Source organism: Dorea sp. AF24-7LB (assembly GCF_003478575.1).
GTDB classification, from domain to species: domain Bacteria; phylum Bacillota; class Clostridia; order Lachnospirales; family Lachnospiraceae; genus Dorea_D; species Dorea_D hominis.
In genome coordinates this window covers 1-57,671 of sequence record NZ_QUFR01000011.1, presented here as the reverse complement: position 1 = coordinate 57,671, position 57,671 = coordinate 1, and the positions used below count along the sequence as shown (strand labels likewise).

At 41.3% G+C, this 57,671-nt stretch carries 52 protein-coding genes, 1 tRNA gene, 1 other RNA gene and 1 riboswitch (1 of these 55 running past the window's edge); of the genes, 1 reads left to right on the top strand and 53 read right to left on the bottom strand.

Features of this window, described 5'->3' with window-relative positions; genetic code table 11:
* From adhE to DWY31_RS10835, 32 genes are all read right to left on the bottom strand, one after another.
* Window positions 1–2,475, bottom strand: partial view of a bifunctional acetaldehyde-CoA/alcohol dehydrogenase gene (gene adhE / locus DWY31_RS10990; protein WP_118520547.1) — the 5' portion only. Its footprint begins 141 nt before the window's first position; only the first 2,475 of its 2,616 coding nucleotides appear in the window; it begins with the start codon at window positions 2,473–2,475; its stop codon lies off the left edge, out of view.
* Between the two features lie 205 nt (window positions 2,476–2,680).
* On the bottom strand, window positions 2,681–3,637 hold the full coding sequence (gene dusB / locus DWY31_RS10985) for a tRNA dihydrouridine synthase DusB (protein ID WP_117538314.1): 957 nt from the start codon (window positions 3,635–3,637) through the stop codon (window positions 2,681–2,683).
* A gap of 2 nt (window positions 3,638–3,639) precedes the next feature.
* Window positions 3,640–4,413, bottom strand: coding sequence for a type III pantothenate kinase (locus tag DWY31_RS10980; RefSeq protein ID WP_021860213.1), 774 nt, complete (start codon window positions 4,411–4,413; stop codon window positions 3,640–3,642).
* A 9-nt stretch (window positions 4,414–4,422) separates the two neighbouring features.
* Window positions 4,423–4,752, bottom strand: a complete 330-nt coding sequence (locus DWY31_RS10975; RefSeq protein ID WP_021860214.1) for a DUF6145 family protein — start codon at window positions 4,750–4,752, stop codon at window positions 4,423–4,425.
* Window positions 4,753–4,790: 38 nt separating this feature from the next.
* The gene (locus DWY31_RS10970) at window positions 4,791–5,771 is read right to left on the bottom strand and encodes a biotin--[acetyl-CoA-carboxylase] ligase (RefSeq protein ID WP_021860215.1); all 981 of its coding nucleotides are present in this window, start codon (window positions 5,769–5,771) and stop codon (window positions 4,791–4,793) included.
* Window positions 5,772–5,788: 17 nt separating this feature from the next.
* Complete coding sequence (argF, locus tag DWY31_RS10965) at window positions 5,789–6,781, bottom strand: ornithine carbamoyltransferase (RefSeq protein WP_021860216.1); 993 nt, start codon at window positions 6,779–6,781, stop codon at window positions 5,789–5,791.
* Window positions 6,782–6,836: 55 nt separating this feature from the next.
* The gene (locus DWY31_RS10960; protein WP_021860217.1) at window positions 6,837–7,769 is read right to left on the bottom strand and encodes an SPFH domain-containing protein; all 933 of its coding nucleotides are present in this window, start codon (window positions 7,767–7,769) and stop codon (window positions 6,837–6,839) included.
* Between the two features lie 5 nt (window positions 7,770–7,774).
* Entirely contained in the window at window positions 7,775–8,218 is a 444-nt protein-coding gene (locus tag DWY31_RS10955; RefSeq protein WP_118520545.1) for an NfeD family protein, read from the bottom strand.
* Between the two features lie 197 nt (window positions 8,219–8,415).
* Window positions 8,416–9,219 carry a TrmH family RNA methyltransferase gene (locus DWY31_RS10950; RefSeq protein WP_021860219.1) on the bottom strand — a complete coding sequence of 268 codons (804 nt, stop codon included), beginning with the start codon at window positions 9,217–9,219 and terminating at the stop codon, window positions 8,416–8,418.
* A 91-nt stretch (window positions 9,220–9,310) separates the two neighbouring features.
* A complete protein-coding gene (locus tag DWY31_RS10945) occupies window positions 9,311–10,000 on the bottom strand; it encodes a response regulator transcription factor (RefSeq protein WP_021860220.1) in 690 nt (229 codons plus the stop codon).
* On the bottom strand, window positions 9,993–11,489 hold the full coding sequence (locus DWY31_RS10940; RefSeq protein ID WP_118520543.1) for a HAMP domain-containing sensor histidine kinase: 1,497 nt from the start codon (window positions 11,487–11,489) through the stop codon (window positions 9,993–9,995). The genes DWY31_RS10945 and DWY31_RS10940 overlap by 8 nt, the downstream gene beginning before the upstream one ends.
* A 77-nt stretch (window positions 11,490–11,566) precedes the next feature.
* Window positions 11,567–12,754 carry a methionine adenosyltransferase gene (gene metK / locus DWY31_RS10935; RefSeq protein ID WP_021860222.1) on the bottom strand — a complete coding sequence of 396 codons (1,188 nt, stop codon included), beginning with the start codon at window positions 12,752–12,754 and terminating at the stop codon, window positions 11,567–11,569.
* Window positions 12,755–12,916: 162 nt separating this feature from the next.
* Window positions 12,917–13,015: riboswitch (SAM riboswitch) on the bottom strand.
* A 75-nt stretch (window positions 13,016–13,090) separates the two neighbouring features.
* Entirely contained in the window at window positions 13,091–14,383 is a 1,293-nt protein-coding gene (locus DWY31_RS10930; RefSeq protein WP_021860223.1) for a UDP-N-acetylglucosamine 1-carboxyvinyltransferase, read from the bottom strand.
* Window positions 14,384–14,553: 170 nt separating this feature from the next.
* Window positions 14,554–15,069 carry a shikimate kinase gene (locus tag DWY31_RS10925; protein ID WP_118520541.1) on the bottom strand — a complete coding sequence of 172 codons (516 nt, stop codon included), beginning with the start codon at window positions 15,067–15,069 and terminating at the stop codon, window positions 14,554–14,556.
* Between the two features lie 268 nt (window positions 15,070–15,337).
* A complete protein-coding gene (locus DWY31_RS10920) occupies window positions 15,338–15,766 on the bottom strand; it encodes a hypothetical protein (protein ID WP_021860225.1) in 429 nt (142 codons plus the stop codon).
* Window positions 15,767–15,844: 78 nt separating this feature from the next.
* On the bottom strand, window positions 15,845–17,548 hold the full coding sequence (locus DWY31_RS10915; protein WP_021860226.1) for a [FeFe] hydrogenase, group A: 1,704 nt from the start codon (window positions 17,546–17,548) through the stop codon (window positions 15,845–15,847).
* Between the two features lie 11 nt (window positions 17,549–17,559).
* On the bottom strand, window positions 17,560–19,428 hold the full coding sequence (locus DWY31_RS10910; protein WP_118520539.1) for an NADH-quinone oxidoreductase subunit NuoF: 1,869 nt from the start codon (window positions 19,426–19,428) through the stop codon (window positions 17,560–17,562).
* 1 nt (window position 19,429) lies between these two features.
* Window positions 19,430–19,903 (bottom strand): complex I 24 kDa subunit family protein, encoded by a 474-nt coding sequence (locus DWY31_RS10905; RefSeq protein ID WP_117538307.1) that lies wholly within the window; start codon window positions 19,901–19,903, stop codon window positions 19,430–19,432.
* Between the two features lie 183 nt (window positions 19,904–20,086).
* On the bottom strand, window positions 20,087–21,010 hold the full coding sequence (locus DWY31_RS10900; RefSeq protein WP_021860229.1) for a LysR family transcriptional regulator: 924 nt from the start codon (window positions 21,008–21,010) through the stop codon (window positions 20,087–20,089).
* A gap of 98 nt (window positions 21,011–21,108) precedes the next feature.
* Window positions 21,109–21,768 carry a V-type ATP synthase subunit D gene (locus DWY31_RS10895; RefSeq protein WP_021860230.1) on the bottom strand — a complete coding sequence of 220 codons (660 nt, stop codon included), beginning with the start codon at window positions 21,766–21,768 and terminating at the stop codon, window positions 21,109–21,111.
* A 28-nt stretch (window positions 21,769–21,796) separates the two neighbouring features.
* On the bottom strand, window positions 21,797–23,170 hold the full coding sequence (locus DWY31_RS10890) for a V-type ATP synthase subunit B (RefSeq protein ID WP_118288712.1): 1,374 nt from the start codon (window positions 23,168–23,170) through the stop codon (window positions 21,797–21,799).
* Window positions 23,171–23,172: 2 nt separating this feature from the next.
* Entirely contained in the window at window positions 23,173–24,939 is a 1,767-nt protein-coding gene (locus tag DWY31_RS10885; protein ID WP_118288711.1) for a V-type ATP synthase subunit A, read from the bottom strand.
* Window positions 24,940–24,967: 28 nt separating this feature from the next.
* The gene (locus DWY31_RS10880; RefSeq protein WP_021860233.1) at window positions 24,968–25,288 is read right to left on the bottom strand and encodes a V-type ATP synthase subunit F; all 321 of its coding nucleotides are present in this window, start codon (window positions 25,286–25,288) and stop codon (window positions 24,968–24,970) included.
* Window positions 25,281–26,249, bottom strand: a complete 969-nt coding sequence (locus tag DWY31_RS10875; RefSeq protein ID WP_021860234.1) for a V0D/AC39 family V-type ATPase subunit — start codon at window positions 26,247–26,249, stop codon at window positions 25,281–25,283. Before DWY31_RS10875 ends, DWY31_RS10880 begins: the two co-directional genes overlap by 8 nt.
* A gap of 21 nt (window positions 26,250–26,270) precedes the next feature.
* Window positions 26,271–26,864 carry a V-type ATP synthase subunit E gene (locus DWY31_RS10870; protein WP_118520537.1) on the bottom strand — a complete coding sequence of 198 codons (594 nt, stop codon included), beginning with the start codon at window positions 26,862–26,864 and terminating at the stop codon, window positions 26,271–26,273.
* 22 nt (window positions 26,865–26,886) lie between these two features.
* Window positions 26,887–27,372, bottom strand: coding sequence for a V-type ATP synthase subunit K (locus DWY31_RS10865; protein ID WP_021860236.1), 486 nt, complete (start codon window positions 27,370–27,372; stop codon window positions 26,887–26,889).
* Window positions 27,369–29,387 carry a V-type ATP synthase subunit I gene (locus DWY31_RS10860; protein WP_118520535.1) on the bottom strand — a complete coding sequence of 673 codons (2,019 nt, stop codon included), beginning with the start codon at window positions 29,385–29,387 and terminating at the stop codon, window positions 27,369–27,371. The genes DWY31_RS10865 and DWY31_RS10860 overlap by 4 nt, the downstream gene beginning before the upstream one ends.
* 43 nt (window positions 29,388–29,430) lie before the next feature.
* Complete coding sequence (locus DWY31_RS10855; RefSeq protein ID WP_117538302.1) at window positions 29,431–29,739, bottom strand: hypothetical protein; 309 nt, start codon at window positions 29,737–29,739, stop codon at window positions 29,431–29,433.
* 155 nt (window positions 29,740–29,894) lie between these two features.
* Window positions 29,895–30,392, bottom strand: a complete 498-nt coding sequence (locus DWY31_RS10850) for a tRNA (cytidine(34)-2'-O)-methyltransferase (protein WP_021860239.1) — start codon at window positions 30,390–30,392, stop codon at window positions 29,895–29,897.
* A 140-nt stretch (window positions 30,393–30,532) separates the two neighbouring features.
* Window positions 30,533–31,414, bottom strand: a complete 882-nt coding sequence (locus DWY31_RS10845; protein WP_118520533.1) for an AIR synthase-related protein — start codon at window positions 31,412–31,414, stop codon at window positions 30,533–30,535.
* A gap of 63 nt (window positions 31,415–31,477) precedes the next feature.
* Window positions 31,478–33,004, bottom strand: a complete 1,527-nt coding sequence (locus DWY31_RS10840; protein WP_243060552.1) for a VanW family protein — start codon at window positions 33,002–33,004, stop codon at window positions 31,478–31,480.
* A gap of 181 nt (window positions 33,005–33,185) precedes the next feature.
* Window positions 33,186–34,973, bottom strand: coding sequence for a B12-binding domain-containing radical SAM protein (locus DWY31_RS10835; RefSeq protein WP_118520531.1), 1,788 nt, complete (start codon window positions 34,971–34,973; stop codon window positions 33,186–33,188).
* Between the two features lie 65 nt (window positions 34,974–35,038).
* On the opposite strand from DWY31_RS10835, the gene ffs reads away from it, so the two are divergent.
* Window positions 35,039–35,302, top strand: an RNA gene (ffs, locus tag DWY31_RS10830) — signal recognition particle sRNA large type.
* Between the two features lie 3 nt (window positions 35,303–35,305).
* On the opposite strand, the gene tadA is transcribed toward ffs, so the two are convergent.
* The 21 genes from tadA to DWY31_RS10725 all read right to left on the bottom strand — a co-directional run bounded on the left by tadA (window position 35,306) and on the right by DWY31_RS10725 (window position 57,557).
* Entirely contained in the window at window positions 35,306–35,803 is a 498-nt protein-coding gene (gene tadA / locus DWY31_RS10825) for a tRNA adenosine(34) deaminase TadA (RefSeq protein ID WP_117538336.1), read from the bottom strand.
* A 19-nt stretch (window positions 35,804–35,822) separates the two neighbouring features.
* Complete coding sequence (locus DWY31_RS10820) at window positions 35,823–36,767, bottom strand: DUF6128 domain-containing protein (protein WP_118520529.1); 945 nt, start codon at window positions 36,765–36,767, stop codon at window positions 35,823–35,825.
* A 46-nt stretch (window positions 36,768–36,813) separates the two neighbouring features.
* On the bottom strand, window positions 36,814–38,262 hold the full coding sequence (locus DWY31_RS10815; protein WP_118520527.1) for a deoxyguanosinetriphosphate triphosphohydrolase: 1,449 nt from the start codon (window positions 38,260–38,262) through the stop codon (window positions 36,814–36,816).
* Between the two features lie 15 nt (window positions 38,263–38,277).
* On the bottom strand, window positions 38,278–39,513 hold the full coding sequence (locus tag DWY31_RS10810) for a hypothetical protein (protein WP_118520525.1): 1,236 nt from the start codon (window positions 39,511–39,513) through the stop codon (window positions 38,278–38,280).
* A 469-nt stretch (window positions 39,514–39,982) separates the two neighbouring features.
* Window positions 39,983–40,435: a hypothetical protein gene (locus DWY31_RS10805; protein WP_118520523.1), complete on the bottom strand. Its 453-nt coding sequence runs from the start codon at window positions 40,433–40,435 to the stop codon at window positions 39,983–39,985.
* Window positions 40,432–41,952: a Y-family DNA polymerase gene (locus DWY31_RS10800; RefSeq protein ID WP_118520521.1), complete on the bottom strand. Its 1,521-nt coding sequence runs from the start codon at window positions 41,950–41,952 to the stop codon at window positions 40,432–40,434. The genes DWY31_RS10805 and DWY31_RS10800 overlap by 4 nt, the downstream gene beginning before the upstream one ends.
* A 262-nt stretch (window positions 41,953–42,214) precedes the next feature.
* Complete coding sequence (locus tag DWY31_RS10795) at window positions 42,215–43,378, bottom strand: MalY/PatB family protein (RefSeq protein ID WP_021860250.1); 1,164 nt, start codon at window positions 43,376–43,378, stop codon at window positions 42,215–42,217.
* Window positions 43,379–43,614: 236 nt separating this feature from the next.
* Window positions 43,615–44,775, bottom strand: a complete 1,161-nt coding sequence (locus DWY31_RS10790; protein ID WP_118520518.1) for a phosphopentomutase — start codon at window positions 44,773–44,775, stop codon at window positions 43,615–43,617.
* A gap of 22 nt (window positions 44,776–44,797) precedes the next feature.
* Entirely contained in the window at window positions 44,798–45,601 is an 804-nt protein-coding gene (locus DWY31_RS10785) for an energy-coupling factor ABC transporter ATP-binding protein (RefSeq protein ID WP_117538293.1), read from the bottom strand.
* Between the two features lie 17 nt (window positions 45,602–45,618).
* Complete coding sequence (locus DWY31_RS10780; protein WP_021860253.1) at window positions 45,619–46,458, bottom strand: energy-coupling factor ABC transporter ATP-binding protein; 840 nt, start codon at window positions 46,456–46,458, stop codon at window positions 45,619–45,621.
* A 27-nt stretch (window positions 46,459–46,485) separates the two neighbouring features.
* Entirely contained in the window at window positions 46,486–47,262 is a 777-nt protein-coding gene (locus DWY31_RS10775) for an energy-coupling factor transporter transmembrane component T family protein (RefSeq protein ID WP_021860254.1), read from the bottom strand.
* Window positions 47,263–47,292: 30 nt separating this feature from the next.
* Window positions 47,293–47,907, bottom strand: a complete 615-nt coding sequence (locus DWY31_RS10770; protein ID WP_117538290.1) for an ECF transporter S component — start codon at window positions 47,905–47,907, stop codon at window positions 47,293–47,295.
* A gap of 73 nt (window positions 47,908–47,980) precedes the next feature.
* Entirely contained in the window at window positions 47,981–48,724 is a 744-nt protein-coding gene (locus tag DWY31_RS10765; RefSeq protein ID WP_021860256.1) for a nucleoside phosphorylase, read from the bottom strand.
* Window positions 48,725–48,729: 5 nt separating this feature from the next.
* On the bottom strand, window positions 48,730–49,407 hold the full coding sequence (locus DWY31_RS10760; RefSeq protein ID WP_117538288.1) for a Crp/Fnr family transcriptional regulator: 678 nt from the start codon (window positions 49,405–49,407) through the stop codon (window positions 48,730–48,732).
* A 305-nt stretch (window positions 49,408–49,712) separates the two neighbouring features.
* Window positions 49,713–51,335, bottom strand: coding sequence for an ABC transporter ATP-binding protein (locus DWY31_RS10755; protein WP_117538287.1), 1,623 nt, complete (start codon window positions 51,333–51,335; stop codon window positions 49,713–49,715).
* An 85-nt stretch (window positions 51,336–51,420) separates the two neighbouring features.
* Window positions 51,421–52,182: an ABC transporter ATP-binding protein gene (locus DWY31_RS10750; protein WP_117538286.1), complete on the bottom strand. Its 762-nt coding sequence runs from the start codon at window positions 52,180–52,182 to the stop codon at window positions 51,421–51,423.
* 2 nt (window positions 52,183–52,184) lie between these two features.
* Window positions 52,185–54,224 (bottom strand): hypothetical protein, encoded by a 2,040-nt coding sequence (locus DWY31_RS10745; protein WP_117538285.1) that lies wholly within the window; start codon window positions 54,222–54,224, stop codon window positions 52,185–52,187.
* 125 nt (window positions 54,225–54,349) lie between these two features.
* On the bottom strand, window positions 54,350–54,823 hold the full coding sequence (locus DWY31_RS10740; protein ID WP_118520516.1) for a hypothetical protein: 474 nt from the start codon (window positions 54,821–54,823) through the stop codon (window positions 54,350–54,352).
* A gap of 219 nt (window positions 54,824–55,042) precedes the next feature.
* Complete coding sequence (locus DWY31_RS10735; RefSeq protein ID WP_117538282.1) at window positions 55,043–56,350, bottom strand: sensor histidine kinase; 1,308 nt, start codon at window positions 56,348–56,350, stop codon at window positions 55,043–55,045.
* A 16-nt stretch (window positions 56,351–56,366) separates the two neighbouring features.
* Complete coding sequence (locus tag DWY31_RS10730) at window positions 56,367–57,119, bottom strand: LytR/AlgR family response regulator transcription factor (RefSeq protein ID WP_158549924.1); 753 nt, start codon at window positions 57,117–57,119, stop codon at window positions 56,367–56,369.
* Window positions 57,120–57,485: 366 nt separating this feature from the next.
* Window positions 57,486–57,557: transfer RNA gene (locus tag DWY31_RS10725), tRNA-Asn, on the bottom strand.
* Between the last annotated feature and the right edge of the window lie 114 nt (window positions 57,558–57,671).

The window sequence follows — 57,671 nt, the reverse complement described above, 5'->3', positions numbered from 1 at the left end:
ACCATAGTCTTTGATCGTCTTCTTGATACCGATCTTCTCTTTGAGTACTTCCAGTTTTGCAAGGAAGTTTTCAAATACTTCTTCATCTGTATTTCCCTGGCATCCTGCGAAACGTCCAAGCTCTGCATAGCGGGCAAGTGCGTGTGGATACTGGTACTGAGAAAATGTTCCCATCTTTGTCGGTACTTCTGCTGCATTATATCGCATAACTTCTGTTAAAATAACTGCGTTTGCAACACCGTGTGGCAGATGGTGGAACGCTCCTAATTTATGAGCCATTGAGTGGTTCAGTCCAAGGAATGCATTTGCAAATGCCATACCAGCCATGCAGGAAGCATTTGCCATATGTTCTCTTGCAATCGGATCATTTGCTCCGTTTTCATAAGCAGATGGCAGGTTTTCAAATACCATTTTCACTGCTTTCATAGCAAGACCATCAGTATAATCTGTTGCCATGATAGATACATATGCCTCGATCGCATGTGTCATAACATCAATACCGGATGCACTTGTCAGTCCTTTTGGAGCTGTCATTGCATTGTCAACATCTACGATTGCCATATTCGGAAGCAGTTCGTAGTCAGCAATCGGCCATTTTACACCAGTCTCTGCATCTGTGATGATCGCGAAAGGTGTCACCTCAGATCCTGTTCCAGAAGATGTAGGAATTGCTACGAAATATGCCTTCTCTCCCATTTTCGGGAATGTAAATACTCTCTTACGGATATCCATGAAATCCATTGCCATGTCTTCAAAGTTTGCTTCTGGATGTTCATACATCACCCACATAATCTTTCCGGCATCCATTGCAGATCCACCACCGAGTGCGATGATTGTATCCGGCTCAAATGCGCGCATCTGGTCTGCACCTTTCTGTGCACACTGTAATGTCGGATCCGGTGCTACTTCATAGAAGCATGTGTGCTGAATTCCCATCTCATCCAGTTTCTTTTCAATCGGTTTTACATATCCATTTTTATATAAGAAGCTGTCGGTTACGATAAATGCTTTTTTCTTATGCATTACGGTTCCAAGTTCATCCAGTGCTACCGGCATACAGCCTTTCTTAAAGTATACTTTCTCAGGTGTTCTGAACCACAGCATGTTCTCTCTCCTCTCAGCTACCGTCTTAATGTTGATCAAATGTTTTACGCCTACGTTCTCTGATACAGAGTTTCCACCCCATGAACCACATCCAAGTGTGAGGGACGGAGCAAGTTTGAAGTTGTACAGATCACCGATTCCACCGTGTGAAGATGGTGTATTAATAAGGATTCGGCATGTCTTCATTGCTGCTGCATGCTTTGCAATCTTTTCTGTCTGTGCCGGATGCACATATAAAGAAGCTGTATGTCCATATCCACCGTCAGCTACAAGCTGAGCTGCTTTTCCAAGTGCCTCATCAAATGTCTTTGCTCTGTACATTGCGAGTACCGGAGATAATTTCTCGTGTGCAAATTCTTCTGAAATATCAACGGATTCTACTTCACCGATCAGGATCTTTGTATTTTCCGGAACTTTTACACCTGCCAGTTTTGCAATCTCGTAAGCAGACTTTCCAGGGATCTTATTGTTCAATGCGCCGTTGATGATGATTGTCTTACGAACTTTATCAAGCTCTTCGCCTGGTTTCAGGAAATAACATCCACGGTATGCAAATTCTTTCTTTACTTCATCATAAATGCTGTCCAGTACAGTTACAGACTGCTCAGATGCACAGATCATACCATTATCAAATGTCTTAGAATGAATGATGGAGTTTACTGCCATCCTTACATCTGCTGTGTCATCAATAATAACCGGTGTATTACCAGCTCCAACTCCGAGTGCCGGTTTGCCGGAAGAATATGCTGCTTTTACCATTCCAGGTCCGCCGGTTGCAAGAATAATATCTGCATCTCTCATAACGGTATTCGTCAGCTCCAGTGAAGGTGTATCGATCCATCCGATGATTCCTTCCGGTGCTCCTGCTTTCACTGCCGCATCCAGAACAACTTTTGCTGCTGCAATTGTAGATGCCTTAGCTGCCGGATGTGGACTAATGATGATTGCATTTCTTGTCTTCAAGCAGATCAGTGTTTTGAAAATTGCTGTTGATGTCGGGTTTGTTGTAGGAATAACTGCCGCAACCAGTCCGATTGGTTCTGCAATCTTCTTAATTCCATATGCTTTATCTTCTTCGATCACGCCACAGGTTTTTGTATTCTTGTATGCGTTATAAATATATTCTGCTGCGTAATGGTTTTTAATAACCTTATCTTCAACGATTCCACGACCTGTTTCTTCGACTGCCTGTTTCGCAAGAGGGATACGCATCTTATTGGCTGCCATTGCTGCTTCGAAGAAAATCTTATCAACTTGTTCCTGCGTGTATGTAGCAAAGATCTTCTGTGCTTCTCTCATCGCTTTCATTTTTGCTTCAAGAGTTTCCACGCTATCAATGATTGTTGGTACTGTCTCTTTTTTCTTTGCCATCTTCTGATCCTCCTGTAAATGGTATATGTGATTTCTTTCTATGTTTCATACTATACATACTCGTTAATATTTTGTCAATTACTTTTGGTATTTTTTTAACATATTTGTTAATTTTTAAACAATCGCTTCGAAAAGCAATAATTTTCAGGAGGATTTTTGTATATATTTACCACACTATCAATGCGGTGTAATAAAGTAGCTATCATTATTTGATCTTCTCATAAAGAAGTGCTTCCAATTCTTCGTAAGATTCTGTCCGGTTGATTTCATCTCTTAATTTGGATGAGCCTTTCATTCCTTTCGTATACCAAGCAACGTGTTTTCGCATCTCGCGGATACCGATAAAGTCACCCTTGTACTCCATCTGAAGTCTCGCATGTCTTAGCATTGTCTCGCGAATCACTTCCGGCGAAGGACGTTCCGGCAGTTTTCCAGTCTTTTCGTATTCCAGAAGTTCTCTGAAAATCCATGGATTTCCCTGGGCGCCTCGTCCGATCATTACGCCATCACAGCCGGTTTCTTCCCGCATCCGGATTGCCTGCTCTCCGGTTGTCACATCACCGTTTCCGATAACCGGAATAGACACTGCTGCTTTAACCTGTCTTATAATATCCCAGTCTGCTTTTCCGGAATAATACTGCTCTCTTGTTCTTCCATGTACGGCTACTGCTTTTGCTCCTGCTTCTTCTGCAACTTTTGCAATCTCCACTGCATTAATATGCGCATCGTCAAATCCTTTTCTGATCTTCACTGTCACAGGTTTCTTTATTGCTTTTGCCGTCTTTGACACAATCTCATAGACAAGCTCCGGTCTTAACATAAGTGCAGAACCTTCTCCGTTCTTCACGATCTTCGGTACCGGGCAGCCCATATTGATATCCAGGATCTGAAATGGAAGTGGTTCGATCATTTTCGCGATCTCACTGATGATATCCGGCTCCGATCCGAACAGTTGCAATGAAACCGGATATTCTTCCGGATGAATCGCCAATAAAGTCTTTGTATTTTTATTCTTATATTGCAGTGCTTTCGCACTGATCATCTCCATACATAAAAGCCCTGCCCCCTGCTCTTTGCAGAGCAAACGGAAGGGCAGGTCTGTAACCCCCGCCATCGGTGCGAGGATATATGGATTTTCAAGCTTTACTTCTCCAATCTTCATGCTTAACGTTTCCTGTTCTTTTGATAAATAATATGAAGTCCTTTTAAAGTCAGCTGAGGATCATACACATCAATCGTATCTGTCTCTGCAGCAATGATTTTTCCAAGTCCTCCGGTCGCAACGACTTTTGCATTCTCATAACCAGACTCTTTTTTCAACTGATTGATGATATATTCTGTCTGTCCGATCTGTCCGTAGACCAGACCGCCCTGCATTGCCGAAATCGTCTCTTTCGCCAAAATAGATGCCGGTTTCTTAATCTCGATCGCCGGCAGCATATCTGCCTCACCCCACAATGCCTGCGCGGAAGTGCGGATTCCCGGAGCAATCACACCTGCTTCAAATGTGCCATCTGCTCCGACAATATCATACGTTGTCGCTGTTCCAAAATCTACAACAATAACAGGTCCTCCAAATAATGTATATGCTGCAACCGCATCCACGATACGATCAGCCCCTACCTGTCTCGGATTCTCTGTAACGATACGGATTCCGGTCTTAATTCCTGCTGAAACGACCATCGGTTTTACGCCAAAATATTTAATAATTGCGCTTCCTAAAGAATGCATGATATCCGGAACTACAGAGGCGATAATTACGTCTGTAATCTGTTCGCCTTCAATTCCATGTCTTTCCACCAATTCACGCAATGTGATTCCATATTCATCTGATGTACGCGGCTGTTTTGCCTTCATACGGAAAGTACCGGAGATCTTGTCTTCCGAAAAAATGCCGAGTGTAATGTTTGTATTTCCCGCATCTATAACTAATAACATATTTTCCTCCTACAGCTCTTCTCCCAGGAAGAACACTTTGTAATATAACTGCAGCGACTGCAGTAATTCCTGTTTTTCTCTCTGAAGCTGTTTGATTTTCAACTGGCTTCCAATATCATCAAACATCGGATCTCCCTCTTCAGATGTCACTTCAAAACACAACTCTCCGTTTTCTTCATAGACCAGTGTCAGTATGCCACCTACGTCGTGTACATATAACACACACATGATTTTCAGTTCGTCTTTGATATGATCCGGTAGTCCTGAAAAATCAGGATTCAGATAATATTTTTCTTCATAAGAATTTGCCCCACAAAGGACGATTTTCTCTTCGTACATAATACCTCCGCTATTTTACAACAGTTTGTCCCGGCTGTCTATACATATCCGTAGATTCCTCGCACAGACACTTCTCCGGCATAGATTTCACGCTCAGTGCCATCCGGCAGAACTACGATCAGCTCACCGGTATCGTTAATTCCTTTTGCGTGTGCTTCATATGCTCCCGCCGGATCCAATACCCGCACATCCCGGTCACGATTAACCAGACACGCTTCATATGCCTCCCGGATTCCGGACAAATCTTCCCGCTGCACAAACTGTTCATAATATTGTTCAAATCTTTCCATAACCGTCGCAATAACTCCGGCACGCTTTACAGGCTTACCCGTCTCCACCTTCAAAGATGTTGCCGTCTCTTTGATCTCATCCGGAAATGTTTCCTGATTGACGTTGATCCCGACTCCGATCACAACATAATTGATATAATCAATTTCCGTACTCATCTCCGTCAGGATTCCGCAGATTTTCTTCTTATTCAGTACGATGTCATTCGGCCACTTGATTCCCGCGTCCACACCAAGCGCATCCCTGATTCCATCTGCTACCGCAAGCGCCATTACAAGTGTCAGCATCGGTGCTTTCACCGGCGGTATCTCCGGTCTTAATAAAATAGTCATGGAAACACTGTTCCCAGACGGTGACTCCCAGCCACGTCCGCGTCTTCCTTTACCGGCAGTCTGTCGATCTGCGACAAACAGTGTACCGTGTACTTCACCTTTCTCACCCGCCGCTTTCGCCTGATTATTTGTGGAATCCGTCTCGTCGTAGTAAACAACCTGTCTGCCCGCCCATTTTGTCGTAACCAGACTTTCAATTTCTGCTTTTGACAAAACATCCGGACTATCTAGAAGGCGGTAGCCTTTATTGCGTACCGCCTCAATCGTGTAACCTTCTTTTTTTAACTGTTCCATTACTTTCCAGACTGCAGTCCTTGACACCTGAAAATGATCACAAAGCTGCTGCCCGGATATATAAGAGCTGCTCTCTTTCAGCAGTCGTAAAATCTCTGCTTTCATCTTATCGCTCCGACTTTCTATCTCTCACCAAGTGTTGCAACCATAACCGCTTTGATCGTATGCATACGGTTCTCTGCCTCATCGAATACCTTGGACTGTGAAGATTCAAATACTTCATCTGTTACTTCCATATCTGTAAGACCATATTTTTCATAGATTTCTTTACCGATTTTGGTCTTCAGATCATGGAATGCAGGCAGGCAGTGCAGGAAGATTGCTTTCTCTCCGGCATTATCCATTACTTCCTTCGTAACTTTATATGGTGACAGTTCTTTGATTCTCTCTGCCCATACTTCATCCGGTTCACCCATAGATACCCACACGTCTGTATAAATAACATCTGCACCTTTGGTTCCGGCTTTTACATCCTCTGTCAAAGTAATGGTTCCGCCGCTTTCTTTTGCATAACCTCTGCATGTTTCAACAAGCTCTGCATCCGGGAAATATTTTTCAGAAGTACATGCTGTAAAATGCATTCCCATCTTCGCACACGCAATCATCAGAGAGTTACCCATGTTATACCTTGCATCGCCCATGTATACAAGATGGATATTTTCCAGTGTTCCAAAATGCTCACGGATCGTCAGCAGATCTGCCAGCATCTGTGTCGGATGATACTCATTTGTCAGGCCATTCCATACCGGCACACCTGCATGTTTTGCCAGTTCTTCTACACGTTCCTGACCGAATCCACGATATTCGATACCATCAAACATTCTTCCGAGTACTCTTGCTGTATCTTCAATACTCTCTTTCTTGCCAATCTGGGATCCACTTGGATCCAGATAAGTGGTTCCCATTCCCATGTCATGTGCCGCCACTTCAAAAGAACATCTGGTTCTTGTACTTGTCTTTTCAAAAATAAGCGCAACATTCATGCCTCTGTATTTATCTACCGGAATTCCTTTTTTCTTCTTATCTTTCAGATCTGCTGCCAGATCCAGCATGTAGGTAATCTCTTCCTTTGTAAAATCTTTCAGTGTTAAAAAATGTCTGCCTTTTAGGTTCATCCTTCGTGTCCTTCTTTCCTTATTGTCCAGTCAGCCTTTTTGGCCGTTGTTTATTTTATTTATCTTTTCCACCAATCTCTGTCATGGACTTCACCAGTCCTGCCATGCCCTGGATCTCGGATGGAATAATAATCTTGGTTGCTTTTCCGTCCGCTGCCTTCTCAAATGCTTCCAGGCTCTTCATTGTCAGCACGGCTTCATCTGCTCCTGCTTCTTTCAGGAAACGAATACCGTCTGCATTCGCCTGCTGCACCTTTAAGATTGCTTCTGCTTCACCTTCTGCTTCACGGATCATCGCTTCCTTCTGTGCCTCTGCTTTCAGGATTGCTGCCTGTTTCTCTGCTTCCGCATCAAGGATTGCCGATTCTTTATGACCTTCTGCTACCAGAATTGTTGACTTCTTCTCACCTTCTGCACGCAGGATTGCTTCACGTCTCTCACGCTCTGCTTTCATCTGTTTCTCCATTGCGTCCTGAATAGCTGCAGGTGGTATGATATTTTTCAGCTCTACACGATTTACTTTAATTCCCCATGGATCTGTTGCCACATCCAGGGAAGCACGCATCTTCGTATTGATCGTCTCTCTGGAAGTCAATGTCTGGTCAAGTTCCAGATCACCGATAATATTACGAAGTGTCGTTGCTGTCAGATTCTCAATCGCCATGATCGGATTGGCAACTCCATAACAGAACATCTTCGGATCTGTGATCTGATAAAACACAACTGTATCGATCCGCATCGTTACATTATCTTTTGTAATAACCGGCTGTGGCGCAAAATCTACAACCTGTTCTTTCAGATCAACACGTCTTGCCACACGGTCAAAAATCGGAACTTTAAAATGAAGTCCCGTACTCCATGTTGCCTGATAAGCCCCCAGTCTTTCGATTACAAGTGCCTCTGCCTGTCTGACAATCTTCACACAGGATATAATAAGCATCACAACAATCAATATTAATATTGCTAAAAAAATCGTATTTAATGGCATCTTCTTTACTCCTCCTCTTTTCTTCTCTCTCTGACAATAAGCTTCACACCTTGGATACCTTCCACTACAACGATCGTATCTTTTGCGATCTTTCCATCCGGTTCGTCTGTCTTTGCCGACCATTCCTGTCCACGGATTTCTACATGCCCTGCTGCCTGCAGTGTATCAATATCTTCTGTCACCAGTGCCTGTTCCCCAATAAGACTCTCAGCGTTCGTCTTCTGCCGCTCTTTATTAAAGTACTTCACGGCAAGTGGTCTTGTAAGCACCAGTAATATAACAGAAACTATGAGAAATGCAACAACCTGCGCAGGCAGACCGAAGCCGATCACTCCGCTCACAAATGCCACCAGCGCTCCGCCGGCAAACCAGATTGTCGTAAGTCCCATAGTCAAGATCTCGATAATTAATAATATTACAAATAATATAAGCCAGTATACAGTCTGCATAAATATTCCTCACTTTGCTCCGTGCTTCGCACTCCCTCAATCTGTCCGATATTCGCATATCGGGGCGAGCCCCAAAGTCTTGCATCCACTTATGAGTAAACTCATGTGGATGCCGGACTTTTTGTCTCTGGTATCATTATCTTACTATATTTTCTCCGATAACGCAATTCTAACTGTCTACTGACTTCCTTATGATTTTATGAATTTTTCTCTGTATTTCTTCTCTGTCTCTTCACTTCAAACATCAATACCGAAGCGGCTATTGCGGCATTTAACGACTCCACCTCTCCGCTCATCGGAATAATGATATAGTGATCTGCCATTTTCGAGGTTTCTTCACGCAGCCCGTTCCCCTCATTTCCAATCAGGAATGCACAGGAGAAAGCATAATCTTCTTCATCATAAGACTTCTCCCCGTCCAGATGCGCCGCGTATACTTTAATCCCGGCATCTTTGATCTTGCGGATTGCCTTCAGGATATCTTCCGCATAATAAAACGGCATCCGGTAAATAGAACCCATCGTTGAACGGATTGTTTTCGGATTGTAAATATCCACACAGTCACGGCTCATGATCACACCTGTTACACCTGCACCTTCTGCAGTCCGCACGATCGTACCCATATTTCCCGGATCCTGCAAATTATCCAGCACTAGCAGATGCCTCTTTTCGCCTTTTAACAGATCCTCCAGCTTATAGGATTTCTGCCGCACAACACAGAGAACACCCTGTGGTGTCTTTGTATCCGATGCATGTGCAAATACAGTATCCGTCAGCACTTCTATGTGCACTCCGGCTTGCCCTGCAATCGCATTTACCAGCACTTTTTCTTTTTTATAAAAAGATTCAGATACATATACTTCCTGTAATTCATCCACCGGCACTTCCCGGAACATCCGGATGCCTTCCACAAGAAATACATGTTCTTCATCTCTTAATTTTCTCTTCTTTTTTAAATTAATCAGTCTTTTAACTTTTCCGTTTGCTGTACTTGTAATCATTCTCTCTGTCCCTTAATAACTATAATATTGAAGCACCCCTGATTATGGTGCCTGCAAATCGCTTTTTACTTCACCTTTTTCACAATAATTGTTATACTTTGAAACGGTATCCGACACCCCAGATTGTCTCGATATACTGAGGGTTGGATGTGTCCATCTCGATCTTTTCACGGATTTTCTTAATGTGCACGGTTACAGTTGCGATGTCACCGACAGATTCCATATCCCAGATTTTCTGGAACAGTTCATCTTTGGAATACACATGATTCGGGTGTGCCGCAAGAAATGACAACAGATCAAATTCTTTTGTTGTAAATGTTCTCTCTTCTCCATTTACCCATACTCTTCTTGCAGTCGTGTCAATCTTAAGTCCTCGGATCTCGATCACTTTATTTTTTTCTGCCATGCTTCCGATCAACCGATCATATCTTGCAAGATGTGCTTTCACACGTGCCACCAACTCGCTCGGGCTGAACGGCTTTGTCATATAATCATCCGCTCCCAATCCCAGTCCACGAATCTTATCAATATCATCTTTTTTTGCTGATACCATAATGATTGGTGTGTTCTTCTCATCTCTGACCTTCCGACAGATTTCAAATCCATCTACCCCCGGAAGCATCAGATCAAGAATCAGAAGATCATATTCTTCCTGAAGTGCTTTCTCAAGTCCACTGTCTCCATCATTTGCAACTTCCACTTCAAATCCGCTCAGTTCCAGATAGTCTTTCTCCAGATCTGCAATCGTCTCTTCGTCTTCAACTATTAAAATCTTACTCATTCAATGGTACCTCCTGATATTTTCTCAAAACAAAATACATCGTTGTTCCTGTGTCTTCTCTGCTGGTTGCCCAAATCTTACCACCATGCTCTTCCACAATCTTCTTAACAATAGAAAGCCCGATACCGCTTCCGCCTTTGGACGAATTTCTCGAAGCATCCGTTCTGTAAAAACGGTCGAAAATATTTGGCAGATCCTTGGCTGCAATTCCTTTGCCGTTGTCTTCCAGTTCAACCTGAATAAAGTCACCGACATCTTTTACACGAAGGTTGATGATCGGTTTTCTTTTATCCATATATTTCAACGAATTATTTACAATATTATGCACAACACGCTTGATCTGTTCCGCGTCTGCAATCACTTTCACTTCTGGATCTACATAATTAAAATATCCAAATTCTACATTTTTCGACTCCAGTTCCAGCGACAAATCTTCTGCACAATCTGTGAAATAATCATTTACAGATATAATATTGAAGTTATATGGAATACGGTTTGTGTCAATCTTGGAATACAATGTCAACTCATTGATCAGTGTATTCATCTCATTCGCTTTATTATAGATCGTGCGGATATATTTGTCCATTTTCTCCGGTGTATCCGCTACTCCGTCCATGATTCCTTCTGCATATCCTTTGATTGCTGTCACTGGTGTCTTAAGGTCATGGGAAATATTACTGATCAGCTCTTTGTTCTCCTTGTCAAACTGAATCTTCTCTTCTGCACTGTCCTTTAACCGCTTACGCATATCTTCCAGATCACTGCAGAGCTGGCCGAGCTCATCATCAGACTCCGGTTTGATCTCAAAATCCAGATTACCTTCTTTGATATTATAAGCTGCCCTCTTCATCTTTGACAACGGACGCATGATTCCGCGGTAGATCCACATGAGCAAAATAAATGCCGTTGCGATTAAAACAATAACAACCACACAGATCAAGTCTACAAAAAGCTCCTCCACTTCTGGTATAACGTTCTTCATGTCTGTAACGATAAATGCGCTTCCTTTTTCTCCACTTCGATATTTAAAATCAATCTGCTTGATCAGTACCTGAGCATTGCCACCCAGATAAAGTCCATTTTTCGCATCGGCATCTGCCTCACCATACTTCGGAAGCTGACGGATCACATATTTTGTTTCCCCACTGTCTGTACCAATGTAAACAATGGTATTTCCTTTTCGCACAAGCAGATAGGCTTTTTTCTTTTCCAGTTTTTTATTTACTTTCTCAAGTCTGGTCGCATCGCCCATCTCTTCCGGATCTTCGGCAATAATCTTCTTTAGTTCTTCATACGGCTTCTCAGTTACTTTTGACAATACCTGCATAGAATTTGATAAGCTCTCCCAGGTTGTATCCGTAACTCCATATGTCTTTTCGATTGAGCTGATCTGATGTCTGCACAGGACTATTCCCATAGTTGTTGTCAATATAATCGGAATCAGCGTAATCGTTAAAAATGCTATCACAAGTCTTGTTCTTATTTTCATAGGAACACCTCCAGACTCAAGTATAGCATGAAAAAAGGCGCTTCACATCAAAGCGCCTGTAAACATTTCTAAAAATTTTATAAATATGCTTTCAGTACATCCACCTTATCTGTCTTTTCCCAGGAGAGGTCGATGTCTGTACGTCCAAAGTGTCCGTAAGCTGCTGTCTGCTTGTAAATTGGTCTTCTCAAATCCAGCATTTTGATAATTCCTGCCGGGCGGAGATCAAAGTTCTCGCGGATGATCTCAACCAGTTTTTCATCAGATACTTTACCGGTTCCAAATGTATCTACCATAATGGAAGTCGGATGAGCAACTCCGATTGCGTAAGAAAGCTGGATTTCACATTTCTTGGCAAGTCCTGCTGCAACAATATTTTTCGCAACGTAACGTGCTGCGTACGCTGCTGAACGGTCTACCTTTGTGCAGTCTTTACCTGAGAAAGCTCCGCCGCCGTGACGTGCCATTCCACCGTAAGTATCTACAATGATCTTGCGTCCTGTCAGTCCACTGTCTCCGTGTGGTCCACCGATAACAAAACGTCCTGTCGGGTTGATAAAGAATTTTGTATTCTCGTCTACCATCTCTGCCGGAAGTACTGTGTCAAATACATATTTCTTAATATCTTCGTGAATCTGCTCCTGTGTCACATCCGGATCGTGCTGTGTAGATAAGACAACTGCATCCAGACGTTTCGGAACATCATTTTCATCATATTCTACTGTAACCTGTGTCTTTCCATCCGGTCTCAGATAAGAAAGCGTTCCGTTCTTCCTTACTTCTGTAAGTTTTCTTGCCAGTTTATGCGCCAGAGAAATCGGATATGGCATCAGTTCCGGAGTCTCATCCGTTGCGTATCCGAACATCATACCCTGGTCGCCGGCTCCGATCGCATCAATCTCATCATCGCCCATTGTATGCTCTTTTGCTTCCAACGCTTTATCAACTCCAAGAGCGATATCTCCAGACTGCTCGTCAATTGCTGTGATCACACCACATGTCTCTGCGTCAAATCCAAATTTTCCTCTTGTATAGCCAATCTCTTTTACTGTATCGCGTACGATTTTCTGAATATCAACATAAGCATTTGTAGTGATCTCACCCATAACGAGAACCATACCTGTCGTTGTTGTTGTCTCACAAGCCACACGGCTCATCGGATCCTGTTCCATCAATGCATCAAGAATCGCGTCTGAAATCTGGTCGCACATTTTATCCGGATGTCCTTCTGTAACGGACTCGGATGTAAATAATCTTTTTTCCATGTCATTCTCCCTTCTACTTTCTCCCGGGACGGGGATTTTCTAGAAAATCCCCGTCCCCTTTTAAAAAAGACCTGTCCCTTTTTATGTTATCCACATAATCATCCACAATGCGAAAAAAACAGTCCACAACAAGTGGACTGTTTATATTCTCATATATCAATCTTCTTATTGTTCGATTACTCGCTCAGGTTGGCACCTTCCCATGATGGGGGTTGCCGCAGCTTCACAGATCCTTTGTACCTCCACTGCTCTGAATAAGAGAAAGTTAGCAATATTTATTATTTTCTTTGTTACCTTATAAGACTTTACACGTTTTAACTGTTCTTGTCAACTGATTTATCCAACTTTTAATTTGAATTTCTGAATTTCTTTCTCAGTTTCTACTTTTTCGATAATACCGCCAAGACCTCTGAGCTTCTCTTCGAATCTCTCATATCCTCTTTGGATATATACAATATCATCTACAATTGTAATGCCTTCTGTTGCAAGTCCTGCAATACAAAGTGCAGCTCCTGCGCGGAGATCCGGTGCACTCACTCTTGCTCCGCTGAACTTCTCAACACCTTCGATAGTTGCTGAGTTGCCTTCCACTTTGACATTCGCTCCCATTCTGGCAAGTTCGTCCAGATATTTGAAACGATTTTCAAAAATACTCTCTGTAATTGTGCTTGTTCCCTTGCAAAGTGCAAGCGTCACACCAATCTGTGGCTGCATATCCGTTGGGAATCCAGGATATGGAAGTGTCTTCACATGTGTACTTGTAAGATCTCCCTTGGATACAACACGCACTGCATCGTCAAATTCTTCTACCTCACAGCCAATCTCTTCCAGCTTGGCAATCGTAGCTTCCAAATGCTTCGGAATGACATTCAATACTGTCACATCTCCTCTGGTTGCCGCTGCCGCAAACATAAATGTTCCGGCCTCAATCTGATCCGGAATAACCGAATACTCTGTACTGTGAAGCTGTCTGACTCCACGAATCTTGATCACATCTGTTCCTGCACCACGAATATTCGCTCCCATGCTGTTCAGGAAGTTTGCCACGTCTACAACGTGTGGCTCTTTAGCCACATTCTCCATAATTGTAAGACCGTCTGCCATCGCAGCCGTCATCATTACATTGATCGTAGCGCCTACACTGACAACATCAAAATAAATATGTTTACCAACAAGCTTCTCAGCTTCTGCCATGATCTTACCATATTCAATCTCTACTTCTGCGCCCAGTGCACGGAAACCTTTCAGATGCTGGTCAATCGGTCTGCTTCCGATATTACATCCTCCCGGCAGTGCCACTTCCGCATGTTTGTACTTTCCGAGCATCGCGCCAAGTAAATAGTAAGATGCACGGATCTTTTTAATATAATCATATTCTATACTGAAATCATGAATGCCTCTTCCGTTGATCGTCACAGTATGACGGTCAATTCTGTTCACTGTCGCTCCGATTCCGGCAATTGCGTCCAGTAATACATTAATATCGTTGACATCCGGAAGATTATCAATCTTAACTGTCTCATCTGTCATGATCGCAGCCGCAAGAATTGCAAGTGCCGCGTTCTTTGCTCCCCCTATTTCGACCTCTCCGACTAACGGATGGCCACCTTTAATAATATACTGTTCCATTAACCACACCTCTATATAATATTGCTGTCTATGATATAAGCATATTGGATATAGCAGTTATGCCCATTTTGTTCTCTTAAAAATCTAAAACAGGAAGACTCCCACTTCCTGAGTCTTTGCTATTATAGCACAAATCCAACATTTGTAAAATATTTTTTAATTTTATGTAATTATTTTGTAACATTTAATCCGTTTTCAAGCACACGAAGAACTTCCTCGATTGTCTCTTCCAGATCCCGTCCTTCCTCACTGATCGTGAGGTCTGCATACCGTTCAAATAATGCGGTACGCTCCTCATACAGATCTTTTAATGTCTGACCGTCTTTTAACACAACACCTCTGTTTTTAGCATTATGGAGTCTGTTACTTATTGTCTCATACGACGTATGTAAATATACGATCATTCCGGTCTCTTTGTAATGCCTCATTGCATTCTCACAATATACAACACTTCCTCCCGGCGAGATAACAGCACGCTCTTCCTGAATCTCCGCATTCACCCGGTCTTCAATCCGCAAGAAACCTTCATTTCCTTCTTCTGCAATAATCTCTTTAAGCAAACGCTTCTCCACTTCCTGGATTACCAGATCTGTATCTACAAACTTATATCCCAGTCTCTTAGCAACAACAACACCGACTGTGCTTTTCCCCGATGCCGGCATTCCGATAAATACGATATTCTTCATATTTTTCATCCTTTAGTCTGTATTTGTTTGAAATCTTTTGATACTTATTACATTTTAATCCTATCCATTTTAACATAAGATTCCTTTTTCGTCCACTTCTTGCTTCAGAATCTACTGCCTTTACAAGATTCGAACTCATTTTTTATCATTTTCTGACCAATTCTACCAATACCGCTCTGCCTGATCTGCCAACGGATACTTTACCATAAAAAATAAGAACCGGAAATCCTTTTATTCCTCCGGTTCTTATTTTGTATAAATTATCTCTTCAGGATACACTCTCATTCAGAAAATAATATTTTCTCTGAAAGTTTCTCCGCTCCTGCCTTCGGCGGCATATCTCCTGACAGGTCATTACCCACACCAGCTCACGAAGCCAGTCATCTTCCATTTTCGTCGGAAGATCATCTGTTTTATCCTTCTGCTTATCTGCAAAGTCGATCTGACCTTTCACATTTGCATAAACACGACCGCATATCATCTGTATTTGCAAACGATCCGGATACTCATCATAAATCATACTGACGTCATATTCCAGCCGGTCGCATTCTGCCTCTACATATGGCAGAATCTTTTTCACTTCGGCCGGATACATACTCTTCATATAAGATACATCCCGGCTGTTTTCCCGCTCCCAGGCTGTATCGATTGGCAGCTGATTTTGATATGCCATATAAAAAGGCAGTTTCTCGCTCATCGGTTCTGCTCCTTCCAGGGAAATTATCTGCTTTATTATATGCATTTTTTCATAAGCTGTTCCCTGAAATCTTTTCTGTTATTCATTTTTTGCGGCTTCAAAATTCCGATGCAGAAGTTTGTGTTCTTTTCCTTTCAGCAAGCCATCGTACAACGTCTGAACCAACGGATTTTCATTGGACTTCTTAATCTGGGTATTCACATCTGAATCATAAAGACCCTTCATTCTTGCTGATTTTGTTCTCGGTCCGGCCGGTACCGGCTGTCCACCACCCATGACACAGCCTCTGTAACATGCCATTACTTCTACGAAATCATAGTGTACTTCCCCGGCCTTGATCCGCTTCAAAAGTGCATCTGCATTTCCGAGACCACTTACGATTGCCGCACGAATGGTTCTGCCGTTGTAATCAAATTCTACTTCTTTCAGGCCTTTCTCTCCACGCACACCGCTGAATTTGATATTATCCATATCTACACGGTTATGTCCTTTACGCAGACGTCTCAAAACCGCTTCGGTCACACCGCCGGTTACACCAAAGATCACTCCGGCACCGGATCCGATTCCAAATGGCATATCTGACGCTTCAATTTCCAGATTCTCAAAACGGATACCAGACTTGCGAATCATGGAAACGAGCTCGGTTGTTGTCAGTACATAATCGATATCCTGCTTACCGTTTGTTGAAGATTCCGGTCGTAAAATCTCATCTTTCTTCGCTGTACAAGGCATAATAGATACAGATACCACTCGTTTTCCGAGATTCTTCTCCGGATCTTTATAATATTCCCGTACTACAGCGCCGAACATCTGCTGTGGTGACCGGCAGGTCGAAAGATTCTCGGCAAATTCCGGATAACGGTTTTCACAATATCTTACCCATGCAGGACAGCAGGATGTAAAGAGTGGCAATTTTTCTCCGGATTCCAGCCGATTCAAAAGTTCTTCCGACTCTTCTATAACTGTAAGATCCGCACCGTAAGATGTATCAAATACTTCATCAAATCCCATACGATGCAGGACATTTACCAATTTACCCATAACATTTTCGCCACGCGGCAGACCGAACTGATCTCCTACTGCCACACGGACTGCCGGTGCGATCTGTGCGATCACTTTGGTATCTTTATCTGCAAGAAGATCCCAGATAACATCCATGTTGGTCTTAATACTGATTGCGCCTGTCGGACATACAACCCGGCATTGTCCACAGTTCACGCAGTCGGTCTCTGCAATTTTCTTATCAAATGCAGGTGTTACCAGCGCTTTTGTTCCTCGATATGCAAAATCAATTGCATTTACTGCCTGCACATTGTCACACATACGTACACAGTCACCGCACAAAATACATTTATTCGGATCTCTCACGATCGCCGGCGAACTGTCATCGATCGGCTGTAATTCTTTCGTATTTTCAAATCGGACATCCATAACACCCATCCGGTGCGCAAGGCTTTGCAGCTGACATTCTCCACTTTTGATACAAGTTGTACAGTCTCTGCAGTGCGCTGCCAGAAGTAACTCCAGAATTAATTTCCGATACTTCATCAGGCGCGGTGTATTTGTATAGATCACCATTCCGTCTCTCGGTGGTTCGGAACAGGATGCAAATGTTTTTCCTTTATCATTTTCTACTGTACATAAACGACAGGCACCATATACAGACAGTTCTGAATGGTAACATAAGGTTGGTATATCAATATCTGCTTTACGAATGACGGTAAGAATATTCGGTTCATCCGTAAATTCTACTTTTCTTCCATCTATAGTCATTACTCCCATGACGTTTCCTCCTATCTGGCAACAGAAATTGCCTTAAACGGACACTGTTCCATACAGGCTCCGCACTTAATGCATTTCTCCTGATTAATGTGATACGGTGATTTCAACTCACCTTCAATTGCTCCAGCCGGACAATTTCTTGCACACTTGGAACACCCTTTACAGATGTCCAGATCAATCTGGAACTGTCTGAGATTTGTACAAACCCCTGTTTTACACTTCTTATCCTCAATATGTTCTCTATATTCTTCTGCAAATGCATTCAATGTACTGATAACCGGTTTTGGCGCACTCTTTCCAAGTCCGCATAACGCGGTACTCTCAATCATATCGGCCAGTTCACGCAACTCATCTATATCTGTCGGTTTTCCATTTCCGGCTACGATTCTTTCAAGAATCTCCAGCATTCTTTTTGTACCTTCTCTGCATGGCACACATTTTCCACAGGATTCTCTCTGCGTAAAGCTCATAAAGAACCGGGCTACTTCTACCATACAGGTATTTTCATCCATAATAACAAGTCCGCCGGAACCGATCATCGCTCCGATCTTCGCCAGCGAATCAAAATCCATCTTGCTGTCCAGCTGTTTCTCTGTCAGACATCCGCCCGATGGTCCGCCGATCTGAACCGCTTTGAACTTTTTACCGTTCTGAATGCCTCCACCGATATCATAAATAACTTCCCGGAGAGTAATTCCCATCGGCACTTCGATAAGTCCTGTGTTTCTTACATTACCTGTCAATGCGAATGCTTTTGTTCCCGGGCTTTCCGGTGTACCGATACCCAGATACCACTCTGCGCCGTTTTGAATGATCATTGGTACATTTGCGTAAGTCTCAACGTTATTTAATACTGTAGGTTTTGCCCAGAGTCCCTGCTGTACTGTACGCGGCGGTTTTACTCTCGGCATACCACGTTTGCCTTCAATAGATGCTGTCAGCGCACTTCCTTCGCCGCAGACAAATGCTCCGGCTCCTCGGTTGATATGTAAACGGAAGCTGAAGTTTGTTCCCAGGATATGATCTCCTAAAATTCCAATCTCTTCCGCCTGATGGATTGCCGTCTCCAGTCTCTGGATCGCGAGCGGATATTCGGCACGGACATAAATATATCCTTCCTGCGCCTGAACCGCATATGCAGCGATCATCATACCTTCGATCATGCGGTGCGGATCACCCTCCATAATACTTCTGTCCATGAATGCGCCCGGGTCACCTTCGTCACCGTTACAGACTACGTAACGAATCTTTTCCTTCTGGGATGCTACCTGTTTCCATTTACGTCCGGTACGGAATCCTGCACCGCCACGTCCTCTTAAATTTGACTCATAAATCATATCGATCACGGATTCCGGTGTCATCTCAAACAATGCTTTTTCTAATGCAGAATATGCTCCGACCACCATCGCTCCTTCGATGTGATCGGCATCGATATGTCCGCAGTTTTTCAATACAAGTCTCGTCTGCTTTGCGTAAAATGGGATCTCTTCCTGTGAAGCATAGACCTGTCCGTCCATATGATATAACAAACGTTCAATCGCTTTTCCTTCGCAGATTGTTTTCTGATAGATCTCTTCACAATCATCCGGCGACACTTTAATATATAAATAATTATGTGGTTCGATTCTCACCAGCGGTCCCATTTCACAGAATCCGTGGCAACCACTCTTCATAACCTTGGTATGTGCAATCTCTGCGCCGAACTCCACCGATACATTCCCGTCATTCTTTGTCAGTTCCAGCATTTTCTGGTAAATTTTATCTGAACCCCCGGCCAGACATCCTGTTCCACCGCAGATCAAAACGCGACATTTCGCACGCTGCCGCTTCTGACATTCAGTACGATATTCTTTTAATTCCGTTCTGTTCTCTATCTTCATGTTATTCTCCTCTCAACTCTTTCAGCAGATCCACTACTTTTTCCGGTGACATCTTAGGATACACAACATCATTTACTGTAATCGCCGGTGCCAGACCACATGCCCCCAGACAGGACACCGTCTCCACAGTAAAATACAGATCGTCTGATGTATGCTTCTTATCATTTAATCCGAGTTCCTTATACAAACGTTCCAGGATCGGAATGGATTTTCTCACATGACAGGCTGTTCCATCACAGACTTTAATGACATATTTGCCTTTCTGCTCGAAAGAAAAATTCTCATAAAAACTTGCCACGCTGTACGCCTTTGCTTCCGTAATCCCGATCTGTTTTGCCACATATGTCAGAAGTTCCGGTGGCAGGTATCTGTACTCCTCCTGAATATCCTGGATAATCGGGATCAATGATCGTTCTTCTCTTGTGTGTCTTGCTATGATTTCATCTGCTTTCTCATAATACGATGTATCTAACATAATATCCTCATCCTCCTTTTTGTTCATTTTCCCCTGATATTGGCTATTTTTTATCAATTTATTGTATATTATATCATAGAAATTATTGATATGTTTATATCAATATCCGATGTCTTCCATATAGAATTTTATATATCCTAAAAAAAGATGCACCCTCAGGCACACCTTCTTTCTTCTAGACAATTATATTTCTTCAATTTTCCTTCTCAGATGCTCAAGAAATTCTTTTTCTTTCTGATTCATCACATATCCTTTTTTATATATCAGTGCATCCCTCATTTTATGTCTTAGAAATCCGACTTCCTTCTGCACAAGATGATACCGTTCCAGCATCTTTTCCGGCAGCGGAGATACCCACATATAACTGTTCTTCACTTCTCTTAAAATATCAAACTGACTTCCTCTTTCAAAAATATATATTTTCTTTTTCGGATGATAGGCTTCCCTTCCTTCCCGGTAAAATTCAATATATTCTCCGTTCGGGAGCCTGGAATCTCCATGTAAGATTTCTACTCCGTCCGATAATTCTCCCGGAGACTGAAAATCCTTTTCTGCAAGTTCTCCGTCTGCGGAAGTCAAAAGTAAATAATCAAATTCATTGATCACCTGCATTTCCAGATTCCGAAGCTGAAGAAGCGATTGGTAATCCTCCTGCTTTCTCCGCTGATACCGTATAATTCCAAGATCATATCCATTCTGACCGATACTGTCGATTGCCGTCATCGTACTTGTCTCCCGGAAATCCACATCCATCTCCATCTGGTCATCCTGGTTGCTGATATACTCGGCAAAAGCATGCGCAATATAGCTGGCCCGGGGCACACAAAATCGAAGTGTCAGCTTTTCACTGCGTTCTTTTCCATAATGTTCCCTTAGCTCATCAACATCCCGGATGACTTTTCTGGCATATTCCAGAAAATTCTGTCCGTCTCTTGTCGCCTGTACTCCTTTTGAGGAGCGTTTAAAAATCTGTATGCCAAATTCTGTTTCTACATTTTTAATTGCTTTGCTTAAGTTTGGCTGCGCAATGTAAATCTCTTTTGCAGTCTGTGAAATCGATCCTCTTTTATCTATTTCAATAATGTATTTGAAATCCGTCAAATTCATTTGTATCTCTTCCCTTTTCCATGATGACGATGTTCCGTTCCGCCTTATTCTCTACGCGAAACGAAAAGGCGACACATCTTTTGTATCGCCTTTTCATTCTAAGCTCTTTCGCTGTAGTGATGTGCTTCTTCAAGCATCATATCTTTTACTTTCATCAGACGGATCTGAGAGCTTCTCTCGTTCTCATCCAGCTTCATCGTGATGTATTTGATTGTCTCCTGAGCCTCCGGAATTGTCACATGCTCCAGCGCATTTACACGACGTCTTGTCTTCTCGATCTCAGCCGCCATAAGCTGGCATGCTTTTTCTGTCTCCGCAAGTTTCAACATATCCGGCAGAATGTCCGCCAGTGATTTTACAGCACCATCCAGATCACTGGATGTAAATGCAAATCCATAAGAATAAATATCATTGGCATCAGCAGTCCTTGTCTTCGTATTGAACACAGGAATGTCAACGCTCATAACATTTTTATTGCCTACTTCCAGATTTACTTCCTGTTTTGGTGCCATCAGTGCGGTATTCAACGTAGCCTCATCCATTCCGGCTTTGGCTATAACAAAGTTCTTATTTGCAGAGAGGATTCCGGCTTCTACTTTCTGACGAAGTGCCATGTTCTCCTTTACCAGCTCCAGGAACTGACGCATCAGCTCATCACGCTTGTCTTTCAGGAGCTTATGTCCCCTTCTTGCTGTAACAAGCTTCTTCTTCGTCTTGGTCAGTTCCATCCGGGTAGGAGTGATCTGTTTCGATGCCATTCGCTACCTCCTTATTTCCATTACCTGATTATTGCTTTCCATAATACTGGTCTAAGAATTTGTCGTCGATACGTTTCAACTCTGCTCTTGGCAGCATAGACAATAATTTCCAGCCAATTTCCAGTGTCTCCTCAATAGATCTGTCGTTGTCATATCCCTGGGAAACATATTCTTTTTCAAATGCTTCTGCAAATTCTGCATATTTCAGGTCAATCTCTGTTAAGGCAGCTTCTCCTAAGATTGTCATCAGTTCTTTTGCATCTTTTCCACGGGAATACGCAGCAAATAACTGGTTCATCGTATTGGCGTGGTCTGCTCTTGTTTTGCCTTCACCGATACCTTTATCTTTCAGACGGGAAAGAGACGGTAATACATCAATCGGCGGCTGTAATCCTTTACGATACAGCTCACGACTTAAGATTACCTGACCTTCTGTGATATATCCGGTAAGATCAGGAATAGGATGTGTCTTATCATCCTCAGGCATAGTCAGGATTGGGATCATAGTGATACTTCCGTCTTTACCTCTCTGACGTCCGGCTCTTTCATACATTGTTGCAAGGTCTGTGTACATATATCCTGGATATCCACGACGTCCAGGTACCTCTTTCTTCGCTGCGGAAATTTCACGCAGCGCATCTGCATAGTTCGTGATATCTGTCAGGATAACCAGAACGTGCATATCTTTTTCAAATGCCAGATATTCTGCTGCTGTCAGTGCCATACGAGGAGTTGCGATACGCTCTACAGCCGGGTCATTTGCAAGGTTGATAAACAGAACGGTTCTGTCAATCGCACCTGTCTCTTTGAATGACTCGATGAAGTAGTTAGACTCTTCGAATGTAATACCCATTGCAGCAAATACAACGGCGAATTTCTCATCTGTTCCACGTACCTTTGCCTGTCTTGCAATCTGGGCTGCCAGCTGGGAATGTGGCAGACCGGAACAAGAGAAGATTGGCAGTTTCTGTCCACGAACCAATGTGTTCAGACCATCAATGGCAGATACACCTGTCTGGATAAACTCTTCCGGGTACACGCGGGCTGCCGGGTTCATAGGCAGACCATTAATATCTCTTCTTTCCTCCGGCAAAATCTCCGGTCCATCATCAATCGGACGTCCCAGTCCATCGAAGACACGTCCCAGCATATCCGCAGATACACCAAGCTCCATGCTTCGTCCGAGGAAACGTACTTTACTGTTACTTAAGTTAATACCGGCAGCATTCTCATAGAGCTGTACTACTACGTCATCTCCATCTACTTCCAGTACTTTACAGCGTCGTTTTTCTCCGCTTGCGAGTTCGATTTCACCAAGCTCGTCGTATTTAACGCCTTCTACACCTTTTACCATCATCAGCGGTCCGGCAACTTCCTGTATTGTTCTATATTCCTTTGGCATAATTAGAAGTCCTCCTTCCCGATCGTTCCTGCTACTTCTTTACCGAGTTCATCCATGATCTTCTCATATTCTGTCTCAATATTTTCAGCTAATGTATATTTATAACGACCGATTTTCTCTCTGACATCCATTACAAGAAGATCTTTCATGGATGCACCTTTGTTCAGAGCTTCTGAAGCCTGATCATAGAATGCAAGAACCAGTTTCATCATCAGATACTGTTTACGAAGTGGTGTGTAAGTATCTACTTCGTGGAAAGAGTTCTGATGCAGGAAATCTTCACGGATAGATCTTGCTGCTTCCATCTTCAGACGGTCAGACGGAGACAATGCATCCATACCTACCATCTGTACAATCTCTTCCAGTGCTGCTTCTTCTGTCAGAAGGCTCATCATTCTCTGACGGTCATCCATCCAGTCCGGAGCAACGGTTTCATTAAACCAGTCTTTCATATTATCCAGATACAGCGAATAACTGGTCAGCCAGTTAATAGCCGGAAAATGTCTCTTATATGCCAGTGCGGAATCCAGTCCCCAGAATACCTTAACGATACGAAGGGTTGCCTGTGATACCGGCTCTGATGTATCACCACCCGGAGGAGATACGGCTCCGATTACGGACAGGGAACCTTCTCTTGCATCTTTACCGATGGAAACTACACGTCCGGCTCTCTCGTAGAACTCTGCCAGACGGGAACCTAAGTATGCCGGGTAACCTTCCTCACCAGGCATCTCTTCCAGACGTCCTGACATCTCTCGAAGTGCCTCTGCCCAACGGGATGTAGAGTCTGCCATCAATGCTACAGAATATCCCATGTCACGGAAATACTCTGCAATCGTAATACCTGTATAAATAGATGCCTCACGGGCTGCGAAAGGCATATCGGATGTGTTCGCGATCAGAACGGTTCTTTCCATAAGGGAACGTCCTGTCTTCGGATCCTTCAGTTCCGGGAACTCATTCAGAACGTCTGTCATCTCATTTCCACGCTCTCCACAACCGATGTAAACTACGATGTCAGCTTCTGCCCATTTTGCAAGCTGATGCTGGATAACTGTCTTACCGCTTCCGAAAGGTCCCGGAACGGCTGCAACTCCACCTTTTGCGATTGGGAAAAATGTATCAACAACACGCTGTCCTGTTACAAGCGGTGCATCCAGCGGCAGTTTCTTCACATATGGACGTCCTGTACGAACCGGCCATTTCTGCATCATTGTCAGCTCTTTGTCTCCGTCCTTCGTCTCCAGAACTGCAACAACTTCTTCTACCGTAAATTCACCGGATTTGATCTCTTTGACTGTTCCGCTTACTCCATAAGGAACCATGATCTTCTGCTCAACAACTGCTGTCTCCTGAACAGTACCGAGCACATCTCCCGCTCCAACTTCTTCTCCGACTTTTGCAACCGGAACAAATTCCCATTTCTTGTCTCTCTTCAGGGAAGCAACTTCAACACCACGCTGTAAGTTATTTCCCGAAATCTTCATAATATCATCCAGAGGACGCTGGATACCATCATAAATGCTTGTGATCAGACCAGGGCCAAGTTCTACTGACATTGGTGCCCCTGTTGATTCTACCGGTTCTCCCGGTCCAAGTCCTGATGTTTCTTCGTATACCTGAATTGATGCCTCATCACCGTGCATCTCGATGATCTCTCCAATCAGACGCTTTTCACTAACACGTACAACGTCACGCATGTTAGCATCTCGCATTCCGGATGCGATGACCAGCGGTCCTGCTACTTTTTTAATCGTACCTGTACTCATTTGGACGAATCACCCTCCATTTCTTATTTTATTGTTGCGAAAACAGAATATCAGAACCGACAGCCACTTCCACAGACTTCTTAACGCCCGCGACTCCTGCTCCCGTATTACCGGCAATGCCAGGAATCTGGATGATCGCCGGGATGATTTCTTCCTGATATCTTGCAATTTCATGTTTTAACTGATCGGCCCAGGCTTCTGTAATATAAATAATTCCGTAACCACCTGTTGCCAGTTTGTGAAGCTCTTCGGCAGCTTCTTCATGGGTAGTAACCGGAAATGTGTCAAGCCCCAGTGTAGCAAAGCCGTAGATGCTGTCATAATCGCCTAATACTGCAATCTTATACATACATTTCCCTTACCCTTTCCCGAATAGAATCATCCGGCAGGTCGTTAAGCTTACCGGAAAGAATGATTCGTACCGTTTTTATTTCATTCTGTCTTGCAATTACATAGGCAATTACCGGTCCTATTGTAAATGCATTATATTTCTGCGGGCTGATCGTCTGGATGATCCGGTTGTCACACCACCGTTCAAATGCGGATGGAGATTCCAGAAGTGCCTGCGCACCTTCTGCATATGCCGTTCCCATCAGATAATCACGAAGCGCTTCCTTACCGGAAAGTGCCGCTTTGGAAAGCTGATCCACACTGACACTGTCGCACTCCGCCATTGCCCTTTTCATAAAGTCTATAGATTTCGCGGTTTTCTGTGATCGCACTGCAATCTTAATATCTGCAACTGCAACCGTTGATTCTGCATAATCCCGGATGATCTGGGCTTTTGACGCTTTACCTGCCGCATATACGGCATCCAGCGTTGCTCTGTCGATCATCACGTCGCACAACTGACCATCTCTTGTATGAAGCAGTGTCTCATAAGCATCCGCTGCCACATGCTGCATGTAGTCCGGAAGTCTGGTAAACGCTTTCTCTCTTACGATCTCCAGCATCTCATCCCCCGGAATCGCTACATCATCATAGAAAATGTGCCGGTTCTTTTCCTCCGTGCATACTTCCTTGATCGCAGCTTTCAGATTATGGAAAAGTTTTGGATAGGAAAGTACTGCAAAGTTCTCCATGTCAATGGAAAGATCCTTCACTACCTCCCAGATCTTCTCTTCCTCTCTGGTCAGTATCGCCTCTGCATCTCCGGAAGTATCTGTGCCTCCCCACCCCTTCTCTTCCAGGAACTGCAGGCACTGATGATAATTCTGGCATGCAATCAGCTGGTCGATCGTGCTGTTTGAAAACAGTGACACTTCCAGTGCACGTATGCGCGCAACCGCGTAGGTATACTGTTCACTCATGTTACTTCCTCCTGTCACGCGTTACGCAAATAATATATGGTATACTTTGTCAGACAATTCGTCTTTTTTCTCATCGAACATTGCCTGTAAAGTACAGTTCTCTTCTATCCCGCCATAGGCAAGAACAAATCCATTCTCAATCTTTCTTTCTTCTGCGGAAATCTTAAGGCTTCCGCCTTTGTCCCGCGCAGTGTTCTCCACTGCATTTTTAAAGTCGTCAGACATTCTCTGGAGATCTCCTGCGGAAAAGAAGATTTCTCCGTCCTGCGGCAATGCATATCTTGCAAGTAATTTTAATAAAACTCCAAAATACTCTTCCTCATTCATAGACTCCAGAGACTGATATGCCTTATCCAGCACGTTCTGGATCATCTCCTGTTTTGCTGCCAGAAGTTTTGTTCTTCTCTGCAGATCAATGGAAGATGCCGTACGCTCTTTGTAATTCACTGTATCCAGTTCGGATTTGTGGGCAATCGTCTCGGAAATCTTCTTAGCATCTGCCTCAGCCTGCGCTACAATCTCGTCCGCTTTTGCCTTTGCTTCTGCAATCTTGCTGTCTGCTGCCGCTTTTGCTTCATCCAGGATCTGACTTTTTATTTTTTCTAATCCTGTCATCGCTTCTTTGCTCCTTCCTGTTTTATACCTGAATTGCTGTTACTGCCAGAATAGAAATCAGGAGTGCAAGAATTGCGTATGTCTCAACCATTGCAGGGAACAGCATTGCTTTACCGAACTGCTCCGGTTTTTTAGCTACAATTCCGATTGCTGCCGCTGCTGTCTGTCCCTGTGCTTTACCAGAGATCAGTCCAACGATTCCGATTGGCAGACATGCTGCAAGGATCAGAAGTCCTGTCTGTGGATCAAGATCTGCTGCGCCGCCGCCAAGGAGACCAATCTTGGATAATGTAATGAAACCAACCAGCAGTCCGTAAATTCCCTGTGTACCAGGAAGCAGCTGCATGATCAATACTTTTGCAAATTTGCTAGGGTCTTCTGTTACAACTCCGGATGCTGCCTGACCTGCGATACCAACTCCGATTGCTGATCCTGCTCCTGCGAGAAATACTGCTACTGCTGCGCCAAGTAACGCATATACAAGTCCTAAATTACTCCAAATACTCATGATAAAGTTTCCTCCTTAATATCTACATATTTTGTATCTGATTCAAATGGTTCAAATGGTTTTCCACCGCCTTCGTAGAATTTTCCGAAAAATTCCACAAACTGAAGACGGTTCGTGTGCACATATGCACCAAGTAAGTTGATCGCAAGATTCAAAGTATGTCCCACCACGAACACAATCGCAAATCCGATCGCACCAACCACGCCTTTTCCAAACATGCTGCCCATCTGGTTTACAACAGATGCAATAACACCGGTTGCAAGTCCGAGAGCTAACAGACGTGAATAAGATAATACATCACTGAGCCATCCGGTAATATTATAGATGTCATACGCTCCAAGCGCGATCCTGAGAACCGGATTTTTATTTGCTCTTCCTGACATCAGAAGCAGTCCCAGTGCACCGATAATCGCAAGTGCTTTTGCAAGCGTATTCACAAACGGTGGAAATGCGATTTTTGCCTGTGCTATAGAAGCAAAAATATCAGATGGGATCAGCATCATTAAAAGTCCTGCCAGAAATACATACCATAAAATAACATCACAGAAAAAGTCTAATACTTTTCCTTCTTTCAGAAGCATGTAACCTTTGATTCCAAGGCCGACGAACAAATGTACAAGTCCGAATGCCATGGAATAGATCAACAGCTTCATCGGATTATTCAGCGGCGCAAACCATAATGGCTTGATCGTTATATCTTTATTAAAGAATGTCTTTCCTACAACATCGACAACGTCTCCGAAGTAACCGCCAAATAATACACCCCACACAAGTGTAGATAAACCACAGAACATAAACATCTTCATGGACTTTCTCATACTCTTGCTCATTCGTGGGAATTTCTTCAATACTACAAAACATGCGATTGCAATGATCGCACCGTATGCAGCATCAGATAACATCATACCAAAGAAGAATACATAGAAAAACGACATGATTGTCGTCGGATCAAACTCTCCTTTATGCGGAAGTCCGTAGGATTCCAGAACACCTTCTACACTGTCTGAGAAAGCATTGTTCTTTAAAATAACCGGCGGTTCTTCCTCTTCCTTTAACTCTTCCACATCCATCACACAATCGTATCTGTCTGCGATTGCTTTCTTAAGGACAGGAACTGTTTTCTCTGCAACATATCCGCTAATTACGAATGTTCGCTGTGACTGTGGAAGTGTGCCAAGCACTTCGTACTTCTCTGCACGGAGTCTGAAATAATCCCCCACTACTTTCAACTCTTCTCTGCTTGTGGCATATCCTTTGATCTCTTCCTCTGTCACTTCAATCTCTTTGTTCAGTTTCTGGATCTCGGCTTTCAGATTCTCTTTTTCCTTCGCCGGGATCTGGTTGGATATCTGCGATGGTCTTGCAAATCCTCCAGCTCTCAGAGCTTCTTCGGTCTTCTCTGCCTCTTTTTTCAGACAAAATACAGCAAGATAAACCGCGTCTGCATCTTCGGAAATGATCTGCACATCCAGTGCTTCAATCTCCGGACACTCTGTAGCTACCTTTTCATGAATAGCCGCTTCATCTGTGCCCGCCGGCATCGTTCCAAGTAACATTGCTGTTCTGGCTGTACCTGCATAATTCATAGGTGCATCCAACGAAAGCCACGGTTCAAGCGATTCAATCCGATTTTCAATCTTCACAATATTTGCTTTGATCTCTGCAATCTCTTTGCTCTTTGTGAGCAGAGCATCTGCTTTTTCGATGACTTCGTCTTTTTTCGCTGTGATTTTCTGGAATTCATCCTGACTGACAAGCTCTTTTCCCGCTAACCCGGACAACATTGACTGCTTCTGCGGTGCATATATATCAAGGATACCCAACGCCGTCTCTGTAAGCTGTGCTTTCTTCTCAAAGCTAAGCTTCGCATTCACTGTGTCCATCTTTTCAAAGCCTTCTTCATCAGCGATCTGGTTCATCTCCATAACGCCGAGTGCCTGCAGCTTTTCCAGAATTGCTTTGCGGTCTTTTTTAAGTGCGCAGATACTGACTCTTTGCATCTGCAATACTGCCATAGATCTATCCCTCCTTTACATTTTCTTTCCGGTTAGATCTTGATCAAACCAGCTGTGCAATAACTGCTGCTATTGCTTCGGCTTCTTTACTGCCCGCTTCCCGCTTTAACGAAACAATCTCTTCATCTACTTTCTGAAGTGCGTCCTTTACCGCTTCTTCTCCGGCTTTCTTTGCTTCATTCATTGCGAACTGCGCATTTTCTTTTGCTTTTGCTTCTGCTTCTTCTTTTATCCTCCCTGCAGATGCATCCGCTTTTTCAAGAATCTCGGCACATGCTGCATCGGCTTCTTTCATGGCCTTATCTGCCTCACACTCCGTGTCCTTAATGGTTCTAATGGTCTCTTCTACCATTCCTTCACCACCTCCCTCGCGTTCGTTAAAACTATGTTGTAAGTTTGATTATAATACCGCAATTATCAAATGTCCAGAATAATTTGTATTCAGGCAAGAACAAGCGCGCTTATTGTTGCGGAATTTACATAATTTTTTTATATTTTTCAAATAATTCAGACATTCCAGTGCAAATGATGCAAATGTCCTTCCAGATTCATTCCCGGAAAATTATTTTGCCGCAACGCTTCATATAACACGATAGCGACTGAATTGCCCAAATTCAGAGAGCGTATGTCTCCCAGCATCGGAATACGGATACAGTCCTCCTCATGATTCACTAATATTTCTTCCGGAATTCCTGCGCTTTCCTTTCCAAACATGATATAGCAGTCCGGCTCATACTGCACGTCTGTATATACTTTATGCGCCTTTGTTGTAGCCATATAGATCTTTGCTCCCGGATTCTTCTCCATAAAATCATTAAAATCAATGTAAGTCGTCACATCCAGATCTTTCCAGTAGTCCATTCCTGCTCTTTTTAAGTTCTTTTCATTCAAACGGAATCCTAACGGCTCGATCAGGTGCAGCCTTGCATTTGCTGCCACGCAGGTTCTTCCGATGTTTCCTGTGTTCGCCGGGATCTCCGGCTCATGTAATACAATGTTTAACATAATCTCTCCTCTTTTCTGCATAACTTAATTTTATAATACTATATAATGGATACACTTTCTACAGCAATAAAAAACGATCCCATACAAAAGATTCATCACCTTTATTTACAAGCGCAAATTCTTTATATGAGATCATTCTATTATTTTTCTTTTGGCTCTGAGAAAATACCATACACCGCATCCGGTGCCGGGCGGTCAATGTAACGTATTTCCTCTCCATTTCTTATAATCTTGTCATTGTTATCTGTAAAATATCCGATCATTGAGACCGGAATTCCTGCCTCTTCCATCTGACGCAGAAATGCTGACTGGTCCGATACTACCGCAAGAAAACTTCCTGTTGATGTCATCTGGTACGGATTCAGATGGAACTGTTCACAGACTTCGACTGTCTCCTGCAAAAGGCTGATGTTATGAAGTTCCAGATCAAGACCCATTCCTTCTTCCTTTGCCATCCGGTAAAGTTCGGCAAGAATACCGCCTTCTCCGATCTGGCGCAATCCAAATGCTCCTGCTTCGCGTGCTTTTCTCATTTCTTTCATCGAAAATACCTGCGGTGCATAGCTTTTGATCTGCGCAAGAAATGCTGGTGAAAATCGTTCCTTAAGCTGCTCCTCTTTCTCTTCTGTCACACGCAGCATTCCTTCCATTCCTGCCCATTTTAGCAGAACCACTGCCTGTCCGGCTTCCGGCTTACGCGTCTTAGGCTCAGCGACAGCAGCTACACCGTTTACGACAACCTGTGCAAAACGGAGCACCGGACTTTTTCCGGACTTTACTTCCAGAAGTTCCAGATCTTTTTCTTTGCAGATTTTCCGGATAGACTTTTCCAGTCCATGAATCCTCGACTGGTATCCATAATCCGGAATCTGTATCTGTACACTGATTCCGATATGCTCTGCACCTTCTGCTGCCAGTGCATTTGCCACAGCCGCAACACCGTACACACCGATCTGCTTTGAATATCCACATATCACTGTCTGTTCACTTATTATATGGCCATCTTTTGTTTCAAATCTCATTTATGCCTCTCCATCTTTTCCTGCATTTATTCCGACACATACGCTCTGTTTCCTGTTCCATGATTATTCCAGAGCCTGCGCCTGACTAATCGCCGCATTAATCTTACTTCTGTCCTGCGAACCGATCGCATTTCTTACAATCGCTGAAGCCTGTGCATTTGACGACTTCGTTCCCACTGAAATCACCTGATCCGACTTATTGTAAGTGCTGTTATTAATAACTTTCCGGCTCACTTGCTTTCCATCCTGTATTACAATCTTCCACAGTCTTGCTGTACGGCCGGTATGCCCGCCACCGGCTGCAACGATCGAACCAATCGCCGCATCCGCATTTGCCTGATATCTCACACCCGGTTCTTCTGTATGCGTCGTCTCACTTTCAAATTGGATCTTACGACTTTCTTTTCTTGTTTCTTTGCCATAAATTGAAAATGTCAGCTGGTTTGCTCCATCAATTCCACCTTCAATATATATTGGATCTTTGTAATTGTTCTGGAATCTGAAATCTTTATAATCGCCTGCGATCGCCGCATCCCTGGACGGATCTACATATGCTACTGCCATAGAATGTGGAAAACGCTTTATCACTTTTAATTCCGCATACAAAACGGCATTATACAATGTCGTAGATACCTGACAGATTCCTCCGCCGTAAGAATCTACAACCTGTCCATTCTCATAAGAACCCGCCAGTGCATAGCCGTGTTCTGCATCATATGGAGAAGTAATATCATGTACCGATACGACGTCTCCCGGCATCAGAATCGTGCCATTTAACTTCTCTGCTCCGTTTTTCAGATTCTTCCAGCGCTCACCTCCACCGGCATCGGTCGAAAATGTTCCCAGGCAGTCTTTGATATTTTTCAGATCTGCTGCTTTGATCCTCGGATGTTCTGTCTTTTGCGGAAGTGTAATCTCAAGCTTTTTATGATTCCATTTCCGGTTCAATGTTTGCACCAACAACTTTTTTGTTTCTTTTATATCGATTGTTTTTCCTTTTTTTTCCGATGTAATCTGAAATTCTCCGTTCACACGCGCAATCGTTGCATCCGTTGCATGCGGTGCAAGCGGAACCGCCTGTTTCTTCAGAACTTTCTCTGTCTTATCCGCATCAAGCGCCAGCTTCATATTTATCTTTGTTTTTTCTTTTTTCAGTCTGCGAAGTTTGCGGTATCTGCTAAGAAGTGTTCCCTTTTTTCCATAAGAAACTGCTTTCTCGATTGCCTGATCTTCTTTTTTATATTGAAACCCAAGATCTTTCAGCGTTGTTTCTGTCTCTTTCTCCCCGGTTTTCAATACAACTGCCTGCTTCTCATCTTCAGCGAAATGTTCTTCCATCGCACGCTTTGCTTCTTCCCGTGTCATTCCGGACACATTTACCACATTAATATATACGTTATCGCAAATCTTCTTCTCCGGATATTTTGACACATAACGATAGAGTGCCAGATAAGCGGCACCCCATACTAACACAACCAGGACAACTGTCATCAGACCGATGAGCTGTCTTCTTTTTCTCCTTCTTCGTAACATCCTTCTGGAAACTCTTCCGAAGCCCTGGCTTCTCCTGTCTCCTGTCTTTTCCCCCACTGCTCTTTTGTCTCCTTCTATAACGATCTTATACCATTGCCGGCAAAATCATAGTAGCTACCATAGCTACAATCACAATCATAATGATAACTGCGACTGCTTTTTTTACTCTTTTATCATTAAAATTCATATTTCTTCCTTCCTCTCTATGCGTTATGCGTTTATATTTTACCCTCTTTTTCTATGCTTTGCAACGATTTTCCCCACAATCTGCCAGACTGTCGATCAGACAGATTCTTGCATCCTGCGTAAGAGGATTTCGTTCCAGATAATCAAACAAAACTGTTTTCTGTAATCTTGAAAATCTTTCCAGATGCGTCATTTTACGCAGCTGGTTTTTGTCATATTTATCATAGGAAGTAAGATAACGCCTTTCTTTATCTTCTGTTTCATAAAACTGACGGTATTCTTCCTTCGTAAGCACTTCTTTTCCTGCAAATGCCGGTCTGGATTTTGCATTTTCACGCAGATAATAATCATACGTCAGTAATTCTCTGTAGTATTCCACTTTTTCCGGATGATATTCACGTACAAATCCAAGCAATATCTCATAGCGCTCGCTTCGTTTATGATTGACCTGATGATAATTTTGTTTCTTATAATAACTCCAGAGTTTCTCATACATGGTAAATGCACTCTCATATTCTTTTCCCAGTTCTTCAAGCGTCTCTTCAAATTGTCTGCTGTTATAATAAACTTCAACCATTTCTTCAATGCCTTTTAGATGTAAGATTTCCTCATAAGAGATCCATCTGGTCGAAAGCACTTCGTATGGTGGTGTACTTTTATACTGCAATCCATAATCTTCTTTTTTTGTTTCCATATAAGAACCTTTCAGAACTTTCAGGAAACCAAGCTGCAACTGTTCCGGGCGCATTCGGTATACATCATCAAAAGACACTGCAAAACTTTTGATATCCTCAAATGGCAATCCGGCAATCAGATCCAAGTGTTGATGGATATTTCCTGCCTGATTGACTCTTGCCACTTTTGCAGCAAGCTTATCAAGATCCATTGTTCGGTGAATCTCCCGGATCGTATCCGGATTCGTTGACTGTACGCCGATTTCCAACTGGATCAATCCCGGACGCATAGCAGTAATAATCTCAAGTTCTTCTTCATTTAACAGATCCGCCGACACTTCAAAATGAAAATTCGTAATTCCATTATCGTGTTCTTCCAGATATTTCCATATTGCCAGTGCATGGTCATGCTTGCAGTTAAATGTACGGTCTACAAATTTAACCTGCGGAACTTTATGATTCAGGAAAAACTGTAATTCTCGAAATACAAGATCAAGGCTGCGGAAACGAAGTCTCTTATCTATAGAAGAAAGGCAATAGCTGCATGCAAACGGACAGCCTCTGCTTGTCTCATAATAGATGATTTTATGTTCAAAATCTTCCAGATGTTCATATACAAACGGAACTTCGCTCAGATCGATCGGCTGCCGCCACGGTGTTTCTACTACTTCGCCGTTACTGTCACGAAATGTAATCCCATCAATCCCGGCCAGCACATCATCCGGGATCTCATATCCGGTCATTTCCTGTTCTGTCTGTACATATGCTTCACACAATGCATGAAAAGTCAGTTCGCCTTCTCCTTTCATTACACCGGTAACTTCCGGCAGTCTTCGAAGTACATCCGGTGCGTCATAAGAAACTTCCGGGCCGCCGGTCCAAATCTTAAGATTCGGACGGACTTTTTTTATTTCCCGGATCAGTTCTTCAACATATTTTAAATTCCAGATGTAACATGACAGACATAAAACGTCGGGCTGCCTTTCGTAGACATCCCGCATAATATCATCCATCTGCTGGTTGATCGTATATTCTCCGATCTCAATCTGTAATTCATTATTTTCCTGTTCTGTGTGGCAGTGCAGGTCAGCGTATGCTTTCAGACAATAGACTGCTAAATTTGAATGTATATATTTGGCATTGATCGCTGCCAGCAAAATCTTCATTGTATATTTCCTCCAATTCCGGTATTTCCATTGACAATTCGGGCAAAACACGTTAAAATATAGACTCGTGCAGCCGGGGTGTTAGCGGTACCTTGTACCTACAATCCGCTATAGTAGGGGTGATATTGCGCAGAGGGCATTTTTCTTTCGGAGCTGCCCTTAATAAGTGGCGTTGATGACTGGGTCTTACGCGACGGGAATCTGTGAACCGTGTCAGGTCGGGAACGAAGCAGCACTAAGCAGAACCTCCCGGGTGCCGTAAGGCAGCCTGGTCTGAGTTAACTGTTAAGGTAACGTCCGGGAGAAAGTGTTCGAAGCGCAATGCACGTTTTTTATTTCTTGTTTTTATTTTCTCCCTGTTTTTTCAATTTCTTGGTTTCTCTTAGTTCTCTGAAAAAATCTTTCATCATCTGACTACATTCTTCTTCTAAAACTCCTGTTTCCAGCTCAACTTGATGATTAAATTCCGGCATCTGCAAAAGATTCAAAATAGATCCGGCACATCCGGCTTTTGGATTCATACAGCCGACCACAACCCTGTCAATCCTTGACTGCACCAGTGCACCGGCGCACATCTGACAAGGTTCCAGTGTCACATACATCGTACAACCTTCCAGCCGCCAGTCATCTAATTTCTTACTCGCTTTTTTGATCGCCGCCAACTCTGCATGAGCCAGTGTATTCTTATCAATCGTCCGGCGATTATATCCCCTGCTGATGATCTTCCCGTCCCGGACAATTACACAACCAATCGGTACTTCCCCGATCGCATATGCTTTCTTTGCCTGTCTGATTGCCTCTTTCATGTATTTTGCATCTGTATCTGTCATCTTCCGTTGTCCTTTTTCTTTATTTTCTGACACGCCTGCACCAGTATCCAAATCGCTCTTCTTCACTGTCTGCTGCCTGCGCTTCTTTTTTGTCTATGTTATCATCTACAATTGTTTCTGCAGTTTTATTTATATTTTCATCTACATTATTGTCAAATGCCAGTTCCTCTGCCATAACAAATTTCCCAAATCCGAAAACGCCTGCTGCCTGCGCTTCTTTCTCATGATACACTCCCGGTACTCCCAGATAACAGCCATCCTCTTCTTCCAGGAAAAGTAAATGCCCGTAATTATAATAGCCATGTAATAGGAAACGGTTATTCGCTAATTTCCATTCGCACCGCGGCAGCCTTGCGATCTCCCGTCTTGTGATTCGGTGTGCATTACATTTTTCCATGTGCTCTGTGGCTGCTTCAGATGCGGATATCTCCGGGGAAAAATCGGTTTCTGTTTCTGAACTTATTTTCTCCGATGGCTTTATGTCTTTGCCTGAAGCATGATCTGAAGTCAGTACCGGTTCATCTTCTATCCCATCTTTTGTATCTAAATTAAGACTGGGCTCTGTATTCGACTTTTCTTTTTTAGATGTACTTTCACTTTCCTCACCCAGCCACAAGCGCTCCGGCACCACCGGCATGTCATTCCACGATGCCGCATAATAATTATTTCCTTCTTTCATAAGAAGTACGCCGCACACAGTATGGCCTTTCATTTCATAACAAAAGCGATAATTAACAGCAGGGTTGATATTTCCAATCTCACCCTGCCTGATTCCAACGTAGCCTCTGTCTTCTTCACAAAGCAGGTACAGGAACAATGTCCGTTCACTTCCGAGGCGCAGTCCCTTTCCGTGAATGTGTACCATTCCTCTTGCTCCGCTTTGTTCCACTTTTACAAAACCTACATTCCTTATTCTTTTTCCCTGATCGTATTCATACAGATATCGGATAAATTGCTTCACCATTCCACATCCTGTCTGGTTTATTTATCACAATCTATTCCATGTCCTGTTAAAAAATACCACTCCACGGCCAATCCATTGCTTTGAGTTCCTGATACAGCTGTTTGGCGTAGCTGTCTGTCATTCCACAAATATAATCAGTCACCAGAAGCAGTCTTAAATACAGCCGTTCAATATCTGATTTTCCTTCTGCCTGCAAATGATACGCACTTTTATAATTGCTCGATATAAAAGAAACCATACGCACATCCAGCGATTCTAACTTCTCCGGCTCATCGTCATAGCTGATGATCGCATGCATGAACTTGTCCATCAGGAAATCCAGAACAGCCTCTTCTGCAACTTCCATCCGGTAGATCACATCGGACGTAAACACTTCCCGGTATGCCAGCTTTCCGAGCATGTCCATTAATTTCTCCGCTTCTGTATGGTAAAACAGATCATGCGGATATTTTCCTGCCATAATCTGATCATAATTAGAAGTAAATCCATAAGTTGCCTGACCGATGAGAAATCCCTGCACGCATATGATCCAGTTCTTAATCGCATACGCTTCCGGATGTGCGACATTTTTTTCTTTCCCACGTAAATACAACTCTCCCAGTACATCTGCCGGGGAAAATGTCTCTGTCTGCTCCGATTTCGTTAATCCTTGCACTTCTTTCAGCTCTTCCAGCAATGTATGGTAACTGATAAATTTCTTAATAAACGCATCTTCAATATCTGCTGTCTTGTACGCGATATCATCTGCCGCTTCCAATATATATGTCAGCGGATGACGGTTACCGTTTGTTCCGGTTTCTTTTTCAATCTCCCGGAAAATCTCCTCATCCGCATAATAATATCCCATTTTTTTCTTCTTAATATCTTCTGAATGAAGATCCATCTGATGGGACGGCACAGGATACTTTACAATTGTATTCAATAACGCATATGTCAGGTTCATTCCATGCTCATCCACCAGAAAGTGTAATTTCGTTACCAGTCTGAGTGCCTGCGCATTTCCTTCAAAATGATACAGATCTGCAAGCATCTGTTCATTCAGAAGCTGATCGACCGGGCGTCCGTGAAATTCGATCTTTGAAAGATTTCTTTCAAACCACTCTCTTATCGCGACCTCACCGTAATGACCGAACGGCGGATTACCAATGTCATGGATCAATCCGGCACACTGCAAAATATTACAGATATCTTCCTTCATGTGCGGTTTGAAGCCCTCATCCTTTTTATATAACAGAATATTTTCCGCAATATTCTGTCCCAACGACCTGGCAATCGAAGATACTTCCATAGAGTGTGTCAGCCTTGTCCGTATAAAATCGCTCTTGTCCAGTGGGAACACCTGCGTCTTATCCTGCAAACGGCGGAAAGAAGCGCTTCCGATAATTCTGTGATAATCTTTTTCAAATTCACTTCTCAGATCCGTATTGCCATCCGTCCTGCGACCGGATCCGGACTCTCTGCTTCGCTTTGTCGATAATAGCTGTTCCCATTTCATATATCTTCACGCTTTCTAATCGAGGTAAATCGGTGAAACATAATCATCACCGAGTTCTACTTTCTTTCGTTCCTGCTCACCAAGAAATGCCCACTCTGTCATATCCTGCCATTTGTGATCTTTGCGACTGTAAACCTGTACATAACCGATACGTTTCGGATGCATCCGCACACTGTTGGACTCATATTCACGACCGGTATATGGATTCATCTCACCAATGGATAAATCCTCTGTCTCTTCTTCCTGCTCGTTCTCTTTCGCAACAGCTTCCTCAAATGCTTCTGCAAATTCCTCTTCTACCTGTGATACTTCTGCTTCTGGTTCTGTAAATTCTTCACCGAGTTCTTCCTTATATTCTTCTTCCGGTTCTGTTATTTCCGGTTCCGGCACTGGTTCCTGTTCCAGTTGCTGTTTCTGTTCTTCCACTTCCGCCTGCTTTACGCCTTCTGCTTCCTTGTCTGCATGTTTGCCAGTCATTCTCTGGAAATAATCCTTCCAGCTGTGATGTTTCTTTTTCTTCACCGGTTCTTCTGATTTTGCTGTCGGTTCTTCATCTTCCGCTGTTGACTCTGGCTCTTCCGGCTCCGATGTTGTCTCTTCTGCTTCTCCTGTTGTGACCTCTGAAACTTCTTCCTGGTTCTCCTCTTCAAATGTTTCCCGGATCAGTTCCTCTGTCTCTCGGAAATCATCATATTCCTCTACAGGTTCTTCCACAGGCTCTTCTACAGGCTCTTCGTAGATTTCTTCCGTTACTTCTTCCACCGGTTCTTCTTCATAGACTTCCTCCACGATCTCTTCTGTCGGCTCTTCGTAGATTTCTTCTGCCGATTTTTCTTCATAAAATATCTCTTCCGTTGGTTCTTTGTAGACTTCCTCTTCCGGCTCTTCGTAAACTTCTTTCGTTGGTTCTTCGTAGACTTCCTCTTCCGGTTCTTCGTAAACTTCTTCTACTGTCTCTTCTACAATCTCTTTTTCCGGCTCTACTGCCACTTCCTGTATATGTTCCATGCTGTCATTTTCAGCAGCTGTATCCTCTCCCAGAATATTCAATTGAAAAGGACAGCCTAATATACTCGCGATCGTTCGCATATCCTGCTCTTGAAAATTATCGCGATTCAGTCTCTGCGTCATATTCTGACGGGACATCTTCTTTCCCGTCTGCTCTTCAATGAGCTTTGCAAGCTCTTTGATCGTCATACCTTTTCTCTTTAAGATAATCTTGACTTGCTCTCCAAATGTCAAATCCAGCATAGCTTATCCTCCTTATTCTATTCCATAAAAGCTCCCCATATTTACCTTATTTATTCTATCAAATACATAAACGAGCGTCAACTTGCACACAGCTATAATACGGAAAACATATCATGCCGATTTTAGCATCAAAACAGACTTTTCTCTTAATATAAAAATGCATACCTAAATAAAGACGGATACCAATTCATTCATTGATATCCGCCTTTATTCTGATTGTTCTTCCATCTTCATTACCTTCTACCTTTTGGTGGTCTGTACCTTCCTTTCTTAGTATCGTTGTCCTCCTGCGTTACACCTCGGACACTTTCAATTGTATAATTGAAATCGTATAACAAATGAATTATCTACAGCTCGCGTCTGTCTTATAATTCCGATTTGTTATTTTGTAATTACATTATAGCCTTGCATTATATATTTGTCAATATATTTTTTGTATTTATTTTCATTTTCAGATTATTTGAGAGTGTCAGACGTTATCCAGTGTAGGATCTTCTATCTCTTCCAGCTCCACAATATCTCCCAGCGGAATTTCCATCCCGTCTTTTAATACCAGGTGATTTGTCTCAGAATTTATCCTTTTAAATATTCCTGTTGCGATTTTGTAATCTCCGCCATCTTTTACTTTATCCGCGACAAAATACTTACACTGAATGAAAGCCTTCCCTTCTCTATGACAAATACGGCCGAGTACATAATCCAGCTCTTCCCGATACTCTTCATCCTGTATGATCTTGTCCTTTGTCAACCGGTGTTCCTCCTGCAATTCTTCTTTATGACCAGTCAGGGCTGCAAATGGTGCAAACTGTGCTGCTCTTGCTTCCAGCGACATGCGGGGATGCTTTCTGGATGTTGGATGTGGAAGATCTATGATATCTTTGTACTTTTTTTCTGCACTCTCAAATTTTCCATACACGCTCATGCTTTGTGTCCTCCAATCTGGCTGTTTCGCTCCACTGCCGTCGCGCCTTCCTGCAGATTCATGCCTTTTAAGATTGCATTTTTCCCGAACTTTTTCTTAATATCCAGCACTGCCTTCTGCATTTTCTTTTCCCGTTCCAGCTCTTCCTGCTCCTGTTGCTTCTTCTGCGGTTCATCCGGATCATTGTCAAATAGCGAAAGCTGTTCAAAGCCGTTCTTTTCCTGCGCCGCAGATTCCGACACTACATGATTCGCTGTGATTGTAATACGTCTGACTAGAAGTTCCGGATCTACGATCCGGTCATATAATTCCAATACCGCTTCCATAATTTTTTTCGTTGAAGATGTCCACTTTTCTAAATTTGCCGTACCATGAGCATGCTTTGGCACTTTGCGTCCATAGCGGTCCGTCGCTACTTCACCTTTAAATTGACTTTTTCCTTTTTGATTCGCCAGATTCTCCCTGTCAAAACCAATCGTCAGGACAATCTGATCTGTCACCAGCTGCTTTTCCACCAGATCCAGAACTAACTGGTCTGTCATTTCCTTTACAACAAGTTTTGCCTGTTTCCCGGAATAAGGACAATGCAATACCTGTCCGGCGCCCATACTGTTCTGCTCCGGCTGATAAGATTTCACAAAATCCATCGTACATGGCTCATAACCCCACGCATGATCGATCAATAATTCTGCATTCACGCCAAACATCTTGTATAAAAGTTCTTCATTATAATACTCATTCTCTTTTCCGATAGAACATCTCGCAATGTCGCCCATTGTGTAAAGACCGGCAGTTTCTAATTTCTGTGCATATCCATGACCTACCCGCCAAAAATCCATAAGTGGTCTGTGATCCCACAATATTTTCCGGTAAGATCTTTCATTTAATGATGCAATTCTCACACCGTTTGCGTCCGGCTCGATATGTTTCGCCACAATGTCCATTGCCACTTTGCACAAATACAGATTCGTCCCAATCCCTGCCGTAGCCGTAATTCCGGTTTCTTTCAGTATATTCTGTATGATCTTCTCTGCCAGTTTCTTCGCCGTTAATCCATACGTTTTCAAATAATGTGTCACATCCAGAAATACTTCATCAATCGAATATACATGCATGTCTTCCGGTGCGATATATTTCAGATATATACCGTAAATCCGGCGGCTGTAATCCATATAAAGCGCCATCCTCGGAACAGCAATAATGTATTGTAATTCCAGTTCCGGATGCTGCTTTAACTCTTCCATATTATAGGAATCTCCGGTAAACTTTCTTCCCGGAGCCAGACTTTTTCGCTTTCTGTTTATTTCGCTGACTTTTTGTACTACTTCAAATAAACGTGGTCTTCCCGGAATTCCACATTTTTTTAAAGAAGGAGAGACTGCAAGACAGATTGTTTTCTCTGTACGACTTGGATCCGCAACAACCAGATTCGTTGTCATCGGATCTAAATCACGTTCCTGACATTCCACAGATGCATAAAATGATTTTAAATCAATCGCTATATAAGTGTGTTCCATCTCGCATTTTTCCTTTCTTAATTTAGAACATATGTTCTCCTTATTATAATCTATTTTTCATATTTCGTCAAATATCTGAACCTACCGGATCTGCCACCGGTAGCTTCCTCGTCGCTATAATCGAACAGGCTAACTCCTGTTCGATTCGTATACCATCTCGCTTGGCAGCTCGCTGATTAGCGGTCGTCATAACAAAAAGTATACTCCCCACCCGGAAAGTATACTTTCATTATCTATCATATCTTAAGGTTTCATACACCTACTACTTCTTCAGTTCTCGTACCAATGCATCCACGCCGATCTTCACATTTTCCGGCGATGTAGCCAGATTCATACGGATAAATGTGCCAAATCTGCTACCACCGAACCAGTCACCAAAATCAACTGCCAGATGACATCTTTTCTGCACAACTTCTTTGACTTTTTCCGCCGGAACATATGCGCCCAGATCGATCCAGCACAAATATGTTCCCTCCAACGGCGAGACTACTACATCCGGAAGTTCTTTTTCAAATGTTTCTCTGACATATGCTTCATTTTCACGGATCTGTGCTTTCACACTTTCCAACCAGGAAGCTCCTGTCCGGTATGCCGCCTCTGCTGCGATATATCCAAACGGATTACCACTTCTGACACGGATTCCATCTACAAATGTATCCCATTTCTTCCGGAGCTTATCATCTGGAATGATCACAATGGAATTCTGCCCGCCGGCAAGGTTAAATGTCTTCGACGGCGCTGTGATTGCTACCATCATATCTGCATACTCACCAACAGATAAAGACGGTACATGCGGATGTTCACTGAAGATCAGATCATGATGAATTTCGTCCGAAATCACATATACCTGATGCTTTCTGCAGATTTCAAATAATGTCTTTAACTCCTCTTTTTTCCATACACGTCCTGCCGGATTGTGCGGTGAACACAGAATAAATATTTTCACCTGATTCTCTACAATTTTCTTCTCAAAGTCTTCATAATCTATATGATATTTTCCGTCTTCGTTGATCAGATCTGAACAGATCAGCTTCCGGTTATTATTTTTCACTGCATGCAGGAACGGATAATATACCGGCGTATTGACGATCACTGCATCCCCCGGCTCTGACAGAATCTGCACAAACCAGTGAAATGCCGCAACCACACCAGGTGAAAATCGCATCCATTTCTTCTCTACCGTAAATCCGTGCTGCTCCTTTTCCCATTTTATAAATGCTTCATAATAGGACTCCGGTATTTTATAATATCCAAATACTCCCTGCTCTACATATTCTTTCAGGGCATCCACCACCCCTTGCGGCACGCGGAAATCCATATCTGCCACCCACATTGCATGTAAGCCTTCCTCGCCAAACATGCCTGTCTGACCATCCCATTTGTTACAGTTTGTATTTTTACGATCTACATATACAAGTTCTTCCATACCATATACCATCCATTTCTTTTGTACTTGCATTTACAATGCTAACGTCATTATAGCACGATTTTTTCTGTTCCCCTATCCCCCAATATATCCTATCATCTTTTTACACAAATCATGCTGCAGAGTTTCTAAAATGTGCGCTTCATATTAATGAAAAAATTTACGCAAAAAGGCCCTAAAGTCTTTCTTGCATGAGTAAACTCATACAGAATTTAACCTTAGGGTCCCTTCTATCATTATCTCAATTTATCCGCGAAGCTGCTGCCGTCACCGGTATAATCAATCTGGAACAACTCACCGATCGTAGCTGCAATATCTGCATACGTGTCTCTCGTTCCAATGTTGATTCCCTGTTTCCATGCCTTGCTGTATCCAAGAAGCGGCACAGCCTCTCGTGTATGATCTGTTCCCTTGTATCCCGGATCACATCCGTGATCTGCAGTAATAAAGAGCACATCATCATCCCGCATATTTGCAAGAAATGTTCCGAGTGCTTCATCAAATTCATTCAACGCATTTGTATAACCCGGAATATCTCTGCGGTGTCCATACATCATATCAAAATCAACCAGGTTGATATAGCAAAGTCCGTCAAAATCTTTTTTCTGGATTTCGAATACTTTCTCCATATTTTTTGCATTTCCATGATTCGGTGTTGTCTCAGTCAGTCCCTGACCTGCAAAAATATCATAAATCTTTCCGACACCGATCACATCTTTTCCTGCTGCCTTTAACTGATCCAGAATCGTCGGTTTCGGAGGCACCAGTGAAAAATCATGTCTGCGGTCTGTTCTTGTAAAGTTCGGATACTCACCGACAAACGGTCTCGCAATAACTCTCGCTACTGCATGATCTCCCATCAAAATCTTTCTTGCAATCTTACAGTATTCATATAATGTCTCAATCGGTACGACTTCCTCGTGAGCTGCAATCTGAAATACACTGTCCGCAGAAGTATACACGATCAGCGCGCCTGTCTCCATGTGCTCTTTTCCATAGTCACGGATTACATCCGTTCCGGAATATGGCTTATTACAAAGCACTTTCCGTCCAGTCTGCTTCTCAAATTCTGCCAGCACCTCCTCCGGAAATCCATCCGGGTAAACCGGGAACGGTTTTGGTGAGATCACACCTGCCATCTCCCAGTGACCGATGGTTGTATCCTTCCCCTGGGAACTCTCATGCAGTCTTCCATAGCAGCCTTCCGCTGCCTGATCCTGATTTCCATATCCCATATCATCAATATGGTAAATGCCAAGTTTCTCCATATTCGGAATGTTCAATTTTCCTGAATCATAACAGGTTTTCCAGGTATTACTTCCTTCATCTCCAAACTGCGCCGCATCCGGTGCTTTTCCGATTCCTGCGCTGTCCAGTACGATCCAAAATGCTCTCATCCCGGTCCCTTCTTTCTTCTTACTATTGATTCGCTTTCTTATAAGCGACAAAATCTTCTGGGTTTAAAAATGCTTCTTTATATCCAAGTTCGTAACAAAGCTGCATGGTGTATGGCTGTTCCAAATATGCCTTCTCAAGAATATCCTTTTCCTTGAACACGCTTTTCACATCTCCGTCCAGCAGTGCATCTCCTTTTGCAAATACGATTGCCCGGTCAAATGTTTCCGCAACGAAATCCATATCATGCAAAATAGAAATCACAATCTTATGCTGTCTCTGTAATTCCTTCATGATAGCCTGAATTCTCTTCTTGCCCATGTAATCCTGTGCGATCGTCGGCTCATCAAAAATAACTACCTTTGTATCCATCGCAACGATCGCTGCGATCGATACCATCTTACGCTCAGAGAGTCCCAGATCATACGGATTAATCTTCTCTGTTCCCTTTAAGCCTACCATATCCAATGCTTTTAACGCAACTTCTTTTGCTTTATCTTTGCTCATGCCGATCTGCATCGGTCCGAACATTACTTCATCCAAAACTGTATTTTTGAAAATCTGGTCATTCGGATTCTGGAAAATAAGTCCAATATCTTTTGCCAGGGTTGCAACTGTCTGTTTGGAAATATCCTGCCCGTTAAATAAAATCTGTCCTTCTGTCGGACGCAAAAGTCCTTTTAATAATTTTACAAATGTTGTCTTTCCGGCACCGTTCTGTCCGATAATCGCAGTGGAGCGTTCATCAATCGTCAGATTCAGTCCCTTCAGGATCTCTTCTCCTGCATTGTATGAGAAATGCAGATTTTTTATCTCGATCGTATTCATAATGTCCTCCATTTCCACTACTTACATGCCAGCAGTTTGTGTGCTTCGTCCAAAGTTACCGGATAATAATCTGTTCCCGGAACACGAAGTCCCAGATCTTTGCAGATTCTTGTATAAACCGGTGCAACTACACCATGTTCATCCAGATCTTCTCTTGCGAAGATTTCCTGTGGTGTGTCAAATGCAACCAACTTACCGCCATCTAATAACATAATTCTGTCGCTGTAAGCTGCAATTTTTTCAATCTTATGCTCTACCATGATGACTGTAATACCTTTTTCACTCAGCTTGGCAACTGCTTTAAACACTTCCTCGCTTCCCTGTGGATCGAGCTGTGAAGTTGGCTCATCCAATACAATAATTTCCGGATTCATCGCAATGATACTTGCGATCGCCATTCTCTGCATCTGCCCACCGGAAAGATCAAACGGAGCACGGTCTCTGTATTTTGCAATATCGAGAAGTTCCAGCGCATCATCGATTCTCTTCTTCATTTCGTCTCTTGGAATACCAAAGTTTTCCAGTCCGAAAGCAATTTCTTCATATACCGTCAATTTTGAACCTGTTACCTGATTAAATGGATTCTGGAACACCATTCCAACTTTCTGGCAAAGTTCGTCTACTTCCACATTGCGTACTTCAATATCATCAATAAAAACTTTTCCGCCGTAAGCGCCACGGTAAAAGTTTGGCACCAGTCCGATAAGGGACTGGCAAAATGTACTTTTCCCTGATCCGTTACGTCCGATCACGCCGATAAATTCTCCCGGTTTAATATCGCAGGTGATTCCATCCAGTGCTAGTTCTTTCGTATCCGGATATCTGTATTTTAAATTTTCAATTTTAATCTCAGCCATTGTCTGTCTCTGTCCTTTCTGCGTATTTTATGCAAACATCATCACAAGTTTCCATACTACAGATGCCACTGTGGCAATTAATAAAATCCAGTAAATCGGACGGCTTGCAGCATTTGCATGGAATACATTCAAAAATGATTTCTTTTCTTTTGAGTTAAATCCACGAACTTCCAACGCGATCGCACGCTCTTTTGTATCAATAAAAGAACTCATGATCACAGGAGAAATCAACGGAATAAATGCCTTCATTCGGATTAATAGACTTCCCTCAGTCTCCATACCACGGCTTCTCTGCGCATCTGTGATCGTAGACATACGCTCTGTCATCTGCGGAATCAACTGGAACAGGGATACAAATACATATCCGATTCTCGGTGAAAATCCGCGGCTTACCATACTCTCAATAATATCAGAAGGTTTTGTTGTCAGAACGAGTACACAGAAAGCAAAAATAATATTTAACACATTAATTGCAATATCTGCCGCAAATATTAAACCTTCTTTATAAAATGCAACCGGTCCAAGATCCAGTACTACAGTCTCGTTACCTGCACGGAACAATCCCTGAATAATAATTACAGTGATCAATACAAATCCAGATACTGCAAGGATTGGCAGTGTTCTGCGGATTACTTTTGACTGGGTAAGAAGTAAAATACTTAAAACAATAAATCCGATACTGATCAATTTACTTCCCAGCATTGCCGGAATTACAAGTGCTGCAATAATGTAAAAAGCCTTGCATCCCGGAGTCAGTCCATTTAAAAAGGACTGTTTATCTTCATACAAACTCAAACTTTTCATGATTAGCCTCCATTCTCTTTCCTGTCCTGCCTAGTCCAGGCTCTCGATTCTGTGATTGCTCTGATACAGGGACATCAGACTCTTCGGAAGTCCTTTGAAAAGAGCTGCTACCAACAGAAGTACTACAATTTTATCCGGGATATCTACAATGATCTCATCGATCGTAGATGCCTGCCACAGAGGGAAATGTTTGGCAACCGCTGCCGCATATGCCAGGTCTCCCCAAAGGTTACCGGTTGTTCCTCCCCAGAAAATAATATTTAAAGGAGTAGAAATCACAACTGCCGCTGCACCACCAAATATACCTGTAAGCAACGTACCCTTTAAACTCTTAAGTGCTCCGTAATATGCCATCAGCCCTACTACGATTCCGATTCCTGCCTGCGAAAATGCATAGACAGTAGAGATCGGATCCATAGTTACACCATAAATAATATTGTTAATTGCTCCGGAAATCGCTCCGACAACCGGCCCTGCCAATGCTGCTGCAAGACAGGTTCCGATGGAATCCAGCCATAATGGCAGTTTTAGCATTCCTGCAAATAATTTCCCAATATAATTGATACCTACTGCCGCCGGGATCAATACAAGTGATGCCGTATTGATTTTCAGCGACCATGGACTGTTATTATTTTTATTTTTCATTTTTCTGCCTCCGTCCTTTGTGTCTCAGTTTTTTTATAGCTTACTTGACACTACCTTTGTATCTTTCGCTTTCTTAATTCTTTTTGTCCATACGAACGATTGTTTCCAGTGCAGCAATGATTTCATGCTCTTCGCCAACTGCTGCTGCGTTGTCCGCATCTACATAATTATTAATCTCTTCTTCCAGATTTCCTTCATACAGGCTGACTGTATTTAAAATAGAAGCTGTCTTAACACCTCTTAAACCGCCAATGATAAATAAAGCGGCTGTTTCCATATCTGCACCAAGGATTCCTTTGCCTGACCAGTAGTGATCGATCTCATCCTCACGGTCTGTGTAGAAACTATCATGACTTCTTCCACGTCCTACATGGTAAGCATATCCGAGATCCTTCGTTGCTTCGATCAGATTCATCAGTACTCCTGTATCTGGAATTGCCGGATAAATCTCTTCGATATAAGCTTTGGAAGCTCCCTCATCACGGACAGCTCCGTTAATGAGGATCAGATCTCCCATATTGATCTCCGGTTGTAATGCTCCACAGCTTCCGATACGAATCATAACTTCAACACCGATATTATGAAGCTCCTCTACTGTAATTCCTGTAGACGCTCCTCCCATTCCGGTAGAAACTGCCATCACCTTTACACCTTTATAATATCCGCTGATACTCTTCATCTCACGATTAAATGCGATCTCTTTCACATCTGTTAAATGCTCTTTGATACGGTCTACTCTCGCCGGATCTCCCGGAAGAATCGCATATTTTGCCGCATCTTCCTCGCTGCATCTGATATGTGGCTGTAATGTACTCATAGTTCTCAATCCTTTCTTAATATATCTTCCAAAGCCTGTTGATCGCAGATTGATATTTTCCCTTTCTCGAGTTCAATAAATCCCTGTTCTCTTAACTGTTTCAATACCCGGTTGACACTTCTTGTTGTCACCGCCATCTGCTGACTTAAAACTTCTGAAGAAATCATGACAAATTTTGCATCCATTTCCATATTACGAAGCAGATACTGACAAATTCTCTGCTTTAATGTATATAGTGTATTTTCTCCCATATTCAGACACATCCGGTATGAATTATCACACAGTGTACGAATCATATATTCATTAAAATTCTTATCTGTCCGGATCCATTGTAAAAAGAACGTTCGATCCAGTTCCAGAATCCGTACTTTTCCACGCGACTGTATCCGGCTGATGTAACCTGTCTGTTTGAAGATTTCCAGTTCGCCAATATAATCGCCTTTCATATATGTGCAAAGAAGATAACGTTTTCCATGCGCTGACTCTACATAGATATCTACATACCCGGAAGCGATGATATAAAATCTGTTATGAATCTCACCCTGGTTCAGTACAAACTGGTCTGCCTCATAATCCTTTACTTCAAAACGTCTCAAAATCTCATATGGGCACTGACGCAACATCTGAAATATTTCTCTGTCTTTTTCCAAAAGTTCTACTAGTTTTTCTAAATTTTGATCCATTTTAGTCTTCCTTCCTCACTGCAGTTTATTGGCATCAAAGAATGAAATGGATATTTCCTTATTTCCATTTCCTATTATAAAAAAATAGCGCAAAAATGTGTAGGAATTATGTCCGGCAGTTTTACTCTGTTAAAATAAAATCAAATTATTTCTGCCATGAATTCAGGACATTTGTCCTTTTGCTATTTTACAGTCATTATACATTAAAATAAAGCTCTCAGTTATTTAGATAAAGAAGAACTGAAAGCTTTATATAACATTTTCTTTCTGGTACCTCTTTGCCATAATATGCCTAATTATATACATCACATCTGCTCTATCAGCCTATGTTCTTTCATCTGAAATATTCTATCCATACCTTCCAAATTTTCTTGTTTATGTGTAATCACGATAATCGTCTTGTTTGAACAATCATTCAGAAGCATATCATGAATAAATTTGTCATAATCTTTATCAATGCTGGAGGTTGCCTCATCTAATATTAAAATCGGTGAATCTTTTATAAGTGCCCGAAGCAGACCTATCTTCTGCCGTTCACCCCCCGAAAGATTTTCTCCATTTTTTTGTAAACTGCTCTCATACCCATTTGGCAATTTTTTTAAAAATCCTTTCATATCCATTTTCTCAAGCTTTTGATTCATTTCCTCCAGTCCTATATTTTTTCCCATGACAATATTATTCCACAATGTATCCGCAAACAAATAAATATTCTGGCTTACGACACTAAACATACTTCTATATTGGTCTATATCATATTCTTTTATATCCACACCATCTATATAAATATTTCCCTGTTCTGGTTCGATAAAACGCAGCAACATTGATAACAATGTTGATTTTCCGCTTCCGTTATCACCAATAATGGCAATCTTTTCTCCCTTGTGGATTTCGAGGTTCACATTTTGCATTATCGACCGTTCCGTGTAAGAAAAAGAAATATTTTCCATATTAATACTATGTTTTAACTGACAAATTTTTCCCTCTATATTTTCTTTCTTTTCCACATCTGTCTTAATAAATTCTTCTATTCTTTTTATAGATGGTTTTATCTGCGCAAATATAAGTTTTAAATTCATCACTATTGATATCGGATTAATCACATAATTACTATATGTAATAAATGCCGTGAGACTCCCTATTGTAAGTTTACTCTTACAAATAAAATATCCGCCTATTCCATATAGAGCCGCTGTTATTAAGCCTTTCAAAGCAGAATCTGTCGACATATTATATGCTTGTATAAGTTTACCTTTCTTATTGATTTCCAAAATCTCTTTCTGTTTGCTAATCAAATTCTGTTGCTTTTCTCTATATAAATTCCATAATTTTATCTCTCGTATTCCATTAATAGAATCTCCAAGCCATGAAGAAAAATTTGCAGACGCTTCTATCTCCTGTTCTGACAATTTTTCTTCTTTCTCTGCAAACATCTTAATTAGCAAATATTTTATCGGTACAACCAATAATACCAAAAGCGCCAGTTTCCAGTTAATTACCACTAAGCCGATAACACCACTTATAATTTGTAAAGCATATCCTAATACATACATAATATTACTATCAAAAAGTGAACATACACTATTAATATCTGTTGACAGTTTATTTACTATTTCCGTAGAACTATTCTCCATAAAATAACTTTGTTTTAGTCTAAATAATACTTGTCCGGCTTTTGTATATAAACTGATCACAAGTCTATTCTGCATATCCACAAATAGCCTGGTCTGTATTATGCTGGTTAGTTCTTCTATGACTACCAATACAATAAGGGAAAATGCAAATTGCAGTATCAGTTTCATATCTTTCCCAAGAATTCCCTGATCCATTATCCTTTTCAGAATCATTGGGCGCAGAAAAGAACTACCTATTAAAATCAAATAGCAAAAAACAATCCATATAATATTTTGTTTTTTTATTATTTTTTTCATGAAATTCTTCCTCTTTCTACTACTAATTATGAAACAAGGCGTTTTCCATGCTATAACAGCCTGTAAAACGCCTTCAGTTTCTTATCTATAAGTTCTGCATTCGTCCAATTATCTGATTATAAAACGCTTCCCTTGTTCCTTCTCTTTTCAACTCCTCTAATATCTGTCCATCTTTCAAAAAGATAATTCTTTTACAATGACTCGCCACCAGTGGATCATGTGTAACCATGATAATTGTCTTATTCATTTTTTCATAAATATCTTGAAAAAGATTAATCAATACTTCACTCGTTTTAGAATCTAAATTTCCTGTCGGTTCATCCGCAAGAATTACTTCCGGATTATTAATTAATGCACGACAAATTGCTACTCTTTGCTTTTCTCCTCCAGATAATTCATAAGGCCTTTTCTTAGCAAGCCTGCCGATTTCTAATATTTCCTCAAATTTTTTTGCTCTTTTTATACTATCTGTTGCGCAAGCCTTGTCAATCAACATTGGAAGTACAATATTTTCCTCTACCGATAAACTATTCATCAAATAATAGTCTTGAAACACAAATCCTAATTGTTGCCTTCTTATTACCGTCCTGTCATTTTCCGACATATCTCCTATATTCTTATCTTTATAATACAGTTTTCCGTTTGTTTGTTTTTCTATTAGTCCCAAAATTTTTAATAGTGTTGTTTTTCCGCACCCAGATTTTCCCATAAACGCTACATATGCATTTTCTTCTATTTGAAAATCCATTCCTTGCAAAACATGTATTGCTTCATTCCTTTCCTCACTATCATTATTAGTTAAATAGTAATCCTTTGTCAGCTCTTCTGCCTTAAAAATTATTCCCATATTTATTCCTCCCGCAAAGTTCTAATATATCCAAATACAACACCTTGCATTGTAACTATGTATGCCAGACAATAAATACTCCAGAATAAAATCAGATATTTTGAAAATTTCCACCATGTTTCTATAGGATATAATCTTACCGAAAAAGTCACAATTGAAAACAAACACGCTGAAACCAATGCAACTCCCTCCGAAATATAAATACATTTACTATTTTCCTTAAATAATATCTTTTCACGTTCTTTTAGGGGCATGCCCATATATTTTAAAAACCTATTACGATTTTTATTCTCTTCCCTTTCTGTCATCAATTTAATAAGCAGTAAAAAAACTCCAATCAAAAAGAAATACAAACTCATAAGTATATTTATGACGATTTTAACACTTCTTTCCATTATCAAATTATTTTCAGCCATATCTTTTAAATAATAAGAACGTATTGACTGATCATACTCTTCATCATCAATATGTTTTTTTTGATACTTTTTTAATATTTTCTCTATACCCGGCATATCTATTTTTTTCACGCCATTAATTAATACCAATTTTGTTGGTCCTTGCCTGATCGTTACATCCGGTATTCTCTCCTTCGGATTTTCAATTTCCCTTCCTGTATAAATATTTCTTGTCTTCCACCATTCTTGCGCTACATCAAAATAGTTATCCGATAAGACAATGATATTCTCCTTAATTCCTTGTCCAAAAACACCTATAAGACTCTCTATTTCCTCTCCGCGGATTTCCTTAAAGTAGTATCCTATATCACTCCTTAGCGCAGTAAGCGCTGTTTCTCTGCTAATTCTGGTACATGGCTGCCCAATATGCAGAAGCGGTTTCCTCGAATGCATCCAAAAATCTGTCGGTTGTGCTTTTATAGACATATCCTGTTGATGAACAATATAAATATTTTTTCCATCTTTCGATAATCCAAGTGGTTTTGGCACATACGATTGATCTAATTTTTCCTTCAACTTATGATATGTACTTTCCGATATTCCAATCTGTTGTCCCTGTACAGTTTTTTCTCCAAAAGATTCCAAGCGTTCTGTACAATCGAAATTCGAAATACGTACCATCGGATATTCTTCTATATTTACTTTGTAATCAATTGCCATTTTATTAAAAACAGACCTATCTCCATCATCAGCGATACAAACTATATCATAGGGATACAATTGTTGTGGCTTTACGACCAGAATAATAGAGATAATTTGAAAAGAAAATAAAAATAATACGCATAAATGCACAACCGTTAATGCGTATAAATATCCCGTTTGTGTCAGAGATTTATTCCACATTTTATTTTCTTCTATCATTTTATACAAATAGCTGATTTTTTTTCGTCGCTTTATACAAAGATACGCTGACATGTATCTAAACAACACTAGCAGTCCGCCTAAGAAAACTCCAATAATATAAAACGACTCAAAATTGTATATTTTACTATATCGATAAAGTTGGCTGACACATAAAACCATTCCAATTGCTGTCAAAACTTTAAGAAACCGCTTTGGCATACGCTCTTGTATATCACGTTTATCTACTGAATTTCCCATCTGGAAACTCCCATAAATATCTCTTGTAAACATACAGGAAAAAATATATATTACCCCTGTGATGGATAGAGCTTTAATATAACAATCTGCCCCTATACTCTGTATATCCATTGATAAATTTGCCCATTTCTCCAACACGTAGACAAAAATATTCAGCAACAATTTGCCAGCCACTATCCCTGCTATTCCAATAATGATTCCTCCAAAAATGCTTTCTATAACTCTAATATAGACAGAAAGTTTTTTCTCCATTCCCAATGTCACAAGCATCTCATAGTTATTTGTACTGCATTTAACATAATATAGAAGAAGCAAAATGATTGTAAATAATAATATAAGTTCAAGTGGCGCATACAATTTTAGTAAAAACTGCGTATCATTTCCCATCACTGACTTATTTATTCTGTAATTTAAAGCAAATAACTTCTGCATGCCAAAGCCACAGAAAAATATGCCCAATGCTAAACTGCCACTGAGCAGCACCATTACATAATTTTTCCAATTACTCCTGAAAAGTTTCCATAATATTTTGTAAAAAAGCGCACTATATCCTTCATTATTTTTTATTTTTAAATAATATTTTTTATACCTGTTTTGAAATTCTTCAACTATTATTTTTTTGCAGTTTTTTTTTCCGGTAATGCTGAACTCAATAATTCGATCAGGGTTATTATTACTGTTATTATCGGGAAGAATGTTCCTTGTATGGTATTTGTACAAAGAGACGCTATACTATATCCAGTTATATTAACAATCATAAGCCCAATTGATGCGTAAAATGTCACTAAATTCAGTCTCCAGTTTTTTCCGATTACTACACACACAATATATCCAAGACACAAAAGGATAAAGCAAAAGTAAAGAACAACCTGAACCTTAACCATAGCCCCTACGAAATTAGGATTGTCTACTATTAGCCCGTTTCGTTTAATCATTGTATGTATTCCTATCGTTTCAATCTTTCTTTTCAGTTGAACAATATTATATTTTGTATTACCTACAATAATCCAAGGGTAAAAAACAATAATGATATTTATAATATAGCATATAATAGAAAATACGCGTTTTCGACGATTTCTTTTCATACTCTCTTCCTCCATTCTATGCTATTATATTCTAGCATTAACCCACTATCAATGTATAGCGGAAAATACCGCTATACATTGATAAATTTCCTTTTAAGAATATTATATTCTTTTTTCAGATTTTTTCATTCTTTTATCCTCAACGTACACTTTTTGATCCCCAATGTAAAAAAGTACCGTAAGAATCATTTCCTACGATACTTTTTATACCTTATTTCTTTATTTTGTTATAATTTCCAACTCTTGAATCACTCTCTCTTTCTCTATTTTCAAGTTATGAATCATGTCTTCATGTTTCTCTAAAACTTGTTCTGCCCAGTATAAGCCATTTCCTCTTCCTTCCCCTTTTGTAGAATGTCCTTTCTGTGTCATGCGAGAAATATCCGGCTGATTTTCAAAATTATTTTGTATACAAAATCGAACTCCCTTTGTAGTCTCTTGTATAATAATTTCAATTTCGCCATTTTTCATAAACTCTGTTTCCTCAATCGCATTATCAAGAAATATGCCCAATATACGAACCAACTCTTCCATATACTTATAATCAACTGTCAGATTTTCAGCTATATTTACCCGTACATCTATGTTTTTTGCGAAAGCCGATAACAATTTCTCATATAAAAACCCTTTTATTTCCATTGGTTTAATATTTTTCAGGCTTCCCCATGCCATAGATTGCGCTTCCACTTTTCCCTCTGGTAAATAAATTTTTTTATAAAAGAAGGTCCGTAATTCCTCCATTTCATTTTCACGAATATATCCTGACATCGTGGATAAAATATTTTTATAGTCATGGCGAAAAGCCCTTGTCTCTTCTAACATCTTTTCGAGATTTTCTACATAATTTTCTAACAATTCCTGCTGGTGAAGCATGGTCTTTTGTTTCTCTTCTGCTTCAATTCCCTTTGTAACATTCACAAGAAGCCATGTTGTTACTATCAAACACAACAAAAATAATATATTATTAAAAGCTAAACCGCCGGTGGGATAACCCACTTTTTCACCCATAGAAATGTTTATAATAAATATCACCATATATACTAATATATTTATAGCCACCGCTTTCTGAATACGCTTAGATACGGTAAAAAACATTTTTTTCATTCTTCTTTCCGAGTATAATAATTTTCCTACTCCCTTCATCACATATGTTAAAATCACTCCATAAAAAATGTAAAAGTAAATCCAATATCTGGCTACTATACTTTCCACACTTATATGAAAAACAGAATCTAAAACCAGAAGGCAAAAATTATTTAGCAAGATATTCAGCATACTTCCTACCGCTGCTAATCCTACATTGATAATTCTTTTTTCATCTACCGTAAAAAAAATTATTACTAAAACCACAGGCAGAACAATCAGACCAACCAAGTGTCCAAGCATACTTCCTGCCAACGTTAGTCCTGTAATTACACTAATGATAAATAATTTTTCTACACTTTTTAATTTTTGTGTCAATAATTCCGTCGTCGCTATACAAAGAAAAATCCCTGTGCAAAGGCAGCTTATTACATTATAAATCATTCTCCTTCCTCCATCTCTACTGCTCTTTTACCAATTTTCTCATTTCTCTATATGAAATCTCTACTTGCAATCCTCCTGACATAATTGCAAAATAATTCTTCTTATTAATCTCTCTAATCAATCTCTTCTGAACAATACATGATTTATTTACGTATGTAAATTCTTCTCCCAGTTTCTCAAGCATATTTTTTAATGTCACTTTAATTCGTATCTTTTGACTTGTTGTATAAATATCTACCAAATGGCTACTTTTTATTGCCTGTACTACAACAATATCCTTTATCGGAATTTCTATAATCCGACTTCCTGACTCTACTCTTACCGTCGGATGTATATCTCCACTTGTAGATTCCTCTATTTTTCGAAATACTCTGTCCAATCTTCTTTCTATTCTTATACTCATCTTTCCTGCGAGAAAATCCTGTGGTTCCTTCACTATATATTCCACCGCTTCTAATTCATACTCAAAAGCTTTATAAGCCAATTCATTACAAGATGTCAAAAATACAATATAACTATTTTTAACATTCTTTTTTATTTTTTTCGCCAATTCAAACCCATTCATAATATATCCATCCAATTGGATGTCTATAAAAAACAATGCCGGATTTTCTCCACATTCTCTCATGTCCAGCAATATATGCTCTGGATTTTTCCTGGCTGATACAATTCGAGCATCTTTATATGTATCCGTAATATATTTTTCTATTATTTGTTTAAAATATAATAATTGCTTTTCCTGATCTTCACACAAATATACCTGTATCATAGAACTCTCCCCCCCCACGTTGTTATGCATTAATATATCCTTGACAATGTTACCATAAATTGTCAAAAAAATCATCCCAAGATACTTGAAGGCGGCACTACAAAATTAACATCCCCCTTTTCAATGTACTCATTTATGTAACTCCTGTCACTTCAAACGAATCCTTTTTTCTTAAAAAGTTATATACGATAATGGGGAATTTCAACGAAAAATCTTAGAAAATTTCGTGTAAATATATTTGAAAACAAGAACATTGCTCTTATCTGCCGAATCTGCCATTGAGTGTTTCTACACTACAGTTTCTATAACACAATATCTTACAATATAGTAAAAACCTGTAAAGCTTATGCCTTACAGGTTTACAAACTCCCCGAGTTGGGCTCGAACCAACGACCCTTCGGTTAACAGCCGAATGCTCTACCACTGAGCTATCGAGGAATACTTATATAGTATAAACCCATGCAATATATTTTGCAAGGGGTTATAACAAATTTTTTATATACCTTCAAAACTGCATACAAGAAATATTCTTCATCCTTTACCTATCACCTT

Excerpts from the sequence above, each read along its gene's own strand:
- DWY31_RS10950 (WP_021860219.1), bottom strand. The coding sequence starts at position 9,219 with ATGATTACAAGTACAGCAAACGGAAAAGTTAAAAGACTGATTAATTTA.
- DWY31_RS10835 (WP_118520531.1), bottom strand. The coding sequence starts at position 34,973 with ATGAAGATTTTGCTGGCAGCGATCAATGCCAAATATATACATTCAAAT.
- DWY31_RS10940 (WP_118520543.1), bottom strand. The coding sequence starts at position 11,489 with ATGAAAATAAGAACAAGACTTGTGATAGCATTTTTAACGATTACGCTG.
- DWY31_RS10800 (WP_118520521.1), bottom strand. The coding sequence starts at position 41,952 with ATGGAACACACTTATATAGCGATTGATTTAAAATCATTTTATGCATCT.
- DWY31_RS10795 (WP_021860250.1), bottom strand. The coding sequence starts at position 43,378 with ATGGAAGAACTTGTATATGTAGATCGTAAAAATACAAACTGTAACAAA.
- DWY31_RS10875 (WP_021860234.1), bottom strand. The coding sequence starts at position 26,249 with ATGAGTGAACAGTATACCTACGCGGTTGCGCGCATACGTGCACTGGAA.
- DWY31_RS10890 (WP_118288712.1), bottom strand. The coding sequence starts at position 23,170 with ATGCCAAAGGAATATAGAACAATACAGGAAGTTGCCGGACCGCTGATG.
- DWY31_RS10765 (WP_021860256.1), bottom strand. The coding sequence starts at position 48,724 with ATGAGTACATTACAGCCACATATCAGATGCAGCGAGGAAGATGCGGCA.
- DWY31_RS10750 (WP_117538286.1), bottom strand. The coding sequence starts at position 52,182 with ATGGGAATAATTTTTAAGGCAGAAGAGCTGACAAAGGATTACTATTTA.
- DWY31_RS10870 (WP_118520537.1), bottom strand. The coding sequence starts at position 26,864 with ATGACAGGATTAGAAAAAATAAAAAGTCAGATCCTGGATGAAGCAAAA.
- DWY31_RS10810 (WP_118520525.1), bottom strand. The coding sequence starts at position 39,513 with ATGCTGGATTTGACATTTGGAGAGCAAGTCAAGATTATCTTAAAGAGA.
- DWY31_RS10740 (WP_118520516.1), bottom strand. The coding sequence starts at position 54,823 with ATGAAAAGAAATCGTCGAAAACGCGTATTTTCTATTATATGCTATATT.
- DWY31_RS10970 (WP_021860215.1), bottom strand. The coding sequence starts at position 5,771 with ATGAAAGCAGAGATTTTACGACTGCTGAAAGAGAGCAGCTCTTATATA.
- DWY31_RS10880 (WP_021860233.1), bottom strand. The coding sequence starts at position 25,288 with ATGTATAAGATTGCAGTATTAGGCGATTATGACAGCATCTACGGCTTT.
- DWY31_RS10975 (WP_021860214.1), bottom strand. The coding sequence starts at position 4,752 with ATGTACGAAGAGAAAATCGTCCTTTGTGGGGCAAATTCTTATGAAGAA.
- DWY31_RS10745 (WP_117538285.1), bottom strand. The coding sequence starts at position 54,224 with ATGGTGCTGCTCAGTGGCAGTTTAGCATTGGGCATATTTTTCTGTGGC.
- metK (WP_021860222.1), bottom strand. The coding sequence starts at position 12,754 with ATGGAAAAAAGATTATTTACATCCGAGTCCGTTACAGAAGGACATCCG.
- DWY31_RS10905 (WP_117538307.1), bottom strand. The coding sequence starts at position 19,903 with ATGTTAGATACATCGTATTATGAGAAAGCAGATGAAATCATAGCAAGA.
- DWY31_RS10895 (WP_021860230.1), bottom strand. The coding sequence starts at position 21,768 with ATGGCATCGAAACAGATCACTCCTACCCGGATGGAACTGACCAAGACG.
- argF (WP_021860216.1), bottom strand. The coding sequence starts at position 6,781 with ATGAACCTAAAAGGCAGACATTTTTTAACACTGAAAGATTTTACAAAG.
- tadA (WP_117538336.1), bottom strand. The coding sequence starts at position 35,803 with ATGACAGATACAGATGCAAAATACATGAAAGAGGCAATCAGACAGGCA.
- DWY31_RS10920 (WP_021860225.1), bottom strand. The coding sequence starts at position 15,766 with ATGAGCGAGAAACTGCCTTTTTATATGGCATATCAAAATCAGCTGCCA.
- DWY31_RS10790 (WP_118520518.1), bottom strand. The coding sequence starts at position 44,775 with ATGAGAGCATTTTGGATCGTACTGGACAGCGCAGGAATCGGAAAAGCA.
- DWY31_RS10960 (WP_021860217.1), bottom strand. The coding sequence starts at position 7,769 with ATGCCATTAAATACGATTTTTTTAGCAATATTAATATTGATTGTTGTG.
- DWY31_RS10775 (WP_021860254.1), bottom strand. The coding sequence starts at position 47,262 with ATGAAAAGTTTGAGTTTGTATGAAGATAAACAGTCCTTTTTAAATGGA.
- DWY31_RS10910 (WP_118520539.1), bottom strand. The coding sequence starts at position 19,428 with ATGAAGATAGAGAACAGAACGGAATTAAAAGAATATCGTACTGAATGT.
- DWY31_RS10945 (WP_021860220.1), bottom strand. The coding sequence starts at position 10,000 with ATGAGTAAGATTTTAATAGTTGAAGACGAAGAGACGATTGCAGATCTG.
- DWY31_RS10855 (WP_117538302.1), bottom strand. The coding sequence starts at position 29,739 with ATGGTAGAAGAGACCATTAGAACCATTAAGGACACGGAGTGTGAGGCA.
- DWY31_RS10770 (WP_117538290.1), bottom strand. The coding sequence starts at position 47,907 with ATGAAAAATAAAAATAATAACAGTCCATGGTCGCTGAAAATCAATACG.
- DWY31_RS10915 (WP_021860226.1), bottom strand. The coding sequence starts at position 17,548 with ATGGGAGTAATGACTATAGATGGAAGAAAAGTAGAATTTACGGATGAA.
- DWY31_RS10885 (WP_118288711.1), bottom strand. The coding sequence starts at position 24,939 with ATGAGTACAGGTACGATTAAAAAAGTAGCAGGACCGCTGGTCATCGCA.
- DWY31_RS10955 (WP_118520545.1), bottom strand. The coding sequence starts at position 8,218 with ATGCAGACTGTATACTGGCTTATATTATTTGTAATATTATTAATTATC.
- dusB (WP_117538314.1), bottom strand. The coding sequence starts at position 3,637 with ATGAAGATTGGAGAAGTAAAGCTTGAAAATCCATATATCCTCGCACCG.
- DWY31_RS10930 (WP_021860223.1), bottom strand. The coding sequence starts at position 14,383 with ATGGAACAGTATATTATTAAAGGTGGCCATCCGTTAGTCGGAGAGGTC.
- DWY31_RS10755 (WP_117538287.1), bottom strand. The coding sequence starts at position 51,335 with ATGAAAAAAATAATAAAAAAACAAAATATTATATGGATTGTTTTTTGC.
- DWY31_RS10760 (WP_117538288.1), bottom strand. The coding sequence starts at position 49,407 with ATGGATCAAAATTTAGAAAAACTAGTAGAACTTTTGGAAAAAGACAGA.
- DWY31_RS10820 (WP_118520529.1), bottom strand. The coding sequence starts at position 36,767 with ATGGTGAAGCAATTTATCCGATATCTGTATGAATACGATCAGGGAAAA.
- DWY31_RS10860 (WP_118520535.1), bottom strand. The coding sequence starts at position 29,387 with ATGGCAGTATTGCAGATGCAAAGAGTCAGTATCTGCGCACTTAAAAAA.
- DWY31_RS10805 (WP_118520523.1), bottom strand. The coding sequence starts at position 40,435 with ATGAGCGTGTATGGAAAATTTGAGAGTGCAGAAAAAAAGTACAAAGAT.
- DWY31_RS10925 (WP_118520541.1), bottom strand. The coding sequence starts at position 15,069 with ATGAAGAATATCGTATTTATCGGAATGCCGGCATCGGGGAAAAGCACA.
- DWY31_RS10845 (WP_118520533.1), bottom strand. The coding sequence starts at position 31,414 with ATGAGATTTGAAACAAAAGATGGCCATATAATAAGTGAACAGACAGTG.
- DWY31_RS10980 (WP_021860213.1), bottom strand. The coding sequence starts at position 4,413 with ATGTTATTAGTTATAGATGCGGGAAATACAAACATTACACTCGGCATT.
- DWY31_RS10900 (WP_021860229.1), bottom strand. The coding sequence starts at position 21,010 with ATGAATTTGACGGATTTCAAATACATTATTGAAATAGATAAAAGAGGA.
- DWY31_RS10815 (WP_118520527.1), bottom strand. The coding sequence starts at position 38,262 with ATGAAATGGGAACAGCTATTATCGACAAAGCGAAGCAGAGAGTCCGGA.
- DWY31_RS10730 (WP_158549924.1), bottom strand. The coding sequence starts at position 57,119 with ATGATACAGGTATATTTGTGTGAAGATCAGGAAAAGCAATTATTATAT.
- DWY31_RS10785 (WP_117538293.1), bottom strand. The coding sequence starts at position 45,601 with ATGAATACGATCGAGATAAAAAATCTGCATTTCTCATACAATGCAGGA.
- DWY31_RS10850 (WP_021860239.1), bottom strand. The coding sequence starts at position 30,392 with ATGTTAAACATTGTATTACATGAGCCGGAGATCCCGGCGAACACAGGA.
- DWY31_RS10865 (WP_021860236.1), bottom strand. The coding sequence starts at position 27,372 with ATGAGTATTTGGAGTAATTTAGGACTTGTATATGCGTTACTTGGCGCA.
- DWY31_RS10780 (WP_021860253.1), bottom strand. The coding sequence starts at position 46,458 with ATGGCTGAGATTAAAATTGAAAATTTAAAATACAGATATCCGGATACG.
- DWY31_RS10735 (WP_117538282.1), bottom strand. The coding sequence starts at position 56,350 with ATGATTTATAATGTAATAAGCTGCCTTTGCACAGGGATTTTTCTTTGT.